Origin of the sequence: Streptomyces sp. NPDC056347 (genome assembly GCF_042262625.1) — a bacterium.
Taxonomy (GTDB): Bacteria; Actinomycetota; Actinomycetes; order Streptomycetales; family Streptomycetaceae; genus Streptomyces.
Genome location: NZ_JBHJQP010000015.1, coordinates 1 through 57,671 on the forward strand (window position 1 = coordinate 1; position 57,671 = coordinate 57,671).

The 57,671-nt window shown below is 73.6% G+C and carries 38 protein-coding genes and 1 tRNA gene; 25 read left to right on the forward strand and 14 right to left on the reverse strand.

The annotated features are described in order from the left end of the window. The first annotated feature begins 395 nt into the window (after positions 1-395). From ACFCV8_RS06060 to pepN, 3 genes are all read left to right on the forward strand, one after another. A complete protein-coding gene (locus ACFCV8_RS06060) occupies positions 396-3,707 on the forward strand; it encodes a S8 family serine peptidase (protein WP_376684045.1) in 3,312 nt (1,103 codons plus the stop codon). Between the two features lie 204 nt (positions 3,708-3,911). Continuing rightward, entirely contained in the window at positions 3,912-4,940 is a 1,029-nt protein-coding gene (locus ACFCV8_RS06065) for an aspartate-semialdehyde dehydrogenase (protein WP_376684046.1), read from the forward strand. 146 nt (positions 4,941-5,086) lie between these two features. Then, on the forward strand, positions 5,087-7,663 hold the full coding sequence (gene pepN / locus ACFCV8_RS06070; RefSeq protein ID WP_376684047.1) for an aminopeptidase N: 2,577 nt from the start codon (positions 5,087-5,089) through the stop codon (positions 7,661-7,663). 245 nt (positions 7,664-7,908) lie between these two features. On the opposite strand, the gene alc is transcribed toward pepN, so the two are convergent. From alc to ACFCV8_RS06095, 5 genes are all read right to left on the reverse strand, one after another. Then, on the reverse strand, positions 7,909-9,048 hold the full coding sequence (gene alc, locus ACFCV8_RS06075; RefSeq protein WP_376684048.1) for an allantoicase: 1,140 nt from the start codon (positions 9,046-9,048) through the stop codon (positions 7,909-7,911). 55 nt (positions 9,049-9,103) lie between these two features. Next, complete coding sequence (locus tag ACFCV8_RS06080) at positions 9,104-10,027, reverse strand: LysR substrate-binding domain-containing protein (RefSeq protein ID WP_376684049.1); 924 nt, start codon at positions 10,025-10,027, stop codon at positions 9,104-9,106. Positions 10,028-10,103: 76 nt separating this feature from the next. Continuing rightward, on the reverse strand, positions 10,104-10,334 hold the full coding sequence (locus ACFCV8_RS06085) for a hypothetical protein (RefSeq protein WP_376684050.1): 231 nt from the start codon (positions 10,332-10,334) through the stop codon (positions 10,104-10,106). Between the two features lie 145 nt (positions 10,335-10,479). Next, positions 10,480-12,687 (reverse strand): 4-alpha-glucanotransferase, encoded by a 2,208-nt coding sequence (gene malQ, locus ACFCV8_RS06090; protein WP_376684051.1) that lies wholly within the window; start codon positions 12,685-12,687, stop codon positions 10,480-10,482. Next, positions 12,688-12,933, reverse strand: coding sequence for a hypothetical protein (locus tag ACFCV8_RS06095; RefSeq protein WP_376684052.1), 246 nt, complete (start codon positions 12,931-12,933; stop codon positions 12,688-12,690). Positions 12,934-13,369: 436 nt separating this feature from the next. Here ACFCV8_RS06095 and ACFCV8_RS06100 point away from each other — a divergent pair, with 436 nt between their 5' ends. Then, positions 13,370-16,375 (forward strand): beta-N-acetylglucosaminidase domain-containing protein, encoded by a 3,006-nt coding sequence (locus ACFCV8_RS06100; RefSeq protein WP_376684053.1) that lies wholly within the window; start codon positions 13,370-13,372, stop codon positions 16,373-16,375. A gap of 57 nt (positions 16,376-16,432) precedes the next feature. On the opposite strand, the gene ACFCV8_RS06105 is transcribed toward ACFCV8_RS06100, so the two are convergent. Beyond that, positions 16,433-16,969, reverse strand: a complete 537-nt coding sequence (locus ACFCV8_RS06105) for an HNH endonuclease (protein ID WP_376684054.1) — start codon at positions 16,967-16,969, stop codon at positions 16,433-16,435. Positions 16,970-17,301: 332 nt separating this feature from the next. On the opposite strand from ACFCV8_RS06105, the gene ACFCV8_RS06110 reads away from it, so the two are divergent. From ACFCV8_RS06110 to ACFCV8_RS06175, 14 genes are all read left to right on the forward strand, one after another. Then, positions 17,302-18,366: a mechanosensitive ion channel family protein gene (locus ACFCV8_RS06110; RefSeq protein WP_376684055.1), complete on the forward strand. Its 1,065-nt coding sequence runs from the start codon at positions 17,302-17,304 to the stop codon at positions 18,364-18,366. 231 nt (positions 18,367-18,597) lie between these two features. After that, complete coding sequence (locus tag ACFCV8_RS06115; protein WP_376684056.1) at positions 18,598-19,824, forward strand: ROK family transcriptional regulator; 1,227 nt, start codon at positions 18,598-18,600, stop codon at positions 19,822-19,824. Between the two features lie 61 nt (positions 19,825-19,885). Then, a complete protein-coding gene (locus ACFCV8_RS06120; RefSeq protein ID WP_376684057.1) occupies positions 19,886-21,223 on the forward strand; it encodes an ABC transporter substrate-binding protein in 1,338 nt (445 codons plus the stop codon). A gap of 7 nt (positions 21,224-21,230) precedes the next feature. Beyond that, on the forward strand, positions 21,231-22,172 hold the full coding sequence (locus ACFCV8_RS06125) for a carbohydrate ABC transporter permease (protein WP_376684058.1): 942 nt from the start codon (positions 21,231-21,233) through the stop codon (positions 22,170-22,172). Position 22,173: 1 nt separating this feature from the next. Continuing rightward, positions 22,174-23,076: a carbohydrate ABC transporter permease gene (locus tag ACFCV8_RS06130; RefSeq protein ID WP_376684059.1), complete on the forward strand. Its 903-nt coding sequence runs from the start codon at positions 22,174-22,176 to the stop codon at positions 23,074-23,076. A gap of 2 nt (positions 23,077-23,078) precedes the next feature. Further along, positions 23,079-24,344 (forward strand): 6-phospho-beta-glucosidase, encoded by a 1,266-nt coding sequence (locus ACFCV8_RS06135; protein ID WP_376684060.1) that lies wholly within the window; start codon positions 23,079-23,081, stop codon positions 24,342-24,344. Then, entirely contained in the window at positions 24,335-25,309 is a 975-nt protein-coding gene (locus ACFCV8_RS06140) for an N-acetylglucosamine kinase (RefSeq protein WP_376684061.1), read from the forward strand. Before ACFCV8_RS06135 ends, ACFCV8_RS06140 begins: the two co-directional genes overlap by 10 nt. A 363-nt stretch (positions 25,310-25,672) precedes the next feature. Beyond that, positions 25,673-27,064 carry a hypothetical protein gene (locus ACFCV8_RS06145; protein WP_376684062.1) on the forward strand — a complete coding sequence of 464 codons (1,392 nt, stop codon included), beginning with the start codon at positions 25,673-25,675 and terminating at the stop codon, positions 27,062-27,064. An 11-nt stretch (positions 27,065-27,075) separates the two neighbouring features. After that, entirely contained in the window at positions 27,076-28,131 is a 1,056-nt protein-coding gene (locus ACFCV8_RS06150) for a glutamate ABC transporter substrate-binding protein (protein WP_376684063.1), read from the forward strand. 104 nt (positions 28,132-28,235) lie between these two features. Beyond that, on the forward strand, positions 28,236-29,561 hold the full coding sequence (locus ACFCV8_RS06155; RefSeq protein WP_376684064.1) for a hypothetical protein: 1,326 nt from the start codon (positions 28,236-28,238) through the stop codon (positions 29,559-29,561). Positions 29,562-29,622: 61 nt separating this feature from the next. Next, positions 29,623-32,193: a tetratricopeptide repeat protein gene (locus tag ACFCV8_RS06160; protein WP_376684065.1), complete on the forward strand. Its 2,571-nt coding sequence runs from the start codon at positions 29,623-29,625 to the stop codon at positions 32,191-32,193. After that, positions 32,190-33,494 carry a protein phosphatase 2C domain-containing protein gene (locus ACFCV8_RS06165; protein WP_376684066.1) on the forward strand — a complete coding sequence of 435 codons (1,305 nt, stop codon included), beginning with the start codon at positions 32,190-32,192 and terminating at the stop codon, positions 33,492-33,494. The genes ACFCV8_RS06160 and ACFCV8_RS06165 overlap by 4 nt, the downstream gene beginning before the upstream one ends. Positions 33,495-33,615: 121 nt before the next feature. Continuing rightward, positions 33,616-34,962 carry a VWA domain-containing protein gene (locus tag ACFCV8_RS06170; RefSeq protein WP_376684067.1) on the forward strand — a complete coding sequence of 449 codons (1,347 nt, stop codon included), beginning with the start codon at positions 33,616-33,618 and terminating at the stop codon, positions 34,960-34,962. 106 nt (positions 34,963-35,068) lie between these two features. Further along, complete coding sequence (locus ACFCV8_RS06175; protein WP_376684068.1) at positions 35,069-36,376, forward strand: FHA domain-containing protein; 1,308 nt, start codon at positions 35,069-35,071, stop codon at positions 36,374-36,376. An 11-nt stretch (positions 36,377-36,387) separates the two neighbouring features. Here ACFCV8_RS06175 and ACFCV8_RS06180 read toward each other — a convergent pair whose 3' ends face one another. After that, positions 36,388-37,383, reverse strand: coding sequence for a methyltransferase domain-containing protein (locus ACFCV8_RS06180; RefSeq protein WP_376684069.1), 996 nt, complete (start codon positions 37,381-37,383; stop codon positions 36,388-36,390). 164 nt (positions 37,384-37,547) lie between these two features. On the opposite strand from ACFCV8_RS06180, the gene ACFCV8_RS06185 reads away from it, so the two are divergent. The 6 genes from ACFCV8_RS06185 to ACFCV8_RS06210 all read left to right on the forward strand — a co-directional run bounded on the left by ACFCV8_RS06185 (position 37,548) and on the right by ACFCV8_RS06210 (position 48,006). Further along, a complete protein-coding gene (locus tag ACFCV8_RS06185; protein WP_376684070.1) occupies positions 37,548-37,952 on the forward strand; it encodes a globin in 405 nt (134 codons plus the stop codon). Positions 37,953-38,097: 145 nt separating this feature from the next. Then, the gene (locus tag ACFCV8_RS06190) at positions 38,098-41,394 is read left to right on the forward strand and encodes an FtsX-like permease family protein (RefSeq protein ID WP_376684071.1); all 3,297 of its coding nucleotides are present in this window, start codon (positions 38,098-38,100) and stop codon (positions 41,392-41,394) included. Position 41,395: 1 nt separating this feature from the next. Then, positions 41,396-44,191, forward strand: coding sequence for an FtsX-like permease family protein (locus tag ACFCV8_RS06195; protein ID WP_376684072.1), 2,796 nt, complete (start codon positions 41,396-41,398; stop codon positions 44,189-44,191). Next, a complete protein-coding gene (locus ACFCV8_RS06200; protein WP_376684073.1) occupies positions 44,188-45,174 on the forward strand; it encodes an ABC transporter ATP-binding protein in 987 nt (328 codons plus the stop codon). Before ACFCV8_RS06195 ends, ACFCV8_RS06200 begins: the two co-directional genes overlap by 4 nt. A 109-nt stretch (positions 45,175-45,283) precedes the next feature. Beyond that, the gene (locus tag ACFCV8_RS06205; protein WP_376684074.1) at positions 45,284-46,840 is read left to right on the forward strand and encodes an alpha/beta hydrolase; all 1,557 of its coding nucleotides are present in this window, start codon (positions 45,284-45,286) and stop codon (positions 46,838-46,840) included. Then, complete coding sequence (locus tag ACFCV8_RS06210; protein ID WP_376684075.1) at positions 46,837-48,006, forward strand: serine hydrolase domain-containing protein; 1,170 nt, start codon at positions 46,837-46,839, stop codon at positions 48,004-48,006. The genes ACFCV8_RS06205 and ACFCV8_RS06210 overlap by 4 nt, the downstream gene beginning before the upstream one ends. A 17-nt stretch (positions 48,007-48,023) precedes the next feature. Here the strand turns inward: ACFCV8_RS06210 and ACFCV8_RS06215 are convergent, their stop codons facing one another. The 7 genes from ACFCV8_RS06215 to ACFCV8_RS06245 form a co-directional block, all read right to left on the reverse strand. Next, positions 48,024-48,701 carry a hypothetical protein gene (locus tag ACFCV8_RS06215; protein WP_376684076.1) on the reverse strand — a complete coding sequence of 226 codons (678 nt, stop codon included), beginning with the start codon at positions 48,699-48,701 and terminating at the stop codon, positions 48,024-48,026. Then, a complete protein-coding gene (locus ACFCV8_RS06220) occupies positions 48,698-49,120 on the reverse strand; it encodes an acyl-CoA thioesterase (RefSeq protein WP_376684077.1) in 423 nt (140 codons plus the stop codon). Before ACFCV8_RS06220 ends, ACFCV8_RS06215 begins: the two co-directional genes overlap by 4 nt. A gap of 5 nt (positions 49,121-49,125) precedes the next feature. Further along, positions 49,126-50,790: an energy-dependent translational throttle protein EttA gene (gene ettA, locus ACFCV8_RS06225; protein ID WP_376684078.1), complete on the reverse strand. Its 1,665-nt coding sequence runs from the start codon at positions 50,788-50,790 to the stop codon at positions 49,126-49,128. Between the two features lie 221 nt (positions 50,791-51,011). Then, on the reverse strand, positions 51,012-52,469 hold the full coding sequence (locus ACFCV8_RS06230) for an LAETG motif-containing sortase-dependent surface protein (protein WP_376684079.1): 1,458 nt from the start codon (positions 52,467-52,469) through the stop codon (positions 51,012-51,014). Between the two features lie 228 nt (positions 52,470-52,697). After that, positions 52,698-53,147 carry a single-stranded DNA-binding protein gene (locus ACFCV8_RS06235; RefSeq protein WP_376684080.1) on the reverse strand — a complete coding sequence of 150 codons (450 nt, stop codon included), beginning with the start codon at positions 53,145-53,147 and terminating at the stop codon, positions 52,698-52,700. 99 nt (positions 53,148-53,246) lie between these two features. Next, a complete protein-coding gene (locus tag ACFCV8_RS06240) occupies positions 53,247-55,250 on the reverse strand; it encodes a GTPase (RefSeq protein ID WP_376684081.1) in 2,004 nt (667 codons plus the stop codon). After that, positions 55,247-56,926: an ATP-binding protein gene (locus tag ACFCV8_RS06245; RefSeq protein ID WP_376684090.1), complete on the reverse strand. Its 1,680-nt coding sequence runs from the start codon at positions 56,924-56,926 to the stop codon at positions 55,247-55,249. The genes ACFCV8_RS06240 and ACFCV8_RS06245 overlap by 4 nt, the downstream gene beginning before the upstream one ends. A gap of 327 nt (positions 56,927-57,253) precedes the next feature. Here ACFCV8_RS06245 and ACFCV8_RS06250 point away from each other — a divergent pair. Continuing rightward, a tRNA-Arg gene (locus ACFCV8_RS06250) sits at positions 57,254-57,326 on the forward strand. Positions 57,327-57,671: the final 345 nt, after the last annotated feature.

Sequence of the window (57,671 nt, forward strand, 5' to 3'; positions counted from 1 at the left end):
GGGGCCGAACGGTCCCGGCGCACGCCCCTTTCCCATGCGCGCACGCCACTTCCCCGTACGCGTACGCCACTTCCCCGTACGCGCGCGACCTCTCTCCCGTACGCGCCCGCTCCCTTTCCCGTACGCGCGTGCGCGCCGTGCGTCCCCGGAGCGCGGGCGGGCCGCGGGACGGCGCCACCGCGCAATCACGGCATCACGGCATCACGACATCACGGCATCACGGGCCACAGCCGTCACGTATTCACCTTTTGTTCCCGATGGCACATCAGCACCGTTGGCGGAAGGCCGCCATGTCCTCATCTCATCCCCTCCAACTCTCCACAAACCCCTGTCATCTACGAAAGGGTGAGCGGTCATCCGGTACCGAATTCCGGACTCTCTCTTCCGATCCAGGGATGCTGATGACCTCCGAAGCCCCCCGCTCCATACCCGGGGCGAGACGCACGGCCCGCGTCGTAGCGGCCGCCGGCCTGGTGGCCGCGCTGGCCGCGACCGGTGTCGCCCCCGTCTTCGCCGCCGGCAACGCCGAGCCCGCCCCCGTCAAGTCCGCGCCCAAGGGCGCCGCGGCCGACAAACTGGGCAGCCACGACGAGCAGCTCCTGGCCAAGGCCAAGGCCAAGGGCCAGAAGAACATCACGATGATGGTCGCCACCGCCCCCGGTGCGACCGCGCAGGTCGCCAAGCAGCTGGACGCCGTCAAGGGCTCCGTGCTGGGGCGTGCGTACGACAAGCTCGGCTACGTGCGGGCCACCGTGCCCACCGCGACCGCCGAGGCCACCATCAAGGCGGCGTCCAGGCTGCCGTCCGTCCACGGCATCGATCTCAAGCAGGAGATCATGCTGGACGACCCGACGCCCGCCGCGGACAGCACGGCCAGGGCCAGGGCCTCGGTCAAGGCGACCGGTTCGTACCCGGCGCCCGGCAAGAAGACCCCCGCGAAGAACCCGTACAACCCGTCCTTCGAGACGGGCGCGGTCGACTTCGTCCAGCAGCACCCGAAGGCCGACGGCCGCGGCGTGACCATCGGCATCCTCGACTCGGGTGTCGACCTCGGCCACCCGGCGCTTCAGAAGACCACCACCGGCGAGCGCAAGATCGTCGACTGGGTGACGGCGACCGACCCGGTCAGCGACGGCGACGGCACCTGGCTGCGGATGACGGACGCCGTGTCCGGCCCGGTGTTCACGTACAAGGGCCGTACGTACAAGGCGCCCAAGGGCGACTTCCGGATCAAGCTGTTCGCCGAGGCCGCCACCAAGGGCGGCGACATGAAGGGCGACCTCAACCGGGACGGCGACACCACCGATGTCTGGGCCGTGCTCTACGACCCGGTCACCGGCGCCACCCGCGTCGACCTGAACGACAACGCGGACTTCACCGACGACACCAAGCTGGTGCCGTACAAGGACAAGCACCAGGTCGCCTACTTCGGCAAGGACGACCCGCGGACCGACGTCTCCGAGCGCATCCCGTTCGTCGTCGAGAACCGCAAGAACGTCGTCTACAACGCGGCCGGCGACACCTCCGACTACGTCAACATCGGCGTCATCGAGAGCGAGCACGGCACCCACGTCGCGGGCATCACCGCCGCGAACGGCCTGTTCGGCGGCAAGATGAACGGTGCCGCGCCGGGCGCGAAGATCGTCTCCTCGCGCGCCTGCACCTGGGACGGCGGCTGCACCAACATCGCGCTCACCGAGGGCATGATCGACCTCGTCGTGAACCGCGGCGTCGACGTCGTCAACATGTCGATCGGCGGCCTGCCGCCGCTGAACGACGGCAACAACGCCCGCGCGGAGCTGTACAAGCGGCTCGTCGACATCTACGGCGTCCAGCTGGTCATCTCGGCCGGCAACGACGGTCCGGGCGTCAACACCATCGGCGACCCCGGTCTCGCCGACCACGTCATCTCCGTCGGCGCGTCCATCTCCAAGGAGACCTGGGCCGCCAACTACGGCTCGAACGTCACCAAGAAGTACGACATGCTGCCCTTCTCCTCGCGCGGTCCGCGTGAGGACGGCGGCTTCGCGCCGATCCTGACCGCCCCCGGTGCGGCCATCAACACCACCCAGACCTGGCTGCCCGGCGGCCCGGTCAAGGAGTCGGGCTACTCGCTGCCCGCCGGCTACTCCATGCTGCAGGGCACCTCGATGGCCTCGCCGCAGGCCGCCGGTGCCACCGCGCTGCTGCTGTCCGCCGCGAAGCAGAAGCACATCGAGCTGCCCCCGGCCGACCTGCGCGCCGCGCTGACCAGCTCCGCCACCCACATCAAGGACGTGCCCGCGCACGCCCAGGGTTCCGGTCTGATCGACATCGTCGGCGCCTGGAAGCTGATCGAGAAGCAGGGCTCCCCGGCGAACGAGTACTCCGTGAAGGCCCCGGTCGACACCGCGATCGACTTCGCGCTCAAGACCCCCGGCTTCGGCACCGGCCTGTACGACCGCGAGGGCGGCCTGAAGACCGGCCAGAAGAAGTCGTACGACGTCACCATCACCCGCACCACGGGCGCGGACAAGGCCGTCAAGCACAAGCTGGCGTGGAAGAACAACGACGGCACCTTCAAGCTGCTCGGCTCGAAGACCGTCTCCCTGCCGCTGGGCGAGCCCGTCACCGTCAAGGTGCAGGCGCAGCCGGGCAGCAAGGGCGTGCACAGCGCGATCCTGACGGTGGACGACAGCAAGACCGTCGGTGTGGACCAGCAGATCCTCACCACGGTGGTCGTCTCCGACGAGCTGGTGAAGCCCGCCTACGCGCTCAAGGCGTCCGGCTCGGTGCAGCGCAACAGCACCACGTCGTACTTCGTGAACGTGCCGGAGGGCGCCAAGACCCTCGAGGTCGCCATGAGCGCGCTGCGCTCGGGCAGCCAGACCCGGTTCATCTCCCTCCACCCGTACGGGGTGCCGGTGGAGGACAGCGCGACGATCTACTGCTACCCGAACTACGAGAACCCGACCAACACCTGCCGTCCGGACGTGCGCTCGTACAAGGACCCGCAGCCGGGCGTCTGGGAGATCGAGGTCGAGGCACGGCGTACCTCGCCGCTACTGGACAACCCGTACAAGCTGGACATCTCGCTGCTCGGTGCCACCTTCGACCCGGCGGTGCGGACCATCGCCGAGGCGAAGATCGGTACGCCCGCCGCGGTGAACTGGAAGGTCACCAACGACTCCGGCGACCTGAAGGGCAGCCTGAAGGGCGGCTCGCTGGGCTCGGCCAACGTCGAGAAGCCGTCGATCAGCACGGGCGACGAGCAGGAGTTCACGGTCACCGTCGGTGAGGGCGTGGAGAAGCTGGACGTCGCCATCGGCGGCACCGCGGACGCCAACGCCGACCTGGACCTGTACGTGCTCCTGAACGGCGAGGAGGTCGGCAAGTCGACCACCGCCGGTTCCGAGGAGTCGGTCAGCCTGGCGAAGCCCGCCGCGGGCACGTACACCGTCCTGATCGACGGCTACGACGTCCCGAGCGGTACGACCACGTACGACTACCGCGACGTGTACTACGCGCCGTCGCTCGGCACGATCAAGGTCGACGAGTCGAAGGCCGTGGACCTGGCCAACGGCGCCTCGACGGAGATCGCCGCCGAGGTCGTGGCCGCCGGTGCGGCTCCCGAGGGCCGCCAGTTCTTCGGCGAGGTCCACCTCGTGAACCCCCGCGGCACCGCCGCGGGCACCGGCAGCGTGGTGATCGAGAAGGTCACCCCGTAACGACCGGCGGTATGTGATCCGTACGACATGTACGGCGGTGGGGCGGGCGGCTCGGACGAGCTCCCGCCCCACCGTCGTGTGCCCGGGCGGGCGGGTGCTGTCCGCACCCCGGACAATGGACTGGACAAGAAAGCCGTGGCCATACGCATCATGGGTGCGGCAGACGCGGCAACCGTGTCAGTTCGTACGCTCGGAGGAGTTCCCGTGAAGGTCGGAATCGTCGGCGCCACCGGTCAGGTCGGCACAGTCATGCGCAGGATCCTGGCCGAGCGGAAGTTCCCGGCCGACGAGCTGCGGCTGTTCGCCTCGGCGCGCTCCGCGGGCTCCACGATCGAGTGGGAGGGCCGGGAGATCACCGTCGAGGACGCCTCGACGGCCGACTACACCGGTCTGGACATCGTGCTGTTCTCGGCCGGCGGCGCGACGTCGAAGGCGCTCGCCGAGAAGGTCGCCGGGCAGGGCGCCGTGGTGATCGACAACTCCTCCGCCTGGCGCAAGGACCCCGAGGTCCCGCTCGTGGTCTCCGAGGTCAACCCGCACGCGGTCGCGAACCGGCCCAAGGGCATCATCGCCAACCCGAACTGCACCACGATGGCCGCCATGCCCGTGCTGCGCCCGCTGCACGACGAGGCCGGGCTGCGGACGCTGACCGTCGCCACCTACCAGGCCGTCTCCGGTTCCGGTCTGGCCGGGGTCGCCGAGCTGCAGGGCCAGGCGTCCTCGGTCGTCGCCGGGGCCGAACGGCTCACCCACGACGGCGGGGCCGTCGACTTCCCCGAGCCGGCCGTCTACAAGCGCCCGATCGCCTTCAACGTGCTGCCGCTGGCCGGTTCGATCGTGGACGACGGCTCCTTCGAGACCGACGAGGAGCAGAAGCTCCGCAACGAGTCCCGCAAGATCCTGGAGATCCCGGAGCTGAAGGTGTCCGGCACCTGCGTCCGGGTGCCGGTCTTCTCCGGCCACTCGCTCCAGGTAAACGCGGGCTTCGAGCGCCCGATCAGCGTGGAGCGGGCGTACGAGCTGCTGAAGGACGCGCCGGGCGTCGAGCTCTCCGAGATCCCGACCCCGCTCCAGGCCGCCGGGCAGGACCCCTCGTACGTCGGCCGCATCCGGACCGACGAGACGCTGGAGCACGGCCTCGCGCTGTTCGTCTCCAACGACAACCTGCGCAAGGGCGCGGCACTGAACGCGGTGCAGATCGCGGAGCTGGTCGCGGACGAGCTGAAGGGCTGACCGGCCCCGTACGGGCGGAAACAGTGCGGGAGGGCGGGCATCCGGCGGGTGCCCGCCCTTTCGCGTGCCCCCTCCCCGCCCCCCTCCGTCCGGGCATTCGGCATGGAAGGATGAGCGGAAACGTCACAATCCAAGGAGATGACCGCGTGCCTGGCACCAATCTGACCCGCGAAGAGGCACAGGAGCGGGCGCGCCTGCTGACCGTGGACGCGTACGAGATCGACCTCGACCTCTCCGGGGCGCAGGAGGGCGGGACCTACCGGTCCGTCACCGTCGTGCGCTTCCACTCCGCCGAAGCCGGTGCCGAGACCTTCATCGACCTCGTCGCCCCCGCCGTGCACGAGGTCGAGCTGAACGGCAAGGCGCTGGACGTCGCCGCCGTGTTCCGCGACTCGCGCATCGCGCTGCCGCACCTGGTGGCGGGCTCCAACGAGCTGAGGGTCGTCGCCGACTGCGCGTACACCAACACCGGCGAGGGTCTGCACCGCTTCGTCGACCCGGTCGACCAGCAGGCCTACCTGTACACCCAGTTCGAGGTGCCGGACGCCCGCCGGGTCTTCGCGAACTTCGAGCAGCCCGACCTGAAGGCGACGTTCCGGTTCACCGTGAAGGCCCCGGCGGGCTGGACGGTCATCTCGAACTCGCCGACCCCCGAGCCGAGCGGCGACGTCTGGTCCTTCGAGCCGACCCCGCGCATCTCCTCGTACATCACGGCCCTGATCGTCGGCCCGTACCACGCGGTGCACAGCAGCTACGAGAAGGACGGCCGGAGCGTCCCGCTCGGCATCTACTGCCGCCCGTCGCTGGCCGAGTTCCTCGACGCGGACGACATCTTCGACGTGACCCGGCAGGGCTTCGACTGGTTCCAGGAGAAGTTCGACTACGACTACCCGTTCGCCAAGTACGACCAGCTCTTCGTCCCGGAGTTCAACGCCGGGGCGATGGAGAACGCGGGCGCGGTCACCATCCGCGACCAGTACGTGTTCCGGTCGAAGGTGACGGACGCGGCGTACGAGACGCGGGCCGAGACCATCCTGCACGAGCTGGCCCACATGTGGTTCGGCGACCTGGTCACCATGGAGTGGTGGAACGACCTGTGGCTGAACGAGTCGTTCGCCACGTACACGTCGATCGCCTGCCAGGCGTACGCGGAGGGCTCGAAGTGGCCGCAGTCCTGGACCACGTTCGCCAACTCCATGAAGACCTGGGCCTACCGCCAGGACCAGCTGCCCTCCACGCACCCGATCATGGCGGACATCCGTGACCTGGACGACGTGCTGGTCAACTTCGACGGGATCACCTACGCCAAGGGCGCCTCGGTCCTGAAGCAGCTGGTGGCGTACGTCGGCATGGACGAGTTCTTCAAGGGCGTCCAGGCGTACTTCAAGGCGCACGCCTTCGGCAACACCCGGCTGTCGGACCTGCTGGGCGCGCTGGAGGAGACCTCCGGCCGCGACCTGAAGACCTGGTCGAAGGCGTGGCTGGAGACGGCGGGCATCAACATCCTGCGCCCGGAGATCACCACGGACGAGAACGGTCACGTCACCTCGTTCACGGTGCTCCAGGAGGCCCCGGCGCTCCCGGCCGGCGCGAAGGGCGAGGCGACGCTGCGCCCGCACCGCATCGCGATCGGCTGCTACGACCTCGACGCGAACGGCAAGCTGGTCCGTACGGACCGGATCGAGCTGGACGTCGACGGCGAGCGCACCGAGGTCCCGTTCCCGGCCGGTACGGCCCGCCCGGCCGTGATCCTGCTCAACGACGACGACCTCTCGTACGCGAAGGTCCGGCTCGACGCGGAGTCGCTGGCCGTGGTGACCGAGCACCTCGGCGACTTCACCGAGTCCCTCCCGCGCGCCCTGTGCTGGGCCTCCGCCTGGGACATGACCCGGGACGGCGAGCTGGCCACCCGCGACTACCTCGCCCTGGTGCTGTCCGGCATCGGCAAGGAGACGGACATCGGCGTCGTCCAGTCGCTGCACCGCCAGGTGAAGCTGGCGCTGGACCTGTACGCGGCCCCGGAGTGGCGCGAGGCCGGGCTGGCGCAGTGGACCGAGGCGACGCTGGCGCACCTGCGCGCGGCCGAGCCGGGCAGCGACCACCAGCTGGCCTGGGCCCGTGCCTTCGCGGCGACCGCCCGTACGCCGCAGCAGACGGACCTGCTGCAGTCGCTGCTCGACGGCAAGGAGGCCATCGAGGGCCTGGCCGTCGACACGGAGCTGCGCTGGACGTTCGTGGAGCGGCTCGCCGCGGCCGGCCTCCTGGAGGAGGACGAGATCGCCGCCGAGTACGAGCGCGACCGGACGGCGGCGGGCGAGCGCCACGCGGCGACCGCCCGTGCGGCCCGCCCGACCGAGGCGGCGAAGGCCGAGGCGTGGGCCTCGGTCGTCGACTCCGACACGCTGCCGAACTCCCTCCAGGAGGCGGTCATCGCGGGCTTCGTCCAGACCGACCAGCGCGAGCTGCTGGCCCCGTACACGGAGAAGTTCTTCGGTGCGGTCAAGGGTGTGTGGGAGTCGCGGAGCCACGAGATGGCGCAGCAGGTCGCGATCGGCCTCTACCCGTCCCTCCAGGTCACCGCGGAGACGCTGGAGGCCACCGACGCCTGGTTCGACTCCGCCGAACCGAACGCGGCGCTGCGCCGGCTGGTGTCGGAGTCCCGTTCCGGTGTCGAGCGGGCGCTGAAGGCCCAGGCCGCGGACGCGGCGGCGGCCACGGTCTGACGTACCGGGCCGTACAGCGGTGAGGGGCGCCCCCGGCGTGACCGGGGGCGCCCCTCGGGCGTTGCGCGCGATGCTCCGGGCGGTGCCGCCGGTGGCGGGCTCCCGGTGGCGGGCTCCGGGGCGGCGGCGGGCTCCCGGGGGTGGAGTCCGCCCGTCGGGCGGGCGCCGTGGCGCGGCCGTCCGACGGGCGGGAGTACGTCGGCCCGGGACGCGGGAGCAGGCCGGTCCGGCCCGGGTGCGGGGTGTTACGCGCTCGCCTGCTCGTAGCGCTCGGCCAGTTCGGCGGCGCCGGTCTCGGTCAGGCTGCCGTGCAGGCGCATCCGGGCGACCCCGCCGTCCGGGAAGGCGTCGAGGCGGACGTGGGTGACGATCGCCTGGGCGCGGAGCGGGAAGCGGTGCAGGGTGTCGGGCTGGAGCCGGGTGCGGGGGATGATCTCGAACCACTCGCCGGTCTCGCCGTTGCGGCCCTGGAGGGCGATCCAGCCGGCCGCGTTGCCCTTGAGGTAGGCGGTGTCGATCTCGACGGCGCGGACCGCGCCCTGGGCGGGGAGACGGAAGCGGACCCAGTCGTTGGTGTCGCGGACCCGGCGGCGGCGGTTCTCCCAGCCGTCGTCCATCTTGCGGGAGGTGCCCGGCAGGATGATCTGGGTCGGCGAGGAGTAGAAGCGGTCCGAGGCGTCCTCGTAGCTGCCGCCGTTCAGGACCGAGACCAGGTCGAAGGTGCCGAGCGCGGCGAGCCAGGACGGGTCGGGCAGGACCTCGCCGTGGACGCGGAGGCGGGCTATGCCCCCGTCGGGGTGCTGGCACAGGCGTATGTGGGTGTAGCGGCGGCCGCTGGTGATCTCGAAGCCGTTGGCGGCGTGGCCGCGTACCGGGGTGGGCGGGACGATCTCCTCCCACTTCACGTCGTCGGCGAGGAGTTCGGCGGGGCCGGGCGCACCCTCGACGGCGGTGGCCTGGACCGAGACGCGCTGCGGGTAGTTGCCGCGGAAGTGGGCCGTGTCGACGACGATGCCGCGGATGATGCCGGGGGCGCCGAGCCGGATCAGGGCCCAGTCGTGCTCGTCGGGCCCGGGGAACGGGTGCTCCGCGTCCGCGCCGCGCCGGCGGCGGGTCTCCCAGCCGTCCATGATCTTGCCCTTGTGGCCGAAGCGCTCGGGGTCGAAGACCGCGCGTTCCCGGATCAGGAGGTTCTCGCGCTGGGCGAAGAACTCGTCGTTGGCGGCGATCACGCCCGCGCCGAGGCGGCGGTCGGCGAGGTCGACGAGCTCGGTGAAGGGCAGGTCGGTGGAGCGGTAGTCGGCGTACGGGTCACCGCCGCCGTACGGGGCCGCGTCGTTGGCGTGGGGGTCGTCGTGGCGGGTCTCGTTCTCGTCGAAGGTCATGCCTCCACTCTCGCGGCGAACGACCCATCAGGTCCATCGAATGTTTTTGCATCGTCTATTCAGCGGAAGTGAACGATGCGGCGGTGGCGGTGAGCGCCGTGAGCACCCTGGCCACCGCGGGGCCCTCCTCCGCGCCCTGCCGTACCGCCGCCACCACATGGCGGCGCGGCTGGTCGGCGTCGAGGGCCCGCAGCACCACCCCGTCCCGGTCGCGCCGTTCCGCCGAGGCCATGCGCGGGATGAGCGCCACGCCCATGCCCGCCTCGACCATGGCCAGGATGGCCGTCCAGCCGGAGGCGCTGTGCGCCTGCTCGGGGACGAAACCGGCGGCCTCGCAGGCCGCGGTGGTGATCTGCGACCAGGGGCCGGAGCCGCCGTAGATCCACGGGTCGCCGGCGAGGTCCGCCAGGCGGAGGGCGGGCGCGGCGGCCAGCCGGTGGCGGGCGGGCAGGGCCACGTCCAGCGGGTCCGCGAGCAGCGGCAGCACCGCGAACCGGGGGTCGTGGGCCGCCGGGGCGTGGGCGGCGAGGGAGAGCGCGAGGTCGGCGTCCCCGGCGGCCAGGAGTTCGTACGCCTGCCCGGCCTCCGCCTCCCGGACCCGCACGTGGGGGCCGGGGCGGGGCTCGGCGCGCAGCCGCTGGATCGCCGGTACGACGAGGGCGGGGACGGCCGTGGAGAACGCCGCGATCCGCACCTCGCCGGCCTCGCCGCGCAGATAGCCGGTCAGTTCGGCGTCGGCGCGCTCCAGCTGGGCGAAGACCGCCTCGGCGTGGCGCAGCACGAGATGCGCGGCATCGGTGAGCCGGACGCGCCGGCCCTGGGCCTCCAGGAGCTCCACGCCGAGCTGCCGGGAGAGGCCGGAGAGCTGCTGGGAGACCGCGGAGGGCGTCATCATCAGGGCCTGCGCGGTCGCGGTGACCGTGCCGCGGTCGCGCAGGGTGCGCAGGATGCGGAGCTTCTTGACGTCCCACTCGGTCATGGCCGCAGCCTAGGACCTTCCCGGCCCCGGACACACGTGTGCGCCGCGTGGTTCACGCGGCGCACCGGGCGGGGTGCTAGGCCTTCTTCCTGGACTTGTCCAGGACCATGACCAGGCCCGTGATGACCAGGAACAGGACGATGGGCGCGACGACGTAGAGGCCGATGGTCTCCATCGCGCTCAGGCCGGGCCCCGGGTCGTCACCGTCGTCGCGGGTGAGCGCGAGCGCGGGGGACGACATGAGCAGCATCATCAGCGTCGTTCCGGCCGCGACGGCGCCGGCGCGCATAGCGTTCTTCTTGTCCACGGTGCAAACGTAGCGAACGCCTGCGGGGGCCGCGCGCCCGGGGGTGCCGTACGGGGCCCGGAACGGGCTCGCCGGGCGGTCCCGCCGGGCGCGGACCCGGTTCCGGGGCGGTGGCGGGGTGACGCCGGGTGGCCGTCGCGGGGTGCTACCGGGCGGCCGGGGGCGGTGACGGGTGGCCGGGGGGCGGGGCGAAGACCTCCATCAGGCGGTGCGGGCGGGGTGCGGCGGCCAGTTCCTCCAGGGTGACCGGGCAGCCCTCGCCGTCGGAGACGGGCAGGCGCCAGTTGGGGTACTGGTCCCAGGTGCCGGGGAGGTTCTGCGGGCGGCGGTCGCCCAGCGCGTCGGGCAGCCAGACGCCGACCATGCGGGCGGGGGTGCGCAGCAGGTAGCGGTGGACGGCGCGGACGGCGCCCTCCTCGTCGTTCTCGCCCTCGGGGAGCAGGCCGAGCCGGACGAACTGCCCCAGCCATTCGGCGGTGTCCGCCGCGTCGTCGGTCAGTTCGTCGGCGAGGGGGCGGGTGAGCAGGCCGAGGCGGTGGCGCAGGGTCACGTGCTCGCCGGTGAGCCGGGCCGCGGTGGGCGGCAGGTCGTGGGTGGTGGCGGTGGCGAGGCAGTCCTCGCGCCACTGGCCGGGGTCCAGGGGACGGCCGGTGCCCGCCCAGTCGCGCTCGAACCAGAGGACGGAGGTGCCGAGCACCCCGCGCCGGGCCAGCGCCTCGCGGACGCCCGGCTCGACCGTGCCGAGGTCCTCGCCCAGGACGGTCGCACCGGCCCGGTGCGCCTCCAGCACCAGGACGGCGAGCATCGCCTCCCTGTCGTAGGAGACGTAGGCGCCCTCGGCGGGCGGGCGCCCCTCGGGCACCCACCAGAGCCGGAACAGGCCCATCACGTGGTCGATGCGCAGGGCACCGGCGTGGGCGAGGAGCCCGCGCAGCAGTCCGCGGTACGGGGCGTAGCCGGAGGCGGCGAGGACGTCGGGGCGCCACGGGGGCAGGCCCCAGTCCTGGCCGCGGGCGTTGAAGGCGTCGGGCGGGGCGCCGACGGACATGCCGGGGGCCAGGGCGTCCTGCTGGGCCCAGGCGTCGGCGCCGCCGGGGTGCACGCCGACGGCGAGGTCGTGGACGATGCCGAGCGGCATGCCCGCGTCGAGGGCGGCGCGCTGGGCGTCGGCGAGCTGGCCGTCGGTCAGCCAGGCGAGCCAGGAGTGGAAGTCGACCCGGTCCAGCAGCTCGCCGCGGGCGCGGGCGGTCTCCGGGGAGCGCGGGTCGCGCAGCCCGGCGGGCCAGTGGTGCCAGTCGGGGCCGTACGTCTCGGCCAGGGCGCACCACAGGGCGTGGTCCTCCAGGGCCTGGCCCCGCTCGGCCAGGAAGTCGCAGTAGGCGGCGCGGCGGCCCGGGGTGAGGGGCACCCGGCGCAGGACGTCGAGTGCTTGGCGCTTGAGGTCCCACACGGCGTCGCGGTCGATGAGGGCGCCCTTCTCGAGCACGGTGTCGCTGAGTGCGGCGGCGCTCTGGCGCAGGTCGTCGAGGGTGCCTCGGTCCGTGGCGTGGCCGTACTCGGGGACGGACTCGACGCGCAGGTGCACGGGGTCGGGGAAGCGCCGCGACGACGGGCGGTACGGGGAGGGGTCGGTGGGGTGGCCGGGTACCGCGGCGTGCAGCGGGTTGACCTGGACGAAGCCCGCGCCGAGGGTCCGCCCCGACCAGGCGGCGAGGTCGGCCAGGTCCCCGAGGTCGCCCATGCCCCAGGAGCGGGCGGAGAGCAGGGAGTAGAGCTGGACGAGGAAGCCGTGGCTGCGCCGGGGCGGGCGGGGCGCGCCGGGCGGGGCGACGACGAGCACCGCGTCCGCTCTCCGGCCGCCGGGAGCCCGGACGGCCAGCCGGTGCACCCCGAGCGGCGGCGGGGTCCACCAGGCGGGCGGCGCCGCCTCCACCGTGTCCGCCGCCCCGGCGCCGCCCCTCGCCGAAGCAGCCGGCCCGGCCGACGCGGCCGGTACAGCCGCCGCCGACGGTACGGCCGACGCGGACGCTACGGCCGGAACGCGCATCCGCAGCGGCGGGGCCTGGCCGCGGTCCTCCAGGCCGATCTCCAGCGTGGTGCCGGGCGGCAGGGCGGTCAGCGCGTCGGGCAGCGGCTCCCCGGCCCACACCACGACCGTTCTCGGGAGCAGCCGGGAGCGGGCGGCGGACTCGGCGGCGGCGAGGGCTTCCCGCACCGCTCCGGGCGTGGTGGCGTCCACCCCGAGCGCGCCGAGCACGGCGACGAGCGTGCCGTCGGGGACGGGCGCCTCCGCACCGGCGGACGGGGCGGAGGCGGCGACGCCGTGCAGGGCGGCGAGCCGGGACAGGCTCATTCAGACTCCTGGGAACTCCGGTCCCCCCGTAGCGCAGGCCGCGACCGGTTCGCTGGTCAGCGGGGTGTTCACGGCGAGCGGGGGTTCGCTGGTCAGATGCGTGGCGTCGGCGAGCGGGGGCTCGCTGGTGAGGGGTATCGCATCGGCGAGCGGCGGTTCGCTGGTCAGCGGACCGGAGGGCGGGGCGGCGGGAGCGGGCACCTGGGAGAGGAGGGCGGGGAGCGGAAGCTTCGCGACTGCGGGCATGGCGGCCTCCTGGCCGTGGGAATCAGGACACACACGGGACACGCGGGACACGCAAGATCACACGGGGCACTGCATGGAACCGCTGGGCACTGCGCAACTGCCGAGCACTGTCGATCTACCCACGGACCCGGTCGCGGACGTGGGCGCCATCACAACGAATTCAACGTGCTCCGGGTCACATTCCGTTCCTCCCGGCCCCGTTCTCCGTAAGTCGTCCGCCGTTTTCGGCCATCCGGCGTCATCCTTCGCGCGGGCGGCCCGGGCCCGTACGCCCGTCCCCCGCGTCCTTCGTGTCCCGCGCCGCCACCTCCGTACCCCTCCCCCACCTGCCGCAACGGTCATTCCCGGCACACCGCCCACGCGCATTGACACCCTCGCGCCCGGGTGGTGGGCTCGAAGCCCACCGGTGGGCAGAGCGGCAAGAGGGAGACGAGCGATGCGGCTGAGGCGCGGAAAGCAGGCGGCGGCCATCGCGGTCGCCGTGCTCGGCGGGCTGCTCTCCACGGGGACGCAGGCCGTCGCGGCCCCGACGGACCCCGGCTCCCCCGCCCTGAGCAGCCACGACCGCGCGGACGACGGCACGCTGCCCTCCGTGTGGCCCCGGCCGCAGTCCCTGGTGGCCGCCGGTCCGTCCGTCGCACTGACCACCGAGGTCACGCTGGTGACCGGGCCCGGGGCCGACCCGTACGCGGTCGAGGCGCTCCGGACGGTCCTGCGGGACGCGGGTGTGCGCACCGTCCACGAGGCCCTGCCCGGCCGCGGCCCGGTCATCAGGCTCGGCGGCAACGGCGCCCGGGACGCGCTGCGCGCCCTGCGCGCGCCCGAGCGCGGCGAGCTGCCCGCCGGGGGCTATCTGGTCTCGGTCGGCCGGGTCGCGGGCCGGGACACCGTCGCCGTGGACGGGACCGGCGAGGACGGCCTCTTCCACGGCGTGCAGACGCTGCGCCAGCTGGTCCGGGACGGCGGCGTCGCCGGGGTCGCGGTCCGCGACTGGCCGGGCACCGCCGTGCGCGGCATGACCGAGGGCTTCTACGGGCAGCCGTGGACGCAGGAGGAGCGGCTGGCGCAGATCGGCTTCATGGGGCGTACGAAGCAGAACAGGTATCTGTACGCGGCGGGCGACGACCCGTACCGGCAGTCCCGCTGGCGCGATCCGTACCCGGCCGGGCGGCGGGCCGACTTCCGTGCGCTGGCCGAACGGGCCCGGGCCGAGCACGTGACGCTCGGCTGGGCGGTCTCCCCCGGTCAGGCCATGTGCATGTCGTCGGCCGGTGACGTGAAGGCGCTGACGAAGAAGATCGACGCGATGTGGGCGCTGGGCGTGCGCGCCTTCCAGCTCCAGTTCCAGGACGTCAGCTACAGCGAGTGGCACTGCGACGGGGACGCCGAGACCTTCGGCGACGGCCCCCGCGCGGCGGCCCGGGCGCAGGCGCGGGTGGCCGGCGCGGTGGCGCGGCACCTCGCGGAGCGGTACCCGGGCGCGCAGCCGCTGTCGCTGATGCCGACGGAGTTCTACCAGGACGGGGCCACCGCGTACCGCACGGCGCTCGCCGGGGAGCTGGACGAGCGGGTGCAGGTCGCCTGGACCGGGGTGGGGGTCGTTCCGAAGACCATCACCGGCGGGGAGCTGGCCGGGGCCCGTGCCGCGTTCGGGCACCCGCTGGTCACGATGGACAACTACCCGGTCAACGACTACGCCCAGGACCGGATCTTCCTCGGCCCGTACACCGGCCGGGAGCCCGCGGTGGCCTCGGGTTCCGCGGCGCTGCTCGCCAACGCGATGGAGCAGCCGTCCGCGTCCCGCATCCCGCTGTTCACCGCCGCCGACTTCGCCTGGAACCCGAGGGGCTACCGGCCGCAGGAGTCCTGGCGGGCGGCGATCGACGATCTGGCGGGCGGCGACGCGCGCGGCCGGGACGCGCTGCGGGCGCTGGCCGGGAACAGCGCGGAGTCGGTGCTGGGCGGCGACGAGTCCGCGTATCTGCGGCCGTTGCTGGAGGCGTTCTGGCGGACCCGCGCGGGGCACGACACCGGTGCGCGGGACGAGGCGGCGCGCCGGCTGCGGGAGGCGTTCACCGTGATGCGGGAGACCCCGCAGCGGCTGAAGGGCCTGGCGGACGGGCGGCTGGAGGCGGAAGTCGCGCCCTGGTCGGAGCAGTTGTCCCGGTACGGCCGGGCCGGTGAGCGGGCGGTGGACCTGCTCCAGGCGCAGGCGCGCGGCGACGGCGACGCGGCGTGGCGGTCCTCGCTGGCGCTGGAGCCGCTGCGCAAGGCGGCGAAGGCGGACGGGGCGACGGTCGGCAAGGGGGTGCTGGCACCGTTCCTGGACCGGGTGCGCCGGGAGGCGGACGCCTGGACGGGCGCGGACCGGGACGCCGGTACGGTGACGAAGTCCGCGGGCGGCTACACGGTGCGGCTGGACCGGGCGCGCCCGGTGGAGACGGTGACGGCGATGGTGCGGCCCGGTGCCGCCCCGGTGGCCGGGGCGGCGCTGGAGGCCCATGTGCCCGGCGAGGGGTGGCGCCGGCTGGGCGCGCTCTCGCCGTCCGGCTGGACCCAGACGGCGGCGAAGGGGCTGCGGGCCGACGCGATCCGGATCAGCTGGCCCACGGGCGGCCCCGGGACGCCCCCGATGATCTCCGGCTCGGTGGCACCGATGGCCCCGGGCGGCGCGGTCCACGCCCCCGTACCGGCTCCCGAGGTGCGGGCGCTGGTGCCGTGGTTCGGGGACGAGCCCGCGGCCCGGCTCGACCTCGCGCGCGGTGAGACGGACGCCGAGATCGGCGGCGGACCGCTGCGGGTCGAGGCGCGGCTGGCCGCCCGTCACCCCGTGGAGGTGCGGGGTTCGCTCGTCGCGAAGGCGCCCAAGGGCATCAAGGTGGACATCCCGAAGCAGACGCGGGTGCCGCGCGGTTCCCGTACCCACGTACCCGTGGAGATCACGGTCCCCGCGGGCACCCCGGCCGGGGAGTACGAGGTGCCGTTCAGCTTCGGTGACGAGCGGAGCACGCTGACCGTCCGGGCGTACCCGCGCACCGCGGGCCCCGATCTGCTGCGCACCGCCACCGCGTCGTCCTCCGCCGACGAGACGTCCGACTTCCCGGCGTCGGCCGCCGCCGACGGCGATCCGGAGACCCGCTGGTCCTCGCCGGCCGAGGACAACTCCTGGTGGCAGGCGGAGCTGCCGCAGGCCGCCCGGATCGGCCGGGTGGTGCTGCACTGGCAGGACGCGTACGCCTCCCGCTACCGGGTGCAGGTCTCCGCGGACGGCCGCACCTGGCGCACCGCGGCCACCGTCCGGGAGGGCCGGGGCGGGCGCGAGTCGGTCCGGATGGACGCGAAGGACGCCCGCTACCTCCGCGTCCAGGGCGACGCCCGGGGCACCGAGTACGGCTACTCGCTCTGGTCGGTGGAGGCGTACGCCGTCGCCGGGGCGGAGTGACGGGCCGGCATCCGCACCGCGCCCCCGACCGCCCCGGGAACGACGAAGGCCCGGATCTCAGGCTGATATGCCGTCGATCCGGGCCATGGCGTCCTCCGCGCCGAACGGTTGCAAGTACGGCAACCAGCGCGGGTCGCGATGTCCCGTGCCGATGATCCGCCAGGCCAGGCCGGTCGGCGGGGCGGGTTGCCGGTGCAGCCGCCAGCCGAGCTCCGGCAGGTGCCGGTCCGCCTTGACGTGGTTGCAGCGGCGGCAGGCCGCCACCACGTTGTCCCAGGCGTGCTGTCCGCCGCGGCTGCGCGGAATGACGTGGTCGACGCTGGTCGCGGCGGCGCCGCAGTACATGCAGCGGCCCCCGTCCCGGGCGAACAGCGCCCGGCGGGTCAGCGGCACGGGCCCCCGGTAGGGGATGCGGACGAACCGCTTCAGACGGACGACGCTGGGGGCCGGGACGGCCCGGGTGGCACTGTGCAGGAAGGCGCCGGACTCCTCCAGGCAGATCGCCTTGTTTTCGAGGACGAGGACGAGCGCGCGGCGGAGCGGTACGACGCCGAGCGGCTCGTACGACGCGTTGAGAACCAGGACATGCGGCACGGTGGATGCCTCCTTGTACGCCGGCGGCGCGTGGCTCGCGCCGGGACGATCCGCTCTCAGTCTCCACTCCTGCCTGGTCGGAGCGCCACCACGTGCGGGTAACGGGCCGGGAGGATTTTTCCGGCCGTGCGTCGAGCGGCCGCCCGCGCCGGACGGCCCGCCGGGTGTGCGATCGGCCACAGGAGACCGCTGCCGGGCCCGCCACGCTCCGGCCGACGCCCCTCGGTATCCCCCGATTGATGCGTTTCCCGCCCCCTCTGTCGGGGCAACAGAGCACCTTCGGTACCCCGTTAGTGTGGTTGGAAGGCCATCGTCCACCTGGAGGTCCCACCGTGTCCCTGTCCACCCTGTTGGCCGCGGCCCCGTCGCCCGAGCCGGTCAGCTCGCTGGACGACGCCGCCAAGCAGGCCGGCGACGCCGCGAGCTGGGTGCAGGAGAACTGGTCCATTTGGCTCAGCACAGGGCTGCGGATCATGCTCATCGCCGCCGTCGCGGTGATGCTGCGGGTCGCGGTCCGGCGTGCCCTGACCAAGCTCATAGACCGGATGAACCGCAGCGCCCAGGCGGTCGAGGGCACCACGCTGGGCGGGCTGCTGGTCAACGCGGAGCGCCGCCGCCAGCGCTCGGAGGCGATCGGTTCGGTCCTGCGTTCGGTGGCGTCGTTCCTGATCCTCGGCACGGCCGTCCTGATGATCCTGGGCGCGTTCCAGATCAATCTGGCGCCGCTGCTGGCCTCCGCCGGTGTGGCCGGTGTGGCGATCGGTTTCGGTGCGCGCAACCTGGTCACCGACTTCCTCTCCGGCGTCTTCATGATCCTGGAGGACCAGTACGGCGTCGGCGACACCATCGACGCGGGGGTCGCCTCCGGCGAGGTCATCGAGGTGGGCCTGCGGGTCACCAAGCTGCGCGGTGCCGACGGCGAGATCTGGTACGTCCGCAACGGCGAGGTGAAGCGGATCGGCAACCTCAGCCAGGGCTGGTCCACGGCCGGTGTCGATGTGACGCTGCGTCCCACCGAGGACCTGGAGCGGGTCCGTACGGTCACCACCGACGCCGCCGCCGAGATGGCCAAGGAGGACCCGTGGAACGAGCGGCTGTGGGGCCCGGTCGAGGTCCTGGGGCTGAACGACGTGCAGCTGGACTCGATGACGGTCCGGGTGGCCGCGAAGACGATGCCCGGCAAGGCGCTGGGCGTGGAGCGCGAGCTGCGCTGGCGGATCAAGGTGGCGCTGGACGCGGCCGGTATCCGGATGTTCGGCGAGGTCCCGGTCGAGGCGGAGGAGCCCCCGGCCGACCCGGCCGCCAACGTGGCCGCTCCCTCGGCCTTCAACTCGGCGACCTCCCCCCAGACCCTGGCCACGGCCCCGATCAACCCGCCCCAGCCCCGGGGCAAGTAGCCGGAGCGTCCGACCCGCCGGGCGCGCGGATTCGCCCGGTGCGCCGCCGACGGACGGCATGGGGTCGACCGGTACGGGCACGGAGCTACGCCCTCCGGGTGACCGGAAGGCGGACACCGCGTAACGCTTTGGCCGCCACAGCGGTTCCTCCCATTGACGGCCCGGCAAAGGCGCCATACGGTCCTCTCACCAAATAGGAAACTTTCCTAACAGAGGGCAGGTGCAGGGCTCATGGCCGGAACCACACCGGGAACCCCCCGCGTACTGCGGGCCATGAACGACCGGGCCGCCCTCGACCTGCTGCTGGAGCACGGCCCCCTGTCGCGGACCAGGATCGGGAAGCTGACGGGGCTCTCCAAGCCCACCGCGTCCCAGTTGCTGGCGCGGCTGGAGGCGGCCGGGCTGGTCGTCGCGACCGGGACGGTGGCCGGGCGGCCCGGGCCCAACGCACAGCTGTACGGGGTGAACGCGCGCGCCGCGCATGTCGCCGGGCTGGACGTGGACGCCCGGCGGGTCGTCGCGGCCGTCGCCGATGTGACCGGCGAGACGGTCGGCGAGTTCGAGCTGCCCACCCCCGGGCGGCGCGCGGACAGCGTGGTGCGGCAGGTGGCCCAGGCCCTGGACGGGGCGGTGAAGGACGCCGGGCTCACCCGTTCCGACGTGCACCGGGTCGTCATCGGCACCCCGGGCGCCTTCGACCCCGGCACCGGGCGGCTGCGCTACGCCTCGCACCTGCCGGGCTGGCACTCCCCCACGCTGCTGGAGGAGCTGGCCGCCTTCCTGCCGATGCCGGTGGAGTACGAGAACGACGTCAACCTGGTCGCGGTGGCCGAGCAGCGCCTGGGCGCGGCGCGCGGGCACGAGGACTTCGTCCTGCTGTGGAACGAGGAGGGTCTCGGTGCCGCCCTCGTCATAAACGGCCGCCTGCACCGCGGCTTCACCGGCGGCGCCGGGGAGGTCGGCTTCCTGCCGGTGCCGGGCGCCCCGCTGGTCCGCCAGGTCACCAAGGTGAACGCGGGCGGCTTCCAGGAGCTGGCGGGTGCCCAGGTGCTGGCCCGTCTCGGCCGCGAGCTCGGCATCGACGACGAGCTGATCCGCGCCCCCGGCACCCACCACGAGGTCGCCGCCCGGCTGGTCGCCCGCGCCGCCGAGGCGGCCGGGGCCGGCGAGGACGGCCCGTACCCCCGGCTCCTCGACCGGTTCGCCACCGGCCTGGCGACCGGTCTCGCCGCCATGGTCGCCGTGCTCGACCCGGAGGTCGTGGTGCTGTCCGGCGAGGTGATCGCGGCCGGCGGCGAGGAGCTGCGCCGCCGGGTGGCCGCCGAACTCACCGAACTCGCCGCCTCCCGGCCCCGGCTGATCGCCGGGGAGGTGAAACACCGCCCCGTCCTGCGCGGCGCGCTGGAGAGCGCCCTCGCCACCACCCGCGACGAGGTCTTCGACACCTCGTCCCGCTGACCCCTTCCTGGCACGCCCGTTCCTCCGTACGTCCGCCCCCATCCTCCACCGGGAGACCGCCATGTCCGGAAACCGCCGGAAGACGGCCGCCGCGCTCGCCGCGACCGCCGCCATATCCCTGCTCGCCTCCGCCTGTACGGGACAGAGCAGCTCCGGTGCCGCAGACGACCCGTCCAAGGAGACGACGCTCACCTTCTGGCACGGCTGGAACGATCCGGGCGAGGTCGAGGCGATCCAGGGCGTGATCGACGCCTTCACCAAGGCGCACCCCAACATCCATGTGAAGGTCGTCGGCGACATGACCGACGACAAGGTCAACCAGGCGCTGCGGGCGGGCGGTTCGAACGCCCCGGACGTCATCTCGTCGTTCACCACCAACAACGTCGGCAAGTTCTGCTCGTCGAAGGCGTTCGTCGATCTCGATCCCTTCCTGAAGAAGGACGGGATCGACCCGGCGACCACCTTCCCCAGGGCGATGAACGAGTACACCCAGTTCGACGGGGTGCGCTGCACGGTGCCGATGCTCGGTGACGCGTACGGCCTGTACTACAACAAGGACGCGTTCGAGAAGGCCGGGATCAAGCGGCCGCCGCGGACCTGGTCGGAGCTGGCCGCGGACGCCAAGAAGCTGACGAAGACCAAGGGCGACTCGTACGAGCGGCTGGGCTTCATGCCGAACTACCACGGCTACGAGACCACGACCGAGCACTACCTCGGCAGCTGGGACCCGAAGTACTTCGACGCCGACGGCAGGTCGAACATCGCCAAGGACCCGGCGTTCGCCCAGATGCTGACGACCCAGAAGAAGCTGGTCGACACCCTGGGCGGCTACGAGAAGCTGGAGAAGTTCCGCACCTCCTTCGGTGACGAGTGGGGCGCCAAGCACCCGTTCCACACCGGCCAGGTGGCCATGCAGATGGACGGCGAGTGGCGGCTCGCGATGGCCGAGGCCGCCAAGCCCGGCTTCGAGATCGGGGTGGCCCCGCTGCCCGTCGCCGACGACCAGGCCGACAGCTACGGCAGGGGCTACCTGACCGGCACCATCGCCGGGATCGCCGCCACCTCCAAGAAGCAGAACGCGGCCTGGGAGCTGGTCAAGTTCATGACGACCGACACCGACGCGGTGGTGGACTTCGCCAACTCCATCCACAACGTGCCCTCCACGCTGGCCGCCCTGAAGTCGCCCCGGCTGAAGTACGACCCCCGGTTCAAGGTCTTCCTGGACATCGCCGCGAACCCGAAGAGCACCACCACCCCGCCCTCGGTGAACGGCGGCGCCTACCTGTCGTCCTTCCAGAACCTCGGCTTCGACATCGAGAAGGGCAAGCAGACCGACGTGAAGGCGGGGCTGGAGAAGACCGCCCGGGAGATCGACGCGGCGATCGCGCAGGCGAAGTAGGGGCCCGATGACCACGTACACGCTCCAGGCGAAGCGCCGCCGGTCGGCGCTGCGCACCGCCGCTTTCATGGCACCGTGGCTGATCGGGTTCTGCGTCTTCTTCGCCTACCCGCTGATCTCCACGGTCTACTTCTCCTTCACCTCCTACGACGGCTTCACCGCTCCCGAGTTCAGCGGGACGAAGAACTGGGCGTACGTCTTCCAGGACTACCCGCTGTTCTGGCCGGCGCTGCGCAACACGCTCTGGCTGGTCGTGGTCATGGTGAGCTGCCGGGTGGTCTTCGGGCTCGGGATCGGGCTGCTGATCACCCGGATCAAGAGCGGGGCCGGAGTCTTCCGGACCCTGTTCTACCTGCCGTACCTGGCGCCGCCGGTCGCGGCGACGCTCGCCTTCGTCTTCCTGCTCAACCCGGGTACGGGACCGGCCAATTCGCTGCTCGGGGCGGTGGGGCTGCCCACGCCCGGCTGGTTCACCGACGCCGCCTGGTCCAAGCCCGCACTGACCGCGCTCGCGGTGTGGGGGGTGGGCGACCTGATGGTGATCTTCATGGCCGCGCTGCTCGACGTACCGAAGGAGCAGTACGAGGCGGCGGAGCTGGACGGGGCCACCTCGCTCCAGCGCTTCCGCCACATCACGCTGCCGAACATCTCGCCGATCATCATGTTCGCGGTGGTCACCGGGATCATCCAGACGATGCAGTACTACACCCAGCCGTTCGTGGCCGGGAAGGTCGCCTCCGGGGTGATGGGCGGCTCCGGGCAGCAGTTCGAACCCGGCTATCCCGACAAGTCGACACTGACGCTTCCACAGGTGGTCTACAACCTCGGCTTCCAGCGCTTCGACTACGGCTCCGCCTGTGTGGTCGCGCTCGTTCTCTTCGTTCTCGCCATGGCGTTCACCGCACTTCTGATGCGACGCCGCAGCGGGCTGATCCAGGCAGGTGACTGACGTGGCGCAGCTCCTCGACACCCCCCGGAGCACGGTTCCCGAGGCCACCCCGGAGACCCCGGCCGGGCGCACCGCCCGCCGCAGGGCGCTGCTGCACTGGATCGCCGTGCACGCGCTCGGCGTCGCCGCCGCGCTCTTCTTCGTCCTGCCGTTCGTCTTCCTGGCGCTCACCTCGCTCATGAGCGACCAGCAGGCGCTCACCCGCGACCTGTGGCCGCACCCCTTCGAGTGGGGCAACTACCGGCAGGTCTTCGAGACCGACGGCTTCCTGCTCTGGTGGCGCAACACCCTGCTGTACGCGGGGTTCGGCACCGTCCTGACCGTCGTGTCCTCGCTGCCGGTGGCGTACGCGCTCGCCAAGTTCCGCTTCCGGGGGCGGCATCTGTCGCTGATGCTGGTCATCTCGATGATGATGCTGCCGCCGCAGGTCGTCGTCATCCCGATGTACCTGTTCTGGGCCAAGCAGCTGGACCTGTCCGGCACGCTCTGGCCGCTGATCGTCCCGATGGCGTTCGGCGACGCGTTCTCCATCTTCCTGCTGCGGCAGTTCCTGCTGACCATCCCCGACGAGTACCTGGACGCGGCGAAGGTCGACGGCTGCGGCGAACTGCGCACCCTGCTCAGGGTCGTCGTGCCGATGGCGAAGCCGGGGATCGCCGCGGTGGCCCTCTTCCAGTTCTTCTACGCCTGGAACGACTACTTCGGCCCGCAGATCTACGCCTCGGAGAACCCGGCCGCCTGGACGCTCAGTTACGGCCTGGAGTCCTTCAAGAGCGCGCACCACACCAACTGGAACCTGACCATGGCCGCGACCGTACTGGTCATGGCCCCCGTGATCCTCGTCTTCTTCTTCGCCCAGAAGGCGTTTGTCGAGGGCGTCACACTGACCGGAGTGAAGGGCTGACCATGAAGCTCGCAGTAGTGGGTGGCGGGTCCACCTACACCCCCGAACTGATCGACGGATTCGCCCGGCTGCGCGACACGCTGCCCGTCGAGGAGCTGGTGCTCGTCGACCCGGCGGCCGACCGGCTGGAGCTGGTCGGCGGCCTGGCCCGGCGGATCTTCGCCAAGCAGGGCCACCCGGGGCGGATCACCACCACCGCGGACCTCGACGCGGGCGTCGCCGACGCCGACGCGGTCCTGCTCCAGCTGCGTGTCGGCGGCCAGGCCGCCCGCAACCAGGACGAGACCTGGCCGCTGGAGTGCGGTTGCGTCGGCCAGGAGACCACCGGCGCGGGCGGCCTCGCCAAGGCGCTGCGCACCGTGCCGGTCGTGCTGGACATCGCCGAACGGGTCCGCCGCTCCAACCCGAACGCCTGGATCATCGACTTCACCAACCCGGTGGGCATCGTCACCCGGGCGCTCCTCCAGGCCGGGCACAAGGCCGTCGGCCTGTGCAACGTGGCCATCGGCTTCCAGCGGAAGTTCGCCCGGCTGCTCGACGTCACGCCGGAGCAGGTGCACCTCGACCACGTCGGGCTCAACCACCTGACCTGGGAGCTCGGGGTGCGGCTCGGCGGCCCGGACGGCGAGAACGTGCTGCCCCGGCTGATCGCGGAGCACGGCGACACGATCGCCGGCGACCTGCGGATGGACCGGGCGGTCGTCGACCGGCTCGGCGTGGTGCCCTCGTACTACCTGCGTTACTTCTACGCGCACGACGAGGTCGTCCGCGAGCTCGGCACCAAGCCCTCCCGGGCGGCCGAGGTCGCCGCGATGGAGAAGGAACTCCTCGCGATGTACGGCGATCCGGCGCTGGACGAGAAGCCCGCGCTGCTCGCCAAGCGCGGCGGCGCCTTCTACTCGGAGGCGGCCGTCGACCTGGCGTCCTCGCTGCTCGGCTCGGGCGGCTCGGCGGTGCAGGTGGTCAACACGTACAACCGCGGGACGCTGCCGTTCCTGCCGGACGACGCGGTGATCGAGGTGCAGGCCCGGGTCGACGGGACGGGTGCGACGCCGCTCGCCGTGCCGATGCTGGACCCGCTGTACTCCGGCCTGGTCTCGCAGGTGACGGCGTACGAGGACCTGGCCCTGGAGGCGGCGCTGCGCGGCGGCCGGGACCGGGTGTTCAAGGCGCTGCTGGCGCACCCGCTGATCGGGCAGTTCGAGTACGCCGAGGCGCTCACCGACAAGCTGATCGCGCACAACCGGGAGCACCTGGCGTGGGCGTGAACGTTTCGGTCCTCGCGATCGACGCGGGGAACAGCAAGACCGACGTGGCACTGATCGGCGAGGACGGGACGGTGCTGTCGTCGGCCCGGGGCGGCGGCTTCCAGCCGCCCGTGGTCGGGGCGGAGGCGGCGCTGGACGTGCTGGCCGGCCTGGTCGGGCAGGCGCTGGCCATGGCCGGGGAGCGGATCGACGGGGTGGAGCACGTGTCGGCGTGCCTGGCCAACGTCGATCTTCCGGTGGAGGAGGCCGAGCTGACCGCGGCCGTCGTCGGCCGGGACTGGGGGCGCACGGTCGAGATCCGCAACGACACCTTCGCGATCCTGCGCGCCGGGGTGGACGAGCCGCGCGGGGTCGCGGTGGTCTGCGGCGCGGGGATCAACTGCGTCGGCATGCTGCCGGACGGGCGGACCGCGCGGTTCCCCGCGATAGGCCGGATATCCGGCGACTGGGGCGGGGGCGGCGGGCTGGCCGAGGAGGCCATGTGGTTCGCCGCACGGGCGGAGGACGGGCGCGGCGGGCCGACCGAGCTGGCCCGTGCGCTGCCCGCGCACTTCGGGCTGGACTCGATGTACGCGCTGATCGAGGCGCTGCACCTGGGCCGGATCGACGTCGAGCGGCGCCATGAGCTGGCGCCGGTGCTCTTCGCGACGGCGCGGGAGGGCGACCCGGTGGCGGTCGGCCTGGTGGAGCGGCTGGCGGCCGAGGTCGTCGCGATGGCCTCGGTGGCGCTGGGGCGGCTGGACCTGCTGGACGTGCCCGCGCCGGTGGTGCTGGGCGGCGGGGTGATGGCCGCGCGCCATCCGCAGCTGGACGCGAAGATCGCCGAACTCCTCGCGGAGCGGGCCCCGAAGGCGGTGATCCGGGTGGTGACGGAGCCTCCGGTGCTGGGGGCGGCGCTGCTGGGACTGGACCGTACGGGTGCTCCGGAGCCGGTCCACCGGAGGCTGCGTGCGCAGTACTCCTGATTCCTGACGGGCCGGGGGCGTTCCGTGGTGCCGATGTGCCGCGGGGCGCCCCTTGTGCACGGGAACCGTTCGGTCGTCCCGGACGTGTTCAGAGGTGGGGTGGCAGGACCGCTCCGGGTACCGGGTGGCTCCGGCCGTGATCCGCCGGACACGACCTGGTCCGCCGATGGCCTTGATCGGCGGCGCGCGGCTTGATCGAATGCGGGGGATCGCATCCGTGGGCCGGTGTGCGGTCCGGGTGTTTCCGGTGGGTCCGGGCGTTCCCGGTGTGGAGGTCGGCCCCCGCGGCCATACTTCATGGCCGGGCACCAGTCCCCGACCGGCCGGGGCCGGGCCACCGTCAGTGACCGAGGGGGAGGTCGAGTGACATACCCGCCGAGTGTGCGTACGGCGCCCGGGAACGAGCGTCCGCAGCCGCCCGTTCCGGCGGCCGCGCCCGCCCCGCCGGGGCGCGGCGCGCTGTCCGTGACGGCCGGCCGGGTGCGGGCCGCGGCCACCACCGAGCCGGGCAGGCTCCAGATCATCGGGGCCGTACTGGCCCTGCTGGTCGTCGCGTTCGGGGCCGTGACCGCGCTGGAGATCTCCGACCGGGCGTCCGCCGCCGACGACGTGGTGAGCCGCAGTCAGCCGCTGAGCGCCGACGCGGCGGCCGTCTACCGCTCGCTGGCGGACGCGGACACCGCGGCGGCGAGCGGCTTCCTGGCCGGGGCGCAGGAGCCGCGCGATGTCCACGAGCGGTACGAGAAGGACATCCGGGAGGCGGCCCGTCTCCTGGTGAAGGCCGCCGGCAACACGGACGCGTCGACCAGGTCCGGCCAGGAGATCACCACCCTCAACGAGGAACTCCCCCGGTACACGGGCCTGATCGAGCGGGCCCGCGCCAACAACCGGCAGGGCCTGCCGCTGGGCGGTGCCTATCTCCGGTACGCCAACCAGCGGATGAGCACGGTGCTGCTGCCGGCCGCGGAGCGGCTGTACGCGGCGGAGACGGACCGGCTGGGCGAGGACGACGACGCGGCCCGGGCCCGGCCGTTCCTCTCGCTCGGGCTCGGCGTGGTGGCGCTGGGCGTGCTGCTGTGGGCGCAGCGGCGCAACTACCGCCGGACGAACCGGGTGTTCAACCACGGGCTGCTGGTGGCGACCGCTTCGTGCACGGTGCTGCTGCTGTGGCTGGCCGTGGGGCACACGGTGGCCCGGTCCGCGCTGCATTCCGCGGATGTGAACGGGCAGCGTTCCCTCGATGTCCTCAGCAACGCGCGGATCGACTCGCTGAAGGCGCGGGCCGACGAGAACCTGACGCTGGTCGCCCGGGGGGCGGTGCTGACCGCCGACGGGAAGCAGGACAAGTACGAGACGGACTTCGGCGCGGGCATGAAGGCACTCGGCGAGGCACTGGACAGGGCCGGGAGCCTGGCCGACGACGAGGCGGGCCGCGGGCCGGTGGCGAAGGCCGTCGACGCGGTCTCCGAGTGGCAGGACCGTCACCGCAAGGCCCGTACGGCCGACGACGGCGGCGACTACGAGGGCGCGCGGGCGCAGATCATCGGGGCGAAGGACTCCACGGGTGAGTCCTTCGAGCGGGTGGACAAGGCTCTGGCGCAGGCGCTCGCCCACGAGCAGGACGAGTTCACCCGGGCCGCGAACGACGGGCGCGGGGCGCTCGGCGGGCTGCCGTCCGGGGCCGTGGGGCTGGCAGTGCTGGGGGCCGTGGCGGCGATTGTCGGAGTCAACCGCAGGCTCTCGGAGTACCGGTGAGCGGAGGAGCGATGACCAGGAAGCGCACGGGCGGGCGGCCCGGCCGCGGCGGGCTGCGCGGCTGGGGCGGGGTGACGGGCATGGCCGTGGCCTGCGCCGTGACGGCCGCGGCCACCCTGCTGCCGCTCTCCCGGCACGGCACCGCGGTCCTCGGCGGTGACACGGCGGGTCCGGGCACCGCGCGGGCGGTGCAGATCAGGTCCGACGAGTGCACGGACCCGGAGGCGAGCCTGCGGCCCTCGGCGGCCGACGGGCCGAACATCGAGCGGATCAAGCAGCGCGGGAAGCTCGTCGCGGGCGTCGACCAGAACAGTTACCGGTGGGGGTACCGCGATCCGGGAGCCGGTGCGGGCAAGGACGCTCTCGAAGGCTTCGACATCGATCTGGTGCGCGCCATCGCGAAGGACATCCTGGGCGATCCCGACGCGGTGATCTTCCGGGCGATTCCCACCAACCAGCGGATCGCCGCGCTGCAGAACGGCACGGTCGACGTCGTCGTACGGACGATGACCATCAACTGCGCCCGGCTGAAGCAGGTCTCGTTCTCCACCGCCTACTTCCAGGCCGGGCAGCAGGTCCTCGCCCCGAAGGACTCGGCGATCACCGGCTACGACAAGTCGCTGGCGGGCAAGCGGGTCTGCACCGCCGAGGGCTCCACCGCGTACGAGGCGCTGGAGAAGCAGTCGTACGGCGCGGTCTACCGGGACCCGCACGACGGCACCGCGGCGGACGAGGACCAGCTCACCGTCCCCAACCAGCTGGACTGCCTGGTGCGGCTGCAGCTGAACGAGGTCGACGCGGTGGTCACCGACAACGCGCTGGCGGCCGGGCAGGCGGCGCAGGACCCGGCGGTCGAGCTGAAGGGCGACAAGCCGTTCACCACCGAGTACTACGGCGTGGCGGCGAAGCTCGGCGCCGACGACCTGGTGGCCCGGGTCAACCGGGTGCTGGCCGACTACCGCAAGGGCGGGGCGGACAGCAGCTGGATGCGTTCGTACGAGCGCTGGCTGGCGCAGGGGCTGCCCGGCATCACGGCACCACCGGCACCCAAGTACCGGAGCGAGTGACACCGGACCGGCCGAGGGGCGCGAAACGGCGGCCCCGGCCGGTCGGACAGCGGCACAGATCCTGCCGGGGCCCGTCCCGGCGGTGGAGAGCGGAGAGGTGATCGATGGGCGTCGCGGGCCCCTTCCCCGACCGGTCGGCCGGTTCCGGCGTCCCGGTGATGGACCGGGACGAGGCGGACCGTGCGCTGGCCCGGCTCGGCGCGGAGCACGAGGCGATCGAGACCTCGCTCCTGGCCCTGCAGGACCACGCCGGCCGCCGGCTCCTGGAGGGCGCCGACCTGACCGGGGTCACCAAGGAGCGCTGGGCCTCGACGGACCGGGCGATCACCCTGCTGTGGGGGTACTTCGACGCCTACGCGGCGGCGCTCGCCCGGGCGCGTACGGTGCGGGCCCGGCGCCGCTACCCCGGCCGGGAGGATCTGGTGGCCCTGACGGAGCTGCTGCGCGGCCAGGGGGTCACCATGGCGTCCGCCGCGGCGGGCCCCGGTCCGTCGGCCGACGGTCCGGCCCGGCTCGCCGAGCGGTTCACGCTGGAGGAGCTGGTCTCCCGGATGAACGAGCTGTACGCCCGTTCGCTGGACGTGGTCGTCGCCTCGGACGCCGTGTGGTCCGCGCTGCCCGCCCGGATAGATCTGCTCGCCGCCGAACTGCACCGCACGCGTTCGCTGGCGCACTCGGTGGGGGTCAGGCCCGGTGAGCACCCGTCGGGCGACGACCTGGAGGCGATCACCCAAGAGCTGACCGCGCTGCGGACCCAGGTGGTCTGCGACCCGCTCGCGTTCTGGCGGCCCGCGCCGGGCAGTTCGGCGCCCGGCGGCGGACGCCCGGACACGGAGCGGTACGACCGGGCGGCCCGGGCGCTGGAGGAGGTGCGGCGGGAGATCGAGGCGGTGCTCGCGGTCCGGCAGGACGCCGAGCAGCGCCTGGTCCAGCTGCGCGACGTGCTCTCCCGGGCGGACCGCACCCTGGCCGAGGCGCGGGCGGCGCGCGGCGAGGTGCTCGCCAAGATCGCGGCCTCCGAGGTGCCGGCCGTCAGCGGCCCGCCCACCGTGCTCCAGGAGCGTCTCGTCGCCGCCTCGGATTACCGCAGGCGGGCGCAGTGGCACCGGCTGTCGCCGTTGCTGGAGACGCTGGAGCGGGAGGCCGAGGAGGAGCTGCTGCGGGCCCGCGAGTCGCTGACGGCGGTCACGGCCCCGCTGGCGGTGCGGGCGGAGCTGCGCGGCAGGCTCGACGCGTACCGGGCGAAGGTGGCCCGGCTCGGGCTGGCCGAGGACCCGTTGCTGATCGAGCGGTACGACGTGGCGCGCCGGATGCTGTGGAGCGCGCCCTGTGATCTGCGGGTGGCCGGGCAGGCGGTGCTGCGGTACCAGGAGACGGCGGCCGAGCTGCTGTCCCAGCGCCCGGCGCCGGGGCCGGGGGACCGCCGGTGACCGGGGCGGCGCGTGAGACGCGAGGGCCGCTTCGGCGGCGGGGCGATCAGGGGGACCGATCATGAGTACGCAGTGCCAGCGCCCCGGCTGCGAGGGCGCCTACGAGGACATGGGCGGCGGTGAGCTGTACTGCGACACCTGCGGTCTGGCGCCGGTCGTCTCCCCGACGGGGTCTCCCCCGTTCGAGCCAAGCCGGGAACCCGGGGACGGCATGGTGAGTTCGCCGCCGACCGGGATCGCGGGCGGCGGGCGCGTGGGCGGGGCGAGCGGCCGGGGCGGCGACAGCGGTTCGCGGTCCTCCTCGCGGGCCTCGGCGCGCTCCTCGTCGCGTTCGTCGACCTCGCGGCGCTCGGTGTCGGGGCGGCTGTCGCGTGCGCTGTCCGGCGCGGCGACCTCGCCGTCGGTGTCGGTGCGTTCCTCCGGTTCGGCCTCGAACGCCTCCGCCCGTGGCCGGCTGGGGGCGGGTCTGGTGCAGGTGCCGGACGTGCCGCGGCCCGATCCGCGTTCGGCGGTGATGGAGAACCCGGAGGTCCCGGAGCGCAAGCGCTTCTGCTCGCGGTCCGACTGCGGGGCGCCGGTCGGCCGGTCGCGCGGCGGGCGGACGGGCCGTACCGAGGGGTTCTGCACCAAGTGCGGGCATCCGTACTCCTTCGTGCCCAAGCTCCGTGCCGGCGACGTCGTGCACGGCCAGTACGAGGTCGCCGGGTGCCTGGCGCACGGCGGGCTGGGCTGGGTCTACCTCGCGGTGGACCGGGCGGTCTCCGACCGCTGGGTGGTGCTCAAGGGACTGCTCGACACCGGGGACCAGGACGCGATGGCGGCGGCCATCTCCGAGCGGCGTTTCCTCGCCGAGATCGAGCACGCCAACATCGTGCGGATCTACAACTTCGTCGAGCACCTCGACCAGCGCACCGGTTCGCTGGACGGCTACATAGTGATGGAGTACGTGGGCGGCAAGGCCCTCAAGGAGATCGCCAACGAGCGCCGTACCGCCGCCGGGCGGCGCGACCCGCTGCCGGTCGAGCAGGCGTGCGCGTACGGCATCGAGGCGCTGGAGGCGCTCGGGCATCTGCACAGCCGCAACCTGCTGTACTGCGACTTCAAGGTCGACAACGCGATCCAGACCGAGGACCAGCTGAAGCTCATCGACATGGGCGCGGTGCGCCGGATGGACGACGACGAGTCGGCGATCTACGGCACGGTCGGGTACCAGGCGCCGGAGGTCGCGGAGGTCGGCCCGTCGGTCGCCTCCGACCTGTACACGGTCGCACGGACCCTCGCGGTGCTCACCTTCGACTTCCAGGGCTACACCAACGTCTTCGTGGACTCGCTGCCCGACCCGGACAACATCGAGGTGTTCCGGTCGTACGAGTCGTTCTACCGGCTGCTGGTGCGGGCCACCGACCCGGACCCGGCGCGCCGGTTCGCCTCGGCGGCGGAGATGGCGGAGCAGCTGACGGGGGTGCTGCGCGAGGTGGTGTCGCTCCAGTCGGGGCGGCCGCGTCCGGCGCTGTCGACGCTGTTCGGCCCGGAGGTCCGGGTCACGGACAGCCACCTGTTCCCGGAGCGGGCGGGGGACGTGTCACGGCTGGGGGGCCGCCCCTCGGCGCCGGCCGCCCCGGCCCCGGCGGCGATCCCGGCGCCCCGGGCCGCGTCCGCGACGGCGGGGTACGCCGCCCCGGGCGGTCCGGAACTCGCCGGTCTCGACCTGCGCTCCACCGCGCTGGCACTGCCGGTGCCCCGGGTCGACACGGCCGATCCCAACGCGGGCTTCCTGGCCGGGCTGATGACCACCGCCCCGTCCGAGCTGATCGCCGCGCTGGGTGCGGTGCCCGCGGCCTCGCCGGAGACCCGGCTGCGCGAGCTGCGCGCCCGCCTGGAGCTGAACGAGCAGGGGGCCGCGGGGCAGACCCTGGCGGAGCTGGAGGGGCGGCATCCGGACGACTGGCGGGTCGTCTGGTACCGCGGCGTGACGTCGCTGGTGACCGGTGACGACGAGAACGCGGCGGTGTCCTTCGACGCGGTGTACGACGCGTTCCCCGGGGAGCCCGCGCCCAAGCTGGCGCTGGGGATCTGCGCGGAGGTTCTGGGCCAGCTGGACAACGCCGCGGAGTACTACCGGCTGGTGTGGACGACCGACCCGAGCTTCGTGAGCGCCGCCTTCGGGCTGGCCCGGGTGCGGATCGCCGCCGGGGACCGGGCCGGGGCCGTGGCCGCGCTGGAGTCGGTGCCGGAGGCGTCGATCCACTACACGGCGGCCCGGGTCGCGGCGGTGCGGGCCCGGCTGCGGGGGCGGGCGCCGGACGAGCCGCTCCTCGACGACCTGCTGGCCGCTTCGGCGCAGGTGTCGGCGCTGGCCGGGCTCGGGCTGGACGCGGTGCGCCGGGAGCGGCTGTCGGTCGAGGTGCTGGGCACGGCGCTCGACTGGGTGCTTTCCGGCAGCCCCGGGACCGGGGCCGCGGCGCGGCAGCCGGGACCGGGCACACTGCTCGGCAGTGAGCTGGACGAACGGGGCCTGCGGTTCGGGCTCGAACGTTCGTACCGGATGCTCGCCAGGCTTGCGGAGCCCGGCGATGAGAGGATCGAACTGGTGGAGCGGGCCAACCGTTTCCGCCCCCGGACGTGGGTGTGAAAATGTCGCAGAAACCCCAGGAGACGGCCCTGTCGAAGTGCCCCGGCTGCGAGGAGCCGCTGGAGCCGGGGGATCTGTTCTGCGGTGCGTGCGGGTACGACCTGTCGGCCGTGCCCGCCGCCCCGAAGGACCGCCCGACGGCCGCCCCGACCACCCCGGAAGCGCCCCTGGTCCCCGAGGCACCGGAGGCGTCGGAGGCTGCCGGGGCGCCGGGCGGCTCGGGCGATTTCGAGCTGGCCGCGCCCGACCCGGCGGCCGCGGCGCCCCCGCCCGCGCCCGCCCCGGCCGCCGTTGCCTCCGCCGGGGCCGCGCCCGATCCCCGTACGGCCGTGGCGGCGGAGCCGGTGGCCGCGGCCCCGGCGGCCGGGGCCAAGGTGTGCGTGGCCTGCCGGGCGGGCCGGGTCGACACCGACGGCTACTGCGAGAACTGCGGCCACGCCCAGCCCCGCGAGCGCGACCACATGGAGCAGGAGCTCGGTTCGGTGGCCGCGGTCAGCGACCGGGGGCTGCGCCATCACCGCAACGAGGACTCGTTCGCGGTGTCGACCACGGCGCTGCCCGACGGTTCGCCGGCGGTCGTCGCGATCGTCTGCGACGGCGTCTCCTCGGCCAGCCGCCCCGACGAGGCCTCGGCGGCCGCGGCGAGCGCGGCCAACGAGGCGCTGCTGGAGTCGCTGCCGCGCGGCGTACACCCGCAGCAGGCGATGCACGACGCGATCCTCGCGGCGTCCGAGGCGGTCAACGCCCTGGCGCAGGAGCCCGGTCCGGCCGCGGAGCAGGAGAAGCACCGCCGTCAGAACGCCCCGGCGTGCACCCTGGTCGGTTCGATCATGGCGAACGGGCTGCTGGTCGTCGGCTGGGTCGGCGACAGCCGTGCGTACTGGGTGCCCGACGACCGTTCCGCCCGCCCGGCGCGGCTCACCGAGGACGATTCCTGGGCCGCGCAGATGGTGGCGGCGGGCCTGATGAACGAGGCGGAGGCGTACGCGGACGAGCGCGCCCACGCCATCACGGGGTGGCTCGGCGCCGACGCCTACGAACTGGAGCCGCACACCGCGTCGTTCAAGCCGGACCGGTCCGGTCTGGTGGTGGTGTGCACGGACGGCCTGTGGAACTACGCGGAGTCGGCCACCGAGATGGCCGCGGCGGTCCCGGCCGACGCGCACCGGCGTCCGCTGCACGGCGCCCAGGTGCTGGTGGGGCACGCGCTCGACGGCGGGGGCCACGACAACGTAACAGTGGCGCTGGTGCCGTTCGCCGTGGAACCGCAGGGGGCAGGATCGGCCCGCGGGGCCTCGTGAGCCGCGTTCCGTAACGCCCGGTTCTTCCTGTCCGACCGTCCGCTCCCCGATGTCTTCGCCTGTTCCTCTCTTCTCCCGCGGCTGCTCTCATCGACGGCCGGAGCCCCAAGGAGCCGACCAGATGGCCAACTTCTCCAAGTCGAACGTGCCGCAGTTCTCCGTCGAGGTGTACCAGAACGCCTACCTGCCGGAAGGCGGCCGCGAGGTGAACGCGATCGTCACGGTCACCTCGACCGGGGGCGGCACCACCGGCGGCATACCGCTGTCGGATTCCTCGCGCACCGCGGGGCGGGCGGCGAGCGCCGCCGTGGTGATCATGGTCGACTGCTCGGGCTCGATGGACTACCCGCCGACGAAGATGCGCAACGCGCGCGACGCGACGGCCGCGGCCATCGACACCCTGCGCGACGGCACCTCGTTCGCCGTGGTCGCCGGTACGCATGTGGCCAGGGAGGTCTATCCGGGCAACGGCGCCCTCGCCGTGGCGGACGCGCGGACCAGGGCCGAGGCCAGGGAGGCGCTGCGGGCGCTCAGCGCCGGGGGCGGTACGGCGATCGGGACCTGGCTGCGGCTGGCCGACCGGCTGCTCGGCGCCGCCGGCGTGGACATCCGGCACGGGATCCTGCTCACCGACGGCCGCAACGAGCACGAGGCGCCGGAGGATCTGCGGGCCGCGCTGGAGTCCTGCGCGGGCCGGTTCACCTGCGACGCCCGCGGCGTCGGCACCGACTGGGAGGTGAAGGAGGTCACGGGGATCGCCTCCGCACTGCTCGGTACGGCCGACATCGTCGCCGATCCGGCGGGGCTGGCAGCGGACTTCACGCGGATGATGGAGAACGCGATGGGCAAGGAGGTCGCGGACGTCGCGCTGCGGCTGTGGACGCCCGTCGGGGCCGAGATCCTCTTCGTGAAACAGGTCGCACCCGCGGTCGTCGACCTGACCGGCCGGCGCACCGGGGCGGGCCCCCGCGCCGGGGACTACCCGACGGGTTCCTGGGGCGACGAGTCCCGCGACTACCACGTGTGCGTGCGGGTTCCGCAGGCCGGGATCGGCCAGGAGATGCTGGCGTCCCGGGTCTCGCTGATCCTCCCCGACCCCTCGGGCGGGACCCCGCAGACGCTCTCCCAGGGCCTGGTACGGGCGGTGTGGACGGACGACATGGCGGCGTCCACCTCGATCAATCCGCAGGTCGCGCACTACACCGGGCAGGCGGAACTGGCCCAGGTCATCCAGCAGGGACTGGACGCCCGCAAGTCCGGGGACCTCGACGGGGCGACCGCGAAACTGGGCCGCGCGGTGCAGCTGGCGTCGGCGTCCGGGAACGAGGACACTGCGAAACTGCTTTCGAAGGTGGTGGACGTCGTGGACGCCGCGACCGGTACTGTGCGACTGAAGGCAAAGGTCGCGGACGCCGACGAGATGACCCTCGAAACGCGCTCCACCAAGACCGTACGCGTCAAGAGATAACCACAGAGCCACGGTTTCGAGCCGCCCGGTCGGAAGAGCCCTCCGGACGGCGAGCAGCGGAAATACGCCGGCCCCGGGCCGGCCCAGGAAAGGGGGAAGCGCCGACATGCCGACCTGCCCGAACGGACACCAGTCGGGTTCCGATGACTGGTGCGAGGTCTGCGGCCATCGCATGACCGGCGCGGGCGCGCCTGCGGGCGCGGTCCCCCCGCCGCCGCCTCCGCCGCCCGTCGCCGGTTACGGCTACCCGCAGGGTCCGGGTGCCGACGCGCCCCAGCAGACCGAACTCTGCCCGCAGTGCCGCACCCCCCGCGAGGCGATGGCGCCGTTCTGCGAGGAGTGCCGCTGGAACTACCTGACGAACACCGCGACGTCGTACACGCCGCTGGCTCCGCAGCCCAGCGTCTCCGGGCCGCCGCCGGGGCTGAACCTGCCGCCGGGCTTCCAGGCGCAGCAGCCGCCGGGGCCCGCTCGGCCGCGCGACCCGTTCGATTACCAGGGCTCGCGTCCCTCGCAGGTGAACCGGCCCGCCGAGCCGCTCACCACCGACCCGGCAGGCCGCCCCGGCCCGCCGCCTCCGCCCGGCCCCGGCCCCGGCCCGCAGGCGCCCGGCCCCATGGCTCCTCCGCCGCCGCCCGGTCCGGGTGGTCCGCAGGCGCCCGGTCCCGTGGTCCCGGGCCCGCAGGGGCCGCCGCCTCCGCCCGGCCCGGGTGGTCCGCAGTCGTCCCCGCCGTCGTTCCAGCAGCCGGGTCCGCCGCCTCCCCCTGCCTTCCAGCAGCAGTCCGCACCGCCGCCGCCCTTCCAGCAGCAGTCGGCGCCGCTCTCCTTCGACCGGCCCGCCCCCGTGGATCCGCGGCCGCCCGCGCCGCAGGGCCCGCAGGGCGGTGGCGACGACGACTGGATGCTGTCGCCGCCTTCCCGTACCCAGGCCCCGCCGCAGCAGGAACAGCCCCCGTTCCCGGGCCAGGTGCCGGGCCAGGCTCCGGGCCAGGGCCGGGACCAGTCGTCCGCGAGCTGGACGGCGGTCATCGCCCCGGACCGTGAGTACTTCCTGGCGATGATGCAGCGCAGCGGCCCCGAGGCGACCGGGCTGAACCTGCCCGCGTACTCCCCGGAGCAGCAGCTCCAGCTCTCCGGCACCCAGGTCACCATCGGGCGTCGTCGGCAGAGCACGGGCGAGTCCCCGGACATCGACCTGTCGGTGCCGCCGGAGGACCCGGGCGTGTCGCACCAGCACGCGGTGCTGGTGCAGCAGCCGGACGGCGGCTGGGCCGTGGTGGACCAGAACTCCACCAACGGCACCACGCTCAACGGCGCCGAGGACCCGATCCAGCCCTACGTCCCCGTCCCGCTCCAGGACGGCGACCGGGTGCACGTCGGGGCGTGGACGACGATCACGGTCCGCCGGGGCTGATCCGCTCCGCGTCAGACGGACGGCAGTGGCCAGGCGTACGGTCCCGCGGGGTCGTCCAGCCAGGCCCACTGCCGTCCGTCGGCGAGCGTGATGCCGAAGCGTTCCCGTCCGGGGCGCCTCTCGCGCCGCCAGAGGGAGAGCGCCTCGCGCGGGTCGAGGGCCTCCCCGGTGAGCGCCAGCAGGAAGCGGAAGAGATCGTTCTCGCCGATGTGCCGGGGCACTCCGGCGAGGCGCGGTCCCCGCACGGCGGTCCGGGCCGGCAGGCCGCGCAGCGGCACGAAGTACGCGGCCGTGTGCAGGAACCGGCCCTCGGCGCACTTCCCGTGCGGCCCTTCCCGTACGTGCAGGACGATCAGCCCGGTGGCGAACGGGGCCAGGATGCGGGCGCCCGGCACGCACTGCTCCAGCCAGGGCCACGGTACGCACGGCAGGGTGCAGGTCGCGATGATCCGGTCGTACGGGCCGCGCGGGGGCCAGCCCCGGGCGCCGTCCCCGGTGACCACGGCCGGGTGGTGTCCGGCCGCGTCCAGGTGGCGCCGGGCCGCCTCGGTGATCTCCGGGTCGAGGTCGATGGTGGTCACCGCGTCGTCGCCGAGCCGGTGGGCGAGGAGTGCGGCGTTGTAGCCGCTGCCGGTGCCGATCTCCAGGACCCGTTGGCCGTCCCGTACGTCCAGCTCCTCCAGCATCCGGGCCATCAGGGAGGGCTGGCTGCTGGACGAGATCAGTTCGCCGTCGCGGATGCGGATGGCCAGCGGGGTGTCCGCGTACGCCCCGCGCAGCCAGCGGGTCCGCCGGCCGGGGTCGGGGTCCTCGCACCAGAGGCGGCCCCGCTCGTCGCCCACGAAGTCGCCGGCGAAGTAGTACGGCACGAAGAGGTGGCGCGGGACCTGCTCGAAGGCGGCCCGCCAGGCGGGGTCGCCGAGGGCCCCGCCGGCCACGATGCCCCGCACCATCGCCCACCGCTCCTCGGCGGCGGCCACGGCGAACGGGTCGGTGCGAGCGTCCATGTCTCCACCTTCCCGCGCCGGGCGGCCGGGGGCCAGGACCGGCGTGCGGGCGGTCGGCGAGCGGGGACCCGGCGGGCGTGCCGGGCCGTCGCACCGCGGACGGCGGTTCGGGGAAGGGACCTAGGACCCCGGTCCTCGGCCGGTGCGTCTGCGACCATGGTCGGGTGACAGAGATTCCGCGCGACACGCTTCAGGAGCAGTCCTTCTACGAGCAGGTCGGCGGCGAGGAGACCTTCCGGCGCCTGGTGCACCTCTTCTACCAGGGGGTTGCCGGGGACCCGCTGCTCCGGCCGATGTATCCCGAGGAGGACCTCGGCCCGGCCGAGGAACGGTTCGCGCTGTTCCTGATGCAGTACTGGGGCGGGCCCCGTACGTACAGCGAGCGGCGCGGGCATCCCCGGCTGCGGATGCGGCACATACCCTTCCGGGTGGACCGGGCGGCGCACGACGCCTGGCTGGGCCATATGCGGGTGGCGCTCGACGAGCTCGACCTGGCCCCGGAGCTCGACCGGAAGCTGTGGGACTACCTCACCTACGCCGCCGCTTCGATGATCAACGCCTCGGATTGAATCGGAATTCGGTCTTCCGTGACCGATAAACGGTCACAATCGGATCAAGTACGTGGGCAAGCGGTTTCCAAGTGCCCCTGGACCTTGAAAGCATCCATGTCACGCCGGGGGGCGTGAGTGGTGCCGAGGGCCCAGGGGGGCGCGAGTGACGGGGTTCGTCTTTCTCCGGGTACGGGCCCATCGACTGCTGCTCTGCGCCGCCGTCCTCGCCGTACTGCTGACCACATCGGTGCTGGCCGCGCTCACCGCCTTCTCCGGCTCGGTGGGCGACGCGGCACTGCGCAACGCCCTCACCCACCGCTCGGCGGCCGACGCCTCCTTCGTGATGTCCGCCCGGACGGCGCCCGAGCGGCGGGAGGCGGCCGACGCCGTCGCCCGTAAGGCCGCCGCCGCCGCCTTCGACGGTCTGCCGGTGACCGTGCGGACGATGGAGACCTCGGGCTCGTACGCGCTGCCGAACGCGCTGCGGGCACCGCAGCTCCGCTCCGGCGACCCCGACCTCACCCACTTCGCCGCGCTCGACCGCGGCCGGGTCCGGATCACTGCGGGCCGCGCGCCCGCCGAGGGCGGCGGGTCGGGCGGCGGCCCGGTGGAGGTCGCGCTGCCGCTGTCCGCCGCGAAGGCGCTGAAGCTCAAGCCCGGTGTGCGGTTCACGGTCACCGACCGGCTGACCGACAAGCCGCTGCGCGTCCTGGTGACCGGGGTGTACGAGGCCGCCGACCCCGCCGATCCGTACTGGCAGCTGGACGAGCTGGGCGGGCGCGGTGTCCGCAGGCTCGCCTTCACCACGTACGGCCCGCTGCTCACCGGGGCGGCGCTCCCCGGCTCCGGGCGGGTCAGCGCCGGGACGATGTCCTGGCTGGCGACCGCCGACTTCCGTACGGTCACCACCGGCCGGATCGACGCGCTGCGCGCCGCCGCGACGGCCGCCCCGAAGCAGGTGACGGCCGCTCCCGAGTTCACGAGCGGGGCCACCGCGCGGACCTCGCTGCCCCAGGTGCTGGAGCAGATCGACCGGGCACTGCTGGTCTCCCGCTCGACGCTGATGATCGTGGCCGTGCAGCTGGTGCTGCTCGCGGGGTACGCGCTGCTGCTGGTGGCCAGGCTGCTGAGCAGCGAGCGGGCCGGGGAGACCCGGCTGCTGCGGGCCCGGGGCGGTTCGCGCGGGCGGATCACGGCGCTCGCCGCGATCGAGGCGCTGCTGCTGGCGCTGCCCGCCGCGCTGATGGCCCCGCTGCTCGCCGGGCCGTTGACCCGGCTGCTCGCGGACCGCGGCGCGCTGGCCCGGGTCGGGCTGCGGATCGAGACCGGCGCCACCGGCACGGTGTGGCTGGTCGCCGTCGGTGTCGCGCTGCTGTGCGCACTGGCCGTGGTGGCGCCCGCGCTGACGGCCGGGACGGGAGACCGCCCGGCCGGGCGGTCCGCGTCGCTGCCCGCGCCGCTGCGGGCGGGCGCCGACATCGGGCTGCTGGTGATCGCCGGGGTGGCGTACTGGCAGCTCGACCGGCGGGCCACGGAGGTCGGCGGCGGGGTGCTGAGCGGGGACCGGCAGGGCGAGCTCGGGGTCGACCCGCTGCTGGTCGCGGCCCCCGCGCTGCTGCTGCTCGCGGGCACGGTGCTGACGCTGCGGCTGCTGCCGCCCGCGGCCCGGCTCGCGGAGCGCGCCGCGTCGAGCGGCCGGGGGCTGATCGCGGCGCTGTCCGGCTGGCAGTTCAGCCGCCGCCCGCTGCGGGGCGCCGGGCCGGTGCTGCTGCTGGTCCTGGCGGTGGCGATGGGCATGCTGGCCGTGGGGCAGCGCGCCTCCTGGGAACGTTCGCAGAGCGACCAGGCCGACTTCCGGACCGGCGCGTCGCTGCGCGTGCTGACCGGGGTCCAGGACGATCCGGCGGCAGCGGTCGGCTACGCCCGGCTGCCCGGGATACGGGACGCGGCGCCCGCGCTGCGGGCGGACACCGAACTCTCCAATGAGCGCACCGCCACGGTCCTCGCCCTGGACACCGCGCACGCCACCGAGCGGATGCTGATCCGCGACGACCTCACCGACCGGCCCCGTCAGCGGCTGTTCGAACCGCTCGCCGCGCCGCGGCCCGGGCGGGCCGGGCTGCCGCTGCCGAAGCACAGCACCCGGTTCCGGTTCGACGCGCGGATCACCACGGACGCGAAGCACCGGGCGACGGGCGACGACCCGGTCCTCTCGGTGCTCGTGGAGGACGGCTACGGGCTGCCGTACCGGGTGGTGGCCGGGGCGGTGCCGGCGGACGGCAGGGCGCACCCCTTCACCGTCGGGGTGGCGGACGGCAACGACTTCACGGTCACCGGCTTCGAGCTGACCGGCAACCGCCCGTACGCCGGGAGCGAGCGGCACCGGCTGACCGTCGACGGCCTGCGGGCCGAGGGCCCGGACGGCACCGAGCGGGCGGTCCCGGTCCCCGCGGGCCTCGGCTGGCGGGCCACGCTGTCCGGCACCGGCTCCGGCGGCGAACCGGAGCCCAGCAAGCGGCTGACCGCGTCCGCCTCCGCCGAGCGCCCGCTGACCGTCGGCTACAACACCGGCGCCGCCTCGAACGACTGGGACTACACCCCGGCCTACTCCGTGCGGGTCGCCGTGCCCCGCCCGAAGGCCCCGGTGCCGAACGCCCTCGCCACCGACGCGTACCTGAAGGCCGCCGGGGCCCGGAAGGGGCAGGTCGTCGATGTCACGCTGGCCGGCGAGAAGGTCCGGGTGAAGATCGTGGACACGGTCCGGCAACTGCCCACCACCGGTGCCGGAATGGAATCTTCCGCTCCTGTGGCGGCCCGGGACGGCGGCGCCCTGCTGATCGACTTCCGGGCGCTGGGCCAGGTCTTCGCCCAGCGTCCCGGTGCCGTGCTCACCGCCAACGAGTGGTGGCTGAGCACCGGCCCCGGGCGGGCCGCCGAGGCCGCCGCCGCGCTGCGGGCCCGGCCGGACACCGAACCGGCGCGGGTCCTGGTGCGGGACGAGATCGTCCGGGAGCTGACCGGCGATCCGCTGGGCGCCGGGCCGCAGTCCGCGCTGCCCGCGGTGGCGGTGGCCGCGGCGGCCCTGGCCGCGGTCGGCTTCGCGGTGAGCGCGGTCGGCGCGCAGCGGGAGCGGAACGGCGAATTCGCCGTACTGCGGGCGCTGGGCACCCCGCGCCGACGGCTGACCCGGATGATCGCCGTCGAGCAGGGGGTGCTGATCACGATCGCGCTGCTGGTCGGGACGGTCCTCGGGGCGGTGCTGAACCGGGCCGTCGTGCCGCTCGTCGTGCTCACCGGGCAGGCCACCGCGCCGGTCCCCGGGGTGCTGGTGCAGCTGCCCGCCGGTCAGACCGCGGTGCTGCTCGCGGGGGTCACCGTACTTCCGCTGCTGACCGTGGTGTTCCTCGCCCTGCGCGGCATCGACACCGCCGCCTCGCTGCGTGTCCAGGGGGACAGCTGACATGACTTCGCGTTCCGTTCGCACCGGCCGGAACCCGGCCGACGCGCCCTGGGTCCGCACCCGGCTGCGCACCGCGCCCGGCACCGCCTGGGCGCTGGCCCTGCTGGTGCTGGTCACATCGTTCCTCGCGGCCCTCTTCCCGCGCGCGGTGGAGCACCAGGGGACCGAGGGGCTGCGCCACGACATCACCGCCGCCGACGCCAAGCGCAGCGTCCTGGAGCTGAGCAGCCCGCAGCCCGGCCTCCAGATACCTCCGCTCGACCGTGAGGCGGCGGTGCGCGGTGCGGCGCTGAAGACCATCCACGACAAGGCGCGCGCCGCGATGCCCGCCAAGGTCCGGCCCGGTGCCGACGGTTCCTCGTACGGCTTCCGCACCAGCCGGCCGATGCCCGCGACGGATGCCTGGCTGCCCCGGCCCGAGGGGATCGACCCGCAGCTGAACTACGCCACCCCGTCGGACCTCCGCGGCCACGCCACGCTGCGTTCCGGGGCCTGGCCCGCCGTGCGCGGCCTGGTCACCGAGGACACCGACGAGGTGCAGGGCGTGGTCACCGAGGCGACGGCGAAGGCGCTGGGTGCCCGGGTGGGAGCGACGGTCTCCGTACCGACCCGGGCCGGGGAGCATCTGACCGTACGGATCACCGGCATCATCGCCCCCAGGGAGCCCCGGAGCACCTACTGGTCGGCCGAGCCGCTGTTCCGGACCCCGGCCCTGGTGCCGGAGCCGGGCACGAACCCGCCCAGCCTGGACCCGCCGCGCAAGTACTGGACCGCGACCGTGCTGCTGCCGCAGGACGCCGCCCCGGCCCTGCTCGGTTCGACCGGTGAGCCGGAGATGTTCTGGCGGTTCGCGCCGGACGCCTCCGGTCTGACCGCCGCCGACGTACCGGGGCTGCGCACGGCGATCGCCTCGCTGGAGGGCGGCCCCGGGCTGGTACGGCTGCGCACGATGGCCGGTGACAACGCGGCGTTCAGGACCGGCCTGGACCAGATCCTCGCCGGGTACGACACGCTGCGCACGGCGATCGAACCGGTCGTCACGGTGGCCGCGGTGGGTGTCGGGGCCGTCGCCGCCGTGGTGCTGCTGATGACGGCCGGGCTGATCGGCGGGCGGCGCCGGGAGGAAATGGCGCTGCTGCGGGCGCGCGGCGGTTCGCTGGCCGGGCTGGGCGGGCGGCTGCTCGCCGAGACGGCGGTGCTCGCGGTTCCCGCGGCGGTGCTGGGTCTGCTGGCCGCGCTGCCCCTCTTCGGACCGGCCCGGCCGTGGCCCTCGGTGGCCGGACCGGCCGTCGTCGCCCTGCTGGTCTGCGTCGCGGTGCCGTCGGTGACGGTGCTGCCGCACCGCAGGCCGCGGCTGCCCGGGGCCCGCGACGACCTGATGGACACCCGCCCGTCCCGGCTGCGCACCGTCGCCGAGCTCACCGCGCTGGTGCTGGCGGTGGGTGCGGTGGTCGGGCTGCGGCGGCGCGGTACGGCGGAGGGCGGCGATCTGCTGGTCAGCGCCGCGCCGGTGCTCGTCGGGCTGATCGCGGCACTGGTCCTGGTGCGGCTGCTGCCGTTGCCGCTGCGGCTGGCCTCGCGGGCCGTCGCCCGGCGGCGCGGGGCGATCGGCTTCCTGTCGCTGGCCCGTGCCGGGCGGACCTCGGCGGGCGGTGCGCTGCCGCTGCTCGCCCTGCTGCTGGCGCTGACCACGGCGGCGTTCGGCGGTTCGGTCCTCACCGGGGTCTCGGACGCCCGGGACCGGGCGGCGACGCTCGCGGTCGGCGCGGACGCCAGGATCAGCGGGCTGCTCGACGCGGCGCCGCTCCCGGCCCGCCTGGTCCGGGAGGTCCGGGCGGCGGACGGCGTCCGGCAGGTGGCCGAGGTGCAGGTGGTGACCGGGGTGCCGCTCCCGCTCAGCGCGGACGGCAGCAGCATGAAGAGCACGGCCCTGCTGGGCGTCGATCCGGACACGTACGCCGAGCTGGCCCGTACGGCGGGCCTGGGGACGTTCCCGGCCGACCGGCTGCGCGCGGACAAGGGCAAGGGCAAGAACGCGGTCGTACCGGTGATCGCGTCGCCGCCCGTCGCCGCGGAACTGGGCGACGGTCCCCGCGACCTGACCACCCCGGCCGGGGATCTCCGGGTGCGGGTGGCCGGGATCGTGCCGCGTACCGCCGCCGTCCCCGACCGTGACTTCCTGCTCGTCGACTCCTCGGTGCTCACCCGGCAGCAAACCACCACCCTGCTGGTGGCCGGTGCCCCGGACCCGAAGGCGCTGCGGGCCACCGTCCGTGAGGCGGGCAAGGACATCTCCGTACGGCTGCACGCCGAGGAGCGGGCGGCCTTCGTCGACACCCCGATGCAGCGGGGCACCCGCGCGATCTACGCGGCGGCGGTCGGGGTCGGTGCGGGCTACGCCCTGCTGGCGGTCCTGCTGTCGCTGCTGCGGACAGCGCCGGAGCGCACCGCCCTGCTGGCCCGGCTGCGGACCATGGGCCTCACCTCCCGGCAGGGCAGGCGGCTGCTCGGCCTCGAATCGCTGCCGCAGGCCCTGCCCGCGGCCTTCGGCGGGGTGCTGGTCGGCTGGGCGACGATCGCGCTGCTGGCCCCGGGCGTCGACCTCGCGGGGCTGGCGCTCTTCAGCGGAACGGGCGCCATCCCACCGGACATCGCACAGCTGCGGCCCGACGCGTGGTCGCTGACGCTCCCGGCGCTCGGCGTGGTCGTCCTCACCGCCGGGGCGGCCGCCGTCCAGGCGTGGCGGGCGGGCCGCCGCGGATCGATCACCGAACTCAGGTCAGGAGACCCCCGATGACGTCGCCGTCGGACGACACCACCCTCGCCGAGCTCGAACGGCGGGCCACGGCCCGCCGCGACCGGCCCTCCTACGGGCACGACGCGCTGATCGCCTGCGACCGGCTGGTACGCATCTTCTCCGCGGACGGGGTGGAGGTGCAGGCCCTCCAGGGGCTCGATCTCCTGGTCGCCGAGGGCGAGTTGATGGCCCTGGTCGGCGCGTCCGGCAGCGGGAAGTCGACCCTGATGAACATTCTGGCGGGGCTCGACGTGCCGACCGCCGGTTCGGCGACGGTCGCGGGCCGCGATCTGCTGTCGATGGGGCCGAAGGAACGGCTCCGCTACCGGCGGGAGGCCGTCGGCTTCGTCTGGCAGCAGACCGCCCGCAATCTGCTCCCGTACCTCACCGCCCTCCAGAACGTCACCCTGCCCATGCAGCTGCGCGGCCGGGACCGGCTGCGCGGCGCCGAGCGGGCCGCCCGCGCGGAGTCGCTGCTGCGCGTCCTGGAGATCGAGAACTGCCGCGACCGGCGCCCCGCCCAGCTCTCCGGCGGCCAGCAGCAGCGGGTGGCCATCGCGGTGGCACTCGCCAACAACCCGTCGGTGCTGCTCGCCGACGAACCGACCGGCGAGCTCGACTCGGCCACCGGCGAGCAGGTCTTCGCCGCGTTCCGCCGCGCCAACGAGGAGCTCGGCACCACGATCGTGATCGTCACCCACGACCAGGCGGTGGCCGACGAGGTGCGCCGTACGGTCGCGATCCGCGACGGCCGCACCTCCTCGGAGGTGCTGCGCCGCACCGAGGTCGACGCGGCGACGGGGCTGGAGTCCCAGGTGGCCCGGGAGTACGCGATGCTCGACCGCGCGGGACGGCTGCAGCTGCCCGCCGACTACACCGAGGCGCTCGGCATGGAGCACCGGGTGCTGCTGGAGCTGGAACAGGACCACATCGGGGTCTGGCCGGACGAGAAGCCGAAGGAACAGCCGGACCCCCAGGGGTAGTTGGTGGGGCTTCCCCCCGGCCGGTTCCGCCGGGTGGCCCGATGGTTCCCGGGGGCGTACGCCCCTAGCTTCGGAGGCGGAAGTCATCCGCACCGAAGCTAGGAGCACGATGCGCGTCGCCCCACTGGTCACCGCCGGGCTGAGCCTGGCCGGTCTGCTCGCGGGCAGCGTGCCCGCGTCGGCCGCCCCCGCCCCCGTTCCCGCCTCCCCCGCCGTCCAGCAGCGGCTCGGCTGGGGCCCCTGTCCGGCCGGGCAGCCCGAGCTGGTCGCGGCGGGCGCGCAGTGCGCGAAGGTGACCGTCCCGCTCGACTACGCCGACCCCGGCGGCCCGGTGATCCGGATCGCGGTCTCCCGGATCAGGGCCACCGCGCCCCGCGGCGAGCGGCGCGGCATCCTGCTCTCCAACCCGGGCGGGCCGGGCGGCACCGGGCTCGCCCACACCCTGTCGCTGCGCCCGGCGCTGAAGGACATCGCGGACCGCTACGACCTGATCGGCTTCGACCCGCGCTTCCTCGGCGAGTCCACCCCGGTCGCCTGCGACCCGGCCGCCCCGGCGCCCGCCCCCGGCCCGGTCACCACCCCCCGCCAGGACTTCGAGCGTTCGGTGCGGTCCGCCCGCGACACCGCGGAGCGCTGCCTGCGGCACGGGGACAACGCCCGGCTGCTGCCGCACGCCACGACCAGGAACGTCGCCCGCGACATGGACGCGATCCGGGCGGCCCTCGGCGCGCCGAAGCTGTCGTACTACGGCGTCTCCTACGGGGCCGACCTCGGCGCCGTCTACACCCAGATGTTCCCCCGCCGCGCCGACCGCGTGGTCATCGACTCCTCCACCGACCCGGCGGCCACCCAGTACGAGCTGTTCCGACGGGCGGGCGCACCCCTGGAATCGGCCCTGGACGAGTGGGCCGCCTGGACCGCCCGGCACGACGGCACCTACCGGCTCGGCACCACCCCCGCCCGCGTCCGGGCGAGTGTCCAGCAGCTCCTCGACGGCGCCGAGCAGCGCCCCGTCACCGTCTCCGGCGTCCCGCTCGACGCGCCCCTGCTGCGGCTGGTGCTGCGTCAGTTCATCCAGCACACGGAGTACGACCCGGCGCTCGCCGGTACGGTGCGCGACCTGACCGACGCCGCCGCGGGCAGGCCGGTGGAGCCCGGCCCGGAACTGGCCTCGCTGCTCGGCCTGCTGAGCTCGCCGGAGCTGGCGGACAGCATGCTGGGCGGGGCGCTCTTCATGTGCGGCGACCGCGGCTGGCCGGCCGGCGGCTGGCCGAAGGACCCGGAGACGTACTGGCGGAACATGGAGGACAGCCGGGCCGGCCAGCCCGTCTTCGGCCCGCTCGTCAACGGGATGATCGCGCCGTGCGCGTTCTGGACGAGCACCTCCCGCGAACCCGCCACGGTGATCGGCAACGGCATACCCGTCCTGATGCTCCAGGCCCGGCGGGACAACAACGTCCCCTACGAGGGGGCGCTCGCCCTGCACCGGCGGCTGACCGGTTCCCGGCTGGTGACGGCCGACATCCGCTCGCACGGGGTGTACGGGCGCGGCCTGTCGGGCCTCACCCCGGTCCCCTGCGCCGACCGGGCCGTCGACGACTACCTGCGCGACGGCACCCTGCCCGCCGCCGATCTGACCTGCCCGTCCGCCGGGGAGGGCCGATGATCACCCGGCGTACGGGCCTGGCGGCCACCGCCGCCGCCCTGGCCGCCGCGGCCACCGCCCCGGCGACCGCCACGGCCGGTCCCCGCGGCCCCCTCCAGCGCGACGTGGACGCGATCCGGGCCACCGGCGCCACCGGCGTGCTGGCCGAGGTGCAGAGCGCCACCGGCCGGACCGTGGCCCGCGCCGGAGCCGCCGACCTGCGCACCCCGCACGAGCCGGTGCCCTGGGAGTCCTCGTACCGGATCGGCAGCGACACCAAGACCTTCACCGCCGTGCTCGCCCTCCAGCTGGTGGGCGAGGGGCGGCTGAGGCTCACCGACCCGGTGGAGCGGTGGCTGCCCGGCACCGTACGGGGAAACGGGAACGACGGCCGCCGGATCACCGTGGCCGACCTGCTGCGCCAGACCAGCGGGCTCAACGACTACCTCGCCGTCTCCCCGGACGCGGCGGACGCCTTCACCCCGGAAGGCTACCGCCGGGCCCGGTTCCGCCCCGCCCGGCCCGAGGACCAGCTGGCCGCCGCGCTGAGCCGGCCGCCCGCCTGGCTGCCGGAGGCCGGGAAGCCGCGCTGGGGCTACTCCAACACCAACTACCTGATCGCGGGCCTGGTCGTCGAGGCGGTGACCGGCAACCCCTGGGCGCAGGAGCTGCACGACCGGATCGTCGAACCCCTGGGCCTGCGCCGTACGTTCACCCCCGGCACCTCCCCGTACCTGCCGCCGCCCACGGCCACCGCGTACACCTGGTTCCCCGGCCGGGACCGGCCGACGGACACCACGCTGACCTCCGGCGGCGGGGCGGACGGCGCCGTCGTCAGCACCACGCACGAGCACGGGGTCTTCCTGCGCGCCCTGATGGGCGGGAGGCTGCTGCGCCCGGCCCAGCTGGCCGCGATGAAGGAGACGGTGGCGGCCGGGGACTGGGTTCCGGCCCAGGGCGTCCGGTACGGGCTGGGCATCGCCTGGCGCCCGGCCCGGGGCGTCCGGGGCGGGATCTGGTTCCACGGCGGCACGCATCTGGGGGTCGTCTCCGAGAGCGGGGTGACCCCGGACGGGGCACGGGCCGTCACCAGTGCCACGTTCACCCTGCGGATGGGCGACCCGGCGCAGGACGCGCAGGGCCTGGCGGCGCTCCGCCTGGTGGACCGGGCGCTGGCCGCCCGGTAACGCGTGTGCCCGGCGGCTCAGCCCCCGACGGTCACCGCGAGGCCCCCGAGCCCGCTGCCCGGCGCGCGCAGGGCGATGGCGCCGAAGGGAGTGCGCAGCCGCAGCCAGGAACCGGCGGCGAGCAGCGCGACGGGGAAGTCCGGTGCCGCCCGGAGGAAGCCGAGCGACTGGGCGGCGTGCACGGCGCGCAGCGGCAGCGCCGTCGTGCCGACCGTGCGCGACCAGATCTCGCGGCCGATCAGGTCCCGCTCCGCCCGGGTGCGGCGGTGCTCGGGCAGCGCCGCGTCCCGGTCGCGGAACTCGGTCACGGCGGCGCCGAGCGCGGTGCGCAGCGCCACCGGGTCCGGCAGCCCGGGCTGTTCCCGCCAGCCGCCGCGCGGCGGGAGGACCCCCGTCCACGGCGGGCCGGTGACGGGGGCCGGGAGCGCGCCGGTGCCGGTGGACTCCCCGAGGGATTCGAGGAGTTCACCGGCGGAGACGGTGAGGTCGAAGTCGTCCGGCCGGGCCAGCCGCGCCGCCCGGACCGCGAGGACCTCGAACGACGGCGGCCTGCCGAACACGGCCAGCGCACCGCCGCCGGCCTGCATCCGCACCGCGGCGGCCCGGTCGTAGTGGAGGAGCCGGCCGAGGAAGGCCGAGAGATCCTCGGCCTCCCTCGCGTCGGCGAACTCCAGCGACCGTACGGGCACCGTCATGCTGCGGCAGGTTCCTCGGCCATGTACTGCTGGAGGAAGAGCCGCTCCTCGGACGAGATCCGCCGGGGGCGCGACTCGGCCAGGTCGTAGGGCACGACGACGGTCGAGGCCCGCACGTACACCTGGTCCGGGTCCTTGATCTCGTACGCGATCGTCAGCGACGCGGCACCGATCTTCGTGACCCACGACTCGACGGTCACGGGCTCGTGCCGGTGGACCAGCGGTCGTACGTAGTCGATCTCGTGCCGGGCCACGACGGACCCGCCCGAGAAGGACGGCGAACCGTCCCCGGGCGCCAGCCGGAACATGAAGTCGATCCGGGCCTCCTCCAGGTAGCGGAGGAAGACCACGTTGTTGACGTGCCCGAAGGCGTCCATGTCCGACCAGCGCAGCGGGCAGCTGTAGAGGTGACGGGCCAAGTCGATCAGCCCCGCGTGAGCTTCTTGTACGTGGCACGGTGCGGACGGGCCGCGTCCGCGCCGAGGCGCTCGACCTTGTTCTTCTCGTACGACTCGAAGTTGCCCTCGAACCAGTACCACTTCGAGTCGCCCTCGTACGCCAGGATGTGCGTGGCGACCCGGTCCAGGAACCAGCGGTCGTGGGAGATGACCACCGCGGCGCCGGGGAACTCCAGCAGGGCGTTCTCCAGCGAGGACAGGGTCTCGACGTCGAGGTCGTTGGTGGGCTCGTCGAGGAGCAGCAGGTTGCCGCCCTCCTTGAGCGTCAGCGCCAGGTTGAGACGGTTGCGCTCACCACCGGACAGGACGCCGGCCGGCTTCTGCTGGTCCGGGCCCTTGAAGCCGAACGCGGACACGTAGGCCCGCGAGGGCATCTCGACCTGGCCGACGTTGATGTAGTCCAGCTCGTCCGAGACGACGGCCCAGAGGGTCTTCTTCGGGTCGATGTTGGCGCGGGACTGGTCGACGTAGGAGATCTTGACCGTGTCGCCGACCTTGATGGAGCCGGAGTCCGGGGTCTCCAGGCCCTGGATCATCTTGAACAGCGTGGTCTTGCCCGCGCCGTTCGGACCGATGACGCCGACGATGCCGTTGCGCGGCAGCGTGAACGAGAGGTCGTCGATGAGGACCTTGTCGCCGAAGGACTTCGAGAGGTGCTCGACCTCGACGACGATGGAACCGAGCCGCGGGCCCGGCGGGATCTGGATCTCCTCGAAGTCCAGCTTCCGCATCTTCTCGGCCTCGGCCGCCATCTCCTCGTAACGGGCGAGGCGGGCCTTGGACTTGGTCTGGCGGCCCTTGGCGTTGGACCGGACCCACTCCAGCTCTTCCTTGAGCCGCTTGGCGCGCTTCTCGTCCTTGCGGCCCTCGACCTTGAGGCGGGCGGCCTTCTTGTCGAGGTACGTGGAGTAGTTGCCCTCGTAGGGCAGGGCGCGGCCGCGGTCCAGTTCCAGGATCCAGTCGGCGACGTTGTTGAGGAAGTAGCGGTCGTGGGTGACCGCGACGACGGCGCCGGCGTACTTGGAGAGGTGCTGCTCCAGCCAGTTCACCGACTCGGCGTCGAGGTGGTTGGTGGGCTCGTCGAGGAGGAGCAGGTCGGGTGCCTCGATGAGCAGCTTGCAGAGCGCGACGCGGCGCTTCTCGCCACCGGAGAGGTTGACGACCGGCCAGTCGCCGGGCGGGCAGCCCAGGGCGTCCATGGCCTGCTCCAGCTGGGCGTCCAGGTCCCACGCGTTGGCGTGGTCCAGGTCCTCCTGGAGCTTGCCCATCTCGTCCATGAGCTCGTCGGAGTAGTCGGTCGCCATGAGCTCGGCGACCTCGTTGAACCGCTTGAGCTTGCCCATGATCTCGGCGGCGCCGTCCTGGACGTTCTCCAGGACCGTCTTGGTCTCGTCGAGCTGGGGCTCCTGCATGAGGATGCCGACGCTGTAGCCGGGCGAGAGGAACGCGTCACCGTTGGACGGCTGCTCCAGGCCCGCCATGATCTTCAGCACCGTGGACTTGCCGGCGCCGTTGGGGCCCACGACACCGATCTTCGCGCCGGGCAGGAAGTTCAGGTTGACGTCATCGAGGATCACCTTGTCGCCGTGCGCTTTGCGCGTCTTGCGCATGGTGTAGATGTACTCAGCCAAGAGAAACCGTCCGGCGATCGATGAGTGGGCAGATACACCCATCTTGCCTGACGGACGCACCCGGATGGAAACCAGTACGGCCCACGGTGTATTCCGGGGCGTTCGGCGGCATGCGACGGCCCCGGTGCGCTGGTGCGCACCGGGGCCGCGATCAGGCGGTGGTGACGGTCCGCCGTCCGTCCGTCACCGTCCGGTCAGGGACCGGGGGCGACGGTGGGTGCTCACTGTGCGGTGGGCTGCGTCTTGCGCTTGCGCAGGAGGAAGACCGCGCCGCCGCCGACGACGACGAGGGCGATCGCGACGCCCGCGATGACCGGGGTGGCGCTGGAGCCACCGGTCTCGGCGAGGTCACCCGAGCCGCCGGTCGAGCCGTTGGAGCTGCCGCCGGCCGTGGCCGGGGTCTTGTCGCCGCCGGTCTGGGTCTCGGTGCCGCCCGCGCCGCTGCCGCTGGTCTTGCAGTCCAGGACGCCCTTGAACGTCTTGGAGAAGCCGTTCGGGCCGGTGACCGTGAAGTCGTACGCCTGGTCCTCGGCGACCGGGACGGTGATCGTCTCGGTCTTGCCCGCCTCGATGGTGTGCTTCGCGCCGGCCAGCTCGAAGGTGAACGCCTCGTCGCCCTCGTTGCTCGCGGTGACGTCCACGCCGCCCTTGGCGCAGTTCTTCTGCGCCGAGACCGCCGGGATGGCGCCCTTCTTGGCCCAGGCACCGGTGGCGGTCGCGGAGACCGTGGACTCGCTGGAACCGGCCAGGATCATGGTCTGGCTCTTGGTGACACCGGCGAAGGCCCGGCCGACCGGCACCGAGGTGGTGGCCTGGACGGTCAGCGAGGCGGTGCCGTCGGCGGCGCCCGCCGGGACGTCGAAGTACAGCTCGGCGCCGTTGACCGCGGCGGTGACGGGCTTGCCCGCCTTGTCGGTGACCTTGACGCCGCTGGCGGCGTCGGCGGGACCGGTCACGGTGACCTGTCCGGCGTTGGTGTGGACGGTGACCGGTCCGAGCTTCTCGCCGGAGCGGCCGGAGACCGCCGCCGGGTCCAGGGCGAGGGACGCCTTGGGCTCGGCCTGGTCGGTGGCGCTCTTCTCCAGCCAGTCGGCCAGCTTCTCGGCCTGGCCGTCGGTCGCCTCGACGTCGACGTTGTCCGAGTAGCGCCAGATGGCGACCTGGGTGCCCGCCGCCGCGGTCTTCTCGGTGAGCGGGCCGGTGCCGGCCGCCTTGGCGAGCTCCGCGAGGTCGTCGACCTGCGGGTAGGAGTGCTCGAGGATCCAGCGGATCCTGCCCGCGTTCTTGTTGGTGTTGAGCGAGGTCTGGTTCCAGGGGGTCTCCAGGTACTTCGCCTGGTCCTGGGTGGGGTTGTGGATGTCGATGCAGTACGTCTTGAGCTTGCCGCCGCCGTCGACGGTCATCTCGAAGAGACCGGCGGGCAGCTGCTGGTCCCGGCCGTTCGCGTTGTGCAGCACGGCACGGTCGAAGGTCTTCAAGCCGTCCAGCACCGCGGCGGCGCCGCCCTGGTGCTGGGGCGTCTCGTCGGCGACCGCGCTGCCCGCGCCGGCGAAGGCGCCCGCCATGACCAGACCGGATGCCACCACCGACACGGCCAGCCGGGCTATGCCGCGCCGCCTCGGAGAAATGGCCGTCGCCCCCGAGGACGACGAAACGGCCGCTGAAGAAGCAGAAAACACAGAATTCCCCTCCGGGCGGGGCCCTCCGCGCCTGATGCGCGTGTGGGGATTGCCCCGCCAGTCGACTCAAGTGCCCCGTGAGTACTGGGAATCCTAAGGACCAAGTGATGAACAGTCCCCCGTCATACCGTCGTACAACCATTCCGAATCGGAATCGTTATCCCCGGAAACACTCCTGTTCACTTCCCGGGCCCGCACCCGTCCCGTTCCGGCCGGGTCCGTGCCTCGTCAGGACGCCGACGCGAGTGCCTCCGCCCCCTCCTGACGCTCCGTCGGCCCCGGGTCGGCGTTCGCCGCCCGTACCGCCGGGGCCTGCCCGGCCTTCACCAGCCGCCGGAACGCCGCCGTCCCCCGGGTCAGGTCGTGGCCCACCGCCACCGCCTCGATGTCCACGAACGTACGGTGCTGCCCGTCCCGCTCCTCCTCACGGACCTTCAGCCTGCCGTGCACCACCAGCGGTTCGCCGACCGATACGGAACCGGACAGATTCCAGGCCAGGGCCCGCCAGGCCCACACGGTGTAAAAGCTGGTGTGCCCGTCCGCCCAGAGCTGTTTCTCCCGGTCCCAGCGGCGCGGCGTCACCGCGAACCGGAATCGCGCCATTCCGCCGGTCGCGGTCTCCCGGAACTCCACGCCCGTCGCCGCGTTGCCCACCAAGGTCACCAAAGTGTCGTTCATGACTCCGCCTCCCCTTCGCTCTTCGAAACAGCGGCCGCCGGGTCACGGCCGCCTGTTCCAGAGTGGAGGGAAGGCGGAAATCCTGCCGGGGCCTGTGGACTACCCGCCGGTTGTGGAAATCTCCGTCACCGCCGCGTACCTCTCCCGCACCTCGCGGTAGCGCACGAGCTCCGCGGCCACCGGATCGAGCACCCGGGCCCGGCCGCAGGCCGCGGCCGCCTCCCGCAGCCGCCGCTCGGCCTCCTGTCCGTACCGTCGCGCCGGCCCGCGCGCCGCGGCCGCGCACGACCACTCCACCAACGGGCCACCGACCACCCCGGCCAGCATCACCAGGGCGGGCGTGAGGTAGCCCGTCGCGAGCAGACCCACGAGCTGACCGACCAGCCAGAAGGCACCGACGAACTGCAGCAGCGTCATCACCACCTGCGCCAGCACCGCGACCGGCCACCACCTCGGCCGCGGCGGCCGCCCGCCCGCCCGGCCGCTCCGCACCACCCCGGCCGCCCCACGGGCTCTACCAGCCCCACTGCCCCCATGGGTTCCCTGGGCCTCATGGGGTCCGGAGGCCGCCGGCCCTGTGCCCGCGCCGGGCTCGGCCCCGGCCCCGGCTTGCTCCACCAGCTCGTCGAGCGCCTCGGGCAGCTCCTTCGCCCCGTGCACCGCTGCCTCGCGGACCGCCTGTGCCCAGGGGCCCGGCAGCCCGTGCGTGGCCTCGTCCGCCACCGCCCGTACCGCCTGCTCGACCCGCTGCCGGGCGGTGAGCCGCCGCTCGGGCGGCTCGGGCCGCACCGGGGGCTCCAGGCTCCCCGGCCGCCGCCGGGTCGACTCGTACCAGCGCCAGAGCCGCAGCCACGGCGTACCGCAGGCCCGGCCGGCGTTCCGGCGCCATTGGCGTTCGGCCGCCTGGCCCGCGGCGGCCGCGCCGACGGCCTCGGCCAGCCGGTCGGAGAACTCCTCCCGGGCCCGCTCGTCGAGCCCCGACCGCCCCTCGGCCACGTACACCGGGCGGAGCCTGGCCGCCGCGGCGTCCACGTCGGCGGAGAGCCTGCGCGCCGCGGCGCTGCGCTCCTGGACGAAGCGGCCGAGCACCTCGCGCAGTTCGCCGATCCCGTCGCCGGTCAGCGCGGACACGGCCATGACGGTGGCGCCCGGGTCGCCGTGCTCGCCCAGCGCCATGCCGTTCTCGTCGAGCAGCCTGCGCAGGTCGTCGAGGACCTGGTCGGCGGCGTCGCCGGGCAGCCGGTCGATCTGGTTGAGGACGACGAAGGTGACCTCGGCGTGCCCGGCGAGCGGCCGCAGATAGCCCTCGTGCAGGGCGGCGTCCGCGTACTTCTCCGGGTCGACGACCCAGATCACCGCGTCCACCAGCGCGAGCACCCGGTCGACCTGCTCCCGGTGCTCGGCCGCCGCCGAGTCGTGGTCGGGCAGATCGACGAGTACGAGCCCTTCCAGGGCCTCGTCGCCGTCCCCGCCGCCCTGCTGCGGCCTGCGCCTGAGCCGGCCGGGGATGGCGAGCCGGTCCAGCAGTCCGGCGGCGCCGTCGGTCCAGGAGCAGGCGATGGGGGCGGCGGTGGTCGGGCGGCGCAGCCCGGTGTCGGAGATCTGGGCGCCCGCGAGGGCGTTGAACAGCGTCGACTTGCCGCTGCCGGTGGCCCCGGCGATGGCGACGACGGTGTGCCGGGAGGAGAGCCGCTGCCGGGCCGCCGCCTCGTCGAGCACCCGCCCCGCCTCGTCGAGGGTGTCCCCGTCGAGGCGGGCCCGGGACAGCCCGACGAGTTCGCGCAGCGCGTCCAGGCGCGGCCGGAGCGGGCCGCCCGCGGGGACGTACGCCTCGACCGGGGGCAGGCTCACGGCCTCGTCGTCCGGGGCCGGCCCGGGTTCGGGGTCCGCCGCCCTGACGGCGGCCCGCCGGGCGATGAGTCCGTCGTTCCAGCCCCGGCCTTCCTCCGGGGACCGCTCCGTTCCGGGCTCCGGCGCCCCGGCGACCTCCACGGTCCCTTTCACCCCTCCCCCTGGTCCCGCTTCCGTTGCGGCTTTCCCGGAGGACTCGCAGGATTCGGAGTCCCCGCCGGAACCGGGCCCTTCATCAGTGACGGCAGTCATCGCTGCCACCTCTCCTTCTGCAGTACGGACAGCGCGGCGATCAGTTCGGCCTGCGGCTCCGGGGCCACGTCGAGGGCGTCCAGCGGGGCGAGCCGCCGGTCGCGCTCGTCGTCCAGCACCCGATCGAGGCAGTCGGTGAGCAGCGCCCCGCCCCGGTCGCGCAGCCGCAGCGCGCCCTGGGCGCCGATCCGTTCGGCGAGCTGCTCGCCCGCGCCCCGGGTGCGGCGGCCGCCGAGCAGCGCGGCGGCCAGGAGTGCCGTCACGGACTCGGTGTCGGGCGCCGCGTTGCGTTCCAGGCCGCGCACCTCCTCCTCGGCCAGTTCCTCCAGCACCCGCCACCAACGGCGTACGGCGAGGGAGATCCGGCCCCGGATGTCCTCCGCGGGCCCCCATCCCCCGGCCTCCCGGCGGACCCCCTCGAAGCCGAACTCCCGGGCGGCGGGGTCGCGTTGCCAGGCGGTACGGATCTGCTCGTCGGCGGCGGCGACGGCGCACTGGAGAAGCGCGGAAAGACTCTCGACCAGCGCGTCGAGGAGTTCCGCCGAGGTGCTGTACAGGGGGTAGCCGCGCCATCTGGTGCGGGCGTCCCCGGCGAGCACCCCGCCCCTGCGGAGCCTGCGCCGGACCTTGGCGCCCTCCGCGTGGTAGGCGTCCTCGACCACTCCGGTGAGCCGTACCGCCGCCGCGTACTGGGCGGCGACGGCCCCGGCCAGCTCCGGCATCCGTACGTCCAGCGAGTCGATCACCCCGGCCGCGGTACGCCCGACCGCCTGCTGGCGGGCCGCCGGGTCCTGGGCGCGGTGGCCGAGCCAGGCGCGCAGCGGGGCGACCGCGGTGGCGGGCAGCAGCCCGCTGCCGCCGCAGGCCGATTCGGGCAGCTCGGGAATGGTGAAGCGGGGCACATCGCCGAGGCCGGCCCGGGCGAGCAGTGCCCCGTACTGGCGTGACACCTCGCCGATCACCTGGTGCGGCACCCGGTCGAGCACGGTGACGAGCGAGGCGTCGTACTGCTTCGCGGTGCGCAGCAGGTGCCAGGGCACCGCGTCGGCGTACCGGGAGGCGGTGGTCACCATCACCCAGACGTCGGCCGCGCAGATCAACTGCGCGGCCAGCACGCGGTTGCGGACCACGAGCGAGTCGATGTCGGGCGCGTCGAGCAGTGCGAGACCGCGCGGCAGCCCGTGCGCGGTCTCGATCCGGAGCACGCTGCCGTCCTCCTCCCCGCCCCCGTCGAGCCCGCTCGCCCTGTCGAACCCGCCGAACCCGCCGGTCCCGTCGATGCCGTCGAACTCCCCCGCCTCCTCCGGCGGCAGCCAGACCCGGGTCAGCTGCGGCAGTACGCGTACCCCCGCGAACCAGTGGTGATCGTCCGGATGACAGACGAGCACCGGGGTCCGGGTGGTCGGCCGGAGCACCCCGGCCTGGCTGACCGGCCGCCCCACCAGTGAGTTGACCAGGGTCGACTTGCCCGCCCCGGTCGATCCCCCGATGACCGCGAGCAGGGGCGCCTCGGGGTCGCGGAGGCGGGGGAGCAAGTAGTCGTCGAGCTGGGCGAGCAGTTCGCTCCGGCTCTGCCGGGCGCGCTCGGCCCCCGGAAGCGGAAGTGGAAGACGCACGGCAGCGACACGGTCGCGGAGGGCGGAGAGTGCGTCGATGAGCTGAGGCCGTACGTCCAAGGTCACCACATGCGAAGAATGCCCAACTTTGGAGTCTTTTTGAAGCGTATAGCCACCTCTGCGCGCCGGTTCCCTCCGGAAAGAAGTCCGGACAGACGGGACGAGTAGGGGCGCAGGCATAACGAGTGCACAACACCCGGCGCACGAGACGTCAAAAGCGCTGCACGAATCCCACCCACCTGCGATTATCGGTTCGCTTCACCGAACCTCCACATCGTGCCACGCAGGTGAAGCAACCAGGACAAGGTGATCGGAGCCCTATCCTTGTTCCGGCAGGTCACCGACCGGCCCGGCCCCAGGGCTCCAGGCCGCCGAGGCCACCACCCGGCCCCCGTAGCTCAGTGGATAGAGCAGGTGCCTTCTAAGCACTTGGCCGCAGGTTCGAGTCCTGCCGGGGGCGCACGATCAAGACCCTCCTTCGGGAGGGTCTTTTCCGCTGTTCGGAGGCGCTTCCGCGCCTCGCCCGGCGCCCCCTTCCGCGGGACCGGGCCGCAGGTGGCCTGAAACGCCCATCAGGGCCGCCGACCCCTTCCCCGGGCCCGGGGCCCCGGTCGAGCACGACGGACCACCGGCCCATTTCGTGGGGCCGGGGCCGCATGGCGCACCCTGCCACCACGGCACATCCTGGCGACGGGAACGCCGGCGCCGGACAGCCGCGCCCCGGAACCCCAGGAGCCGGCCGAAGGCGAGCCCGCGGCCGGGCAGCTCCTTCGCACGGGCAGGACCGGAGGCGCCCCGCCGGGCC

Coding starts and splice junctions, on each gene's coding strand:
- ACFCV8_RS06160 (WP_376684065.1), top strand. CDS start 29,623: ATGAGTACGCAGTGCCAGCGCCCCGGCTGCGAGGGCGCCTACGAGGAC.
- ACFCV8_RS06195 (WP_376684072.1), top strand. CDS start 41,396: ATGACTTCGCGTTCCGTTCGCACCGGCCGGAACCCGGCCGACGCGCCC.
- ACFCV8_RS06150 (WP_376684063.1), top strand. CDS start 27,076: ATGACCAGGAAGCGCACGGGCGGGCGGCCCGGCCGCGGCGGGCTGCGC.
- ACFCV8_RS06170 (WP_376684067.1), top strand. CDS start 33,616: ATGGCCAACTTCTCCAAGTCGAACGTGCCGCAGTTCTCCGTCGAGGTG.
- ACFCV8_RS06215 (WP_376684076.1), bottom strand. CDS start 48,701: ATGACGGTGCCCGTACGGTCGCTGGAGTTCGCCGACGCGAGGGAGGCC.
- ACFCV8_RS06115 (WP_376684056.1), top strand. CDS start 18,598: ATGGCCGGAACCACACCGGGAACCCCCCGCGTACTGCGGGCCATGAAC.
- ACFCV8_RS06120 (WP_376684057.1), top strand. CDS start 19,886: ATGTCCGGAAACCGCCGGAAGACGGCCGCCGCGCTCGCCGCGACCGCC.
- ACFCV8_RS06100 (WP_376684053.1), top strand. CDS start 13,370: ATGCGGCTGAGGCGCGGAAAGCAGGCGGCGGCCATCGCGGTCGCCGTG.
- ACFCV8_RS06180 (WP_376684069.1), bottom strand. CDS start 37,383: ATGGACGCTCGCACCGACCCGTTCGCCGTGGCCGCCGCCGAGGAGCGG.
- ACFCV8_RS06080 (WP_376684049.1), bottom strand. CDS start 10,027: ATGACCGAGTGGGACGTCAAGAAGCTCCGCATCCTGCGCACCCTGCGC.
- ACFCV8_RS06095 (WP_376684052.1), bottom strand. CDS start 12,933: ATGCCCGCAGTCGCGAAGCTTCCGCTCCCCGCCCTCCTCTCCCAGGTG.
- ACFCV8_RS06210 (WP_376684075.1), top strand. CDS start 46,837: ATGATCACCCGGCGTACGGGCCTGGCGGCCACCGCCGCCGCCCTGGCC.
- ACFCV8_RS06060 (WP_376684045.1), top strand. CDS start 396: ATGCTGATGACCTCCGAAGCCCCCCGCTCCATACCCGGGGCGAGACGC.
- alc (WP_376684048.1), bottom strand. CDS start 9,048: ATGACCTTCGACGAGAACGAGACCCGCCACGACGACCCCCACGCCAAC.
- ACFCV8_RS06135 (WP_376684060.1), top strand. CDS start 23,079: ATGAAGCTCGCAGTAGTGGGTGGCGGGTCCACCTACACCCCCGAACTG.
- ACFCV8_RS06240 (WP_376684081.1), bottom strand. CDS start 55,250: ATGACTGCCGTCACTGATGAAGGGCCCGGTTCCGGCGGGGACTCCGAA.
- ACFCV8_RS06175 (WP_376684068.1), top strand. CDS start 35,069: ATGCCGACCTGCCCGAACGGACACCAGTCGGGTTCCGATGACTGGTGC.
- ACFCV8_RS06200 (WP_376684073.1), top strand. CDS start 44,188: ATGACGTCGCCGTCGGACGACACCACCCTCGCCGAGCTCGAACGGCGG.
- ACFCV8_RS06155 (WP_376684064.1), top strand. CDS start 28,236: ATGGGCGTCGCGGGCCCCTTCCCCGACCGGTCGGCCGGTTCCGGCGTC.
- ACFCV8_RS06235 (WP_376684080.1), bottom strand. CDS start 53,147: ATGAACGACACTTTGGTGACCTTGGTGGGCAACGCGGCGACGGGCGTG.
- malQ (WP_376684051.1), bottom strand. CDS start 12,687: ATGAGCCTGTCCCGGCTCGCCGCCCTGCACGGCGTCGCCGCCTCCGCC.
- ACFCV8_RS06125 (WP_376684058.1), top strand. CDS start 21,231: ATGACCACGTACACGCTCCAGGCGAAGCGCCGCCGGTCGGCGCTGCGC.
- ACFCV8_RS06205 (WP_376684074.1), top strand. CDS start 45,284: ATGCGCGTCGCCCCACTGGTCACCGCCGGGCTGAGCCTGGCCGGTCTG.